The 45,654-nt window shown below is 35.9% G+C and carries 47 protein-coding genes and 3 tRNA genes (1 of these 50 only partly in view); 11 read left to right on the top strand and 39 right to left on the bottom strand.

Annotation, left to right across the window (positions count from 1 at the left end):
- Window positions 1-1,276, top strand: a 1,276-nt coding sequence (locus tag JF75_RS02445) for an NAD(P)/FAD-dependent oxidoreductase (RefSeq protein WP_425339128.1), incomplete at its 5' end; no start/stop codon positions are given.
- A gap of 9 nt (window positions 1,277-1,285) precedes the next feature.
- A complete protein-coding gene (locus tag JF75_RS02440; protein ID WP_046331704.1) occupies window positions 1,286-1,936 on the top strand; it encodes a VTT domain-containing protein in 651 nt (216 codons plus the stop codon).
- A 10-nt stretch (window positions 1,937-1,946) separates the two neighbouring features.
- Here JF75_RS02440 and JF75_RS02435 read toward each other — a convergent pair whose 3' ends face one another.
- The 5 genes from JF75_RS02435 to JF75_RS02415 are packed head-to-tail and all read right to left on the bottom strand — an operon-like array spanning window position 1,947 to window position 5,626.
- Window positions 1,947-2,555 (bottom strand): TIGR01906 family membrane protein, encoded by a 609-nt coding sequence (locus JF75_RS02435; protein WP_046331703.1) that lies wholly within the window; start codon window positions 2,553-2,555, stop codon window positions 1,947-1,949.
- A complete protein-coding gene (locus JF75_RS02430; protein WP_046331702.1) occupies window positions 2,552-3,328 on the bottom strand; it encodes a TIGR01457 family HAD-type hydrolase in 777 nt (258 codons plus the stop codon). Before JF75_RS02430 ends, JF75_RS02435 begins: the two co-directional genes overlap by 4 nt.
- Window positions 3,329-3,907, bottom strand: coding sequence for a YutD family protein (locus JF75_RS02425; RefSeq protein ID WP_046331701.1), 579 nt, complete (start codon window positions 3,905-3,907; stop codon window positions 3,329-3,331).
- Complete coding sequence (locus JF75_RS02420) at window positions 3,876-5,282, bottom strand: bifunctional metallophosphatase/5'-nucleotidase (protein ID WP_046331700.1); 1,407 nt, start codon at window positions 5,280-5,282, stop codon at window positions 3,876-3,878. Before JF75_RS02420 ends, JF75_RS02425 begins: the two co-directional genes overlap by 32 nt.
- 11 nt (window positions 5,283-5,293) lie before the next feature.
- Window positions 5,294-5,626, bottom strand: coding sequence for a hypothetical protein (locus tag JF75_RS02415; protein ID WP_046331699.1), 333 nt, complete (start codon window positions 5,624-5,626; stop codon window positions 5,294-5,296).
- Window positions 5,627-5,711: 85 nt separating this feature from the next.
- Between JF75_RS02415 and JF75_RS02410 the strand changes: the two genes are divergently transcribed.
- Complete coding sequence (locus tag JF75_RS02410) at window positions 5,712-7,100, top strand: glycerophosphodiester phosphodiesterase (protein ID WP_046331698.1); 1,389 nt, start codon at window positions 5,712-5,714, stop codon at window positions 7,098-7,100.
- 31 nt (window positions 7,101-7,131) lie between these two features.
- Here the strand turns inward: JF75_RS02410 and JF75_RS02405 are convergent, their stop codons facing one another.
- On the bottom strand, window positions 7,132-8,133 hold the full coding sequence (locus JF75_RS02405) for a substrate-binding domain-containing protein (protein ID WP_046331697.1): 1,002 nt from the start codon (window positions 8,131-8,133) through the stop codon (window positions 7,132-7,134).
- A gap of 149 nt (window positions 8,134-8,282) precedes the next feature.
- Here JF75_RS02405 and JF75_RS02400 point away from each other — a divergent pair, with 149 nt between their 5' ends.
- Window positions 8,283-9,383 (top strand): aminopeptidase P family protein, encoded by a 1,101-nt coding sequence (locus tag JF75_RS02400; RefSeq protein WP_046331696.1) that lies wholly within the window; start codon window positions 8,283-8,285, stop codon window positions 9,381-9,383.
- Window positions 9,384-9,462: 79 nt separating this feature from the next.
- Here JF75_RS02400 and JF75_RS02395 read toward each other — a convergent pair whose 3' ends face one another.
- The gene (locus JF75_RS02395; protein ID WP_046331695.1) at window positions 9,463-9,879 is read right to left on the bottom strand and encodes a DUF1269 domain-containing protein; all 417 of its coding nucleotides are present in this window, start codon (window positions 9,877-9,879) and stop codon (window positions 9,463-9,465) included.
- A gap of 17 nt (window positions 9,880-9,896) precedes the next feature.
- Window positions 9,897-10,322 carry a DUF948 domain-containing protein gene (locus JF75_RS02390; RefSeq protein ID WP_046331694.1) on the bottom strand — a complete coding sequence of 142 codons (426 nt, stop codon included), beginning with the start codon at window positions 10,320-10,322 and terminating at the stop codon, window positions 9,897-9,899.
- Between the two features lie 111 nt (window positions 10,323-10,433).
- On the opposite strand from JF75_RS02390, the gene JF75_RS02385 reads away from it, so the two are divergent.
- Window positions 10,434-11,249, top strand: a complete 816-nt coding sequence (locus JF75_RS02385; protein ID WP_046331693.1) for a mechanosensitive ion channel family protein — start codon at window positions 10,434-10,436, stop codon at window positions 11,247-11,249.
- 97 nt (window positions 11,250-11,346) lie between these two features.
- On the opposite strand, the gene JF75_RS02380 is transcribed toward JF75_RS02385, so the two are convergent.
- Complete coding sequence (locus JF75_RS02380) at window positions 11,347-11,961, bottom strand: XTP/dITP diphosphatase (protein WP_046331692.1); 615 nt, start codon at window positions 11,959-11,961, stop codon at window positions 11,347-11,349.
- Between the two features lie 13 nt (window positions 11,962-11,974).
- Window positions 11,975-12,763, bottom strand: coding sequence for a glutamate racemase (murI, locus tag JF75_RS02375; RefSeq protein ID WP_046331691.1), 789 nt, complete (start codon window positions 12,761-12,763; stop codon window positions 11,975-11,977).
- A 69-nt stretch (window positions 12,764-12,832) separates the two neighbouring features.
- Here murI and JF75_RS02370 point away from each other — a divergent pair, with 69 nt between their 5' ends.
- Window positions 12,833-13,252, top strand: a complete 420-nt coding sequence (locus JF75_RS02370) for a YslB family protein (RefSeq protein WP_046331690.1) — start codon at window positions 12,833-12,835, stop codon at window positions 13,250-13,252.
- A 72-nt stretch (window positions 13,253-13,324) separates the two neighbouring features.
- Window positions 13,325-13,696 (top strand): large-conductance mechanosensitive channel protein MscL, encoded by a 372-nt coding sequence (gene mscL / locus JF75_RS02365; RefSeq protein ID WP_046331689.1) that lies wholly within the window; start codon window positions 13,325-13,327, stop codon window positions 13,694-13,696.
- Window positions 13,697-13,723: 27 nt separating this feature from the next.
- Here mscL and trxA read toward each other — a convergent pair whose 3' ends face one another.
- The 10 genes from trxA to JF75_RS02315 form a co-directional block, all read right to left on the bottom strand.
- Window positions 13,724-14,035: a thioredoxin gene (gene trxA, locus JF75_RS02360; protein WP_034980713.1), complete on the bottom strand. Its 312-nt coding sequence runs from the start codon at window positions 14,033-14,035 to the stop codon at window positions 13,724-13,726.
- Window positions 14,036-14,120: 85 nt separating this feature from the next.
- Window positions 14,121-16,475 carry an endonuclease MutS2 gene (locus tag JF75_RS02355; RefSeq protein ID WP_046331688.1) on the bottom strand — a complete coding sequence of 785 codons (2,355 nt, stop codon included), beginning with the start codon at window positions 16,473-16,475 and terminating at the stop codon, window positions 14,121-14,123.
- Between the two features lie 53 nt (window positions 16,476-16,528).
- The gene (locus JF75_RS02350; protein ID WP_046331687.1) at window positions 16,529-16,834 is read right to left on the bottom strand and encodes a DUF1292 domain-containing protein; all 306 of its coding nucleotides are present in this window, start codon (window positions 16,832-16,834) and stop codon (window positions 16,529-16,531) included.
- 1 nt (window position 16,835) lies between these two features.
- Window positions 16,836-17,264 carry a Holliday junction resolvase RuvX gene (gene ruvX, locus JF75_RS02345; RefSeq protein WP_046331686.1) on the bottom strand — a complete coding sequence of 143 codons (429 nt, stop codon included), beginning with the start codon at window positions 17,262-17,264 and terminating at the stop codon, window positions 16,836-16,838.
- Window positions 17,264-17,521, bottom strand: a complete 258-nt coding sequence (locus JF75_RS02340; RefSeq protein WP_038521496.1) for an IreB family regulatory phosphoprotein — start codon at window positions 17,519-17,521, stop codon at window positions 17,264-17,266. The genes ruvX and JF75_RS02340 overlap by 1 nt, the downstream gene beginning before the upstream one ends.
- A gap of 52 nt (window positions 17,522-17,573) precedes the next feature.
- Entirely contained in the window at window positions 17,574-20,213 is a 2,640-nt protein-coding gene (gene alaS / locus JF75_RS02335) for an alanine--tRNA ligase (protein WP_046331685.1), read from the bottom strand.
- A 295-nt stretch (window positions 20,214-20,508) separates the two neighbouring features.
- Window positions 20,509-21,339: an ammonia-dependent NAD(+) synthetase gene (gene nadE, locus JF75_RS02330; RefSeq protein ID WP_046332912.1), complete on the bottom strand. Its 831-nt coding sequence runs from the start codon at window positions 21,337-21,339 to the stop codon at window positions 20,509-20,511.
- Window positions 21,339-22,814, bottom strand: coding sequence for a nicotinate phosphoribosyltransferase (locus JF75_RS02325; RefSeq protein WP_046331684.1), 1,476 nt, complete (start codon window positions 22,812-22,814; stop codon window positions 21,339-21,341). Before JF75_RS02325 ends, nadE begins: the two co-directional genes overlap by 1 nt.
- Window positions 22,815-22,891: 77 nt before the next feature.
- The gene (locus tag JF75_RS02320; protein ID WP_046331683.1) at window positions 22,892-23,983 is read right to left on the bottom strand and encodes a glycosyltransferase; all 1,092 of its coding nucleotides are present in this window, start codon (window positions 23,981-23,983) and stop codon (window positions 22,892-22,894) included.
- Between the two features lie 2 nt (window positions 23,984-23,985).
- Entirely contained in the window at window positions 23,986-24,717 is a 732-nt protein-coding gene (locus JF75_RS02315; protein ID WP_046331682.1) for a WecB/TagA/CpsF family glycosyltransferase, read from the bottom strand.
- A gap of 124 nt (window positions 24,718-24,841) precedes the next feature.
- Here JF75_RS02315 and tagD point away from each other — a divergent pair, with 124 nt between their 5' ends.
- Window positions 24,842-25,228 carry a glycerol-3-phosphate cytidylyltransferase gene (tagD, locus tag JF75_RS02310; protein ID WP_046331681.1) on the top strand — a complete coding sequence of 129 codons (387 nt, stop codon included), beginning with the start codon at window positions 24,842-24,844 and terminating at the stop codon, window positions 25,226-25,228.
- Between the two features lie 36 nt (window positions 25,229-25,264).
- Here the strand turns inward: tagD and JF75_RS02305 are convergent, their stop codons facing one another.
- Together JF75_RS02305 and JF75_RS02300 are read right to left on the bottom strand one after the other, a co-directional pair.
- Window positions 25,265-25,963, bottom strand: a complete 699-nt coding sequence (locus JF75_RS02305) for a GntR family transcriptional regulator (protein WP_046331680.1) — start codon at window positions 25,961-25,963, stop codon at window positions 25,265-25,267.
- An 81-nt stretch (window positions 25,964-26,044) separates the two neighbouring features.
- Window positions 26,045-27,160: a hypothetical protein gene (locus JF75_RS02300; protein WP_046331679.1), complete on the bottom strand. Its 1,116-nt coding sequence runs from the start codon at window positions 27,158-27,160 to the stop codon at window positions 26,045-26,047.
- Window positions 27,161-27,790: 630 nt separating this feature from the next.
- Between JF75_RS02300 and JF75_RS02295 the strand changes: the two genes are divergently transcribed.
- Window positions 27,791-29,374: a BspA family leucine-rich repeat surface protein gene (locus tag JF75_RS02295; RefSeq protein ID WP_167334206.1), complete on the top strand. Its 1,584-nt coding sequence runs from the start codon at window positions 27,791-27,793 to the stop codon at window positions 29,372-29,374.
- Between the two features lie 38 nt (window positions 29,375-29,412).
- Here the strand turns inward: JF75_RS02295 and JF75_RS02290 are convergent.
- From JF75_RS02290 to JF75_RS02225, 14 genes are all read right to left on the bottom strand, one after another.
- Window positions 29,413-29,484 (bottom strand) — tRNA-Gln (locus JF75_RS02290).
- Between the two features lie 7 nt (window positions 29,485-29,491).
- Window positions 29,492-29,573: transfer RNA gene (locus JF75_RS02285), tRNA-Tyr, on the bottom strand.
- Window positions 29,574-29,636: 63 nt separating this feature from the next.
- Window positions 29,637-30,818: an aminotransferase class I/II-fold pyridoxal phosphate-dependent enzyme gene (locus tag JF75_RS02280; protein ID WP_046331677.1), complete on the bottom strand. Its 1,182-nt coding sequence runs from the start codon at window positions 30,816-30,818 to the stop codon at window positions 29,637-29,639.
- 162 nt (window positions 30,819-30,980) lie between these two features.
- A complete protein-coding gene (locus tag JF75_RS02275) occupies window positions 30,981-31,709 on the bottom strand; it encodes a glycerophosphodiester phosphodiesterase family protein (protein WP_046332911.1) in 729 nt (242 codons plus the stop codon).
- A gap of 175 nt (window positions 31,710-31,884) precedes the next feature.
- Window positions 31,885-31,956, bottom strand: a tRNA-Gln gene (locus JF75_RS02270).
- 89 nt (window positions 31,957-32,045) lie between these two features.
- The gene (locus tag JF75_RS02265) at window positions 32,046-32,561 is read right to left on the bottom strand and encodes a GNAT family N-acetyltransferase (protein WP_046331676.1); all 516 of its coding nucleotides are present in this window, start codon (window positions 32,559-32,561) and stop codon (window positions 32,046-32,048) included.
- Between the two features lie 80 nt (window positions 32,562-32,641).
- Entirely contained in the window at window positions 32,642-33,700 is a 1,059-nt protein-coding gene (locus tag JF75_RS02260; RefSeq protein ID WP_046331675.1) for an SEC10/PgrA surface exclusion domain-containing protein, read from the bottom strand.
- 329 nt (window positions 33,701-34,029) lie between these two features.
- Complete coding sequence (locus tag JF75_RS02255) at window positions 34,030-34,734, bottom strand: GntR family transcriptional regulator (RefSeq protein ID WP_052726856.1); 705 nt, start codon at window positions 34,732-34,734, stop codon at window positions 34,030-34,032.
- A gap of 234 nt (window positions 34,735-34,968) precedes the next feature.
- Window positions 34,969-35,946: an SIS domain-containing protein gene (locus JF75_RS02250; protein ID WP_046331674.1), complete on the bottom strand. Its 978-nt coding sequence runs from the start codon at window positions 35,944-35,946 to the stop codon at window positions 34,969-34,971.
- Between the two features lie 42 nt (window positions 35,947-35,988).
- A complete protein-coding gene (locus JF75_RS02245; protein ID WP_046331673.1) occupies window positions 35,989-36,825 on the bottom strand; it encodes a PTS system mannose/fructose/sorbose family transporter subunit IID in 837 nt (278 codons plus the stop codon).
- A gap of 11 nt (window positions 36,826-36,836) precedes the next feature.
- Window positions 36,837-37,631: a PTS mannose/fructose/sorbose/N-acetylgalactosamine transporter subunit IIC gene (locus JF75_RS02240; RefSeq protein WP_046331672.1), complete on the bottom strand. Its 795-nt coding sequence runs from the start codon at window positions 37,629-37,631 to the stop codon at window positions 36,837-36,839.
- A 15-nt stretch (window positions 37,632-37,646) separates the two neighbouring features.
- Window positions 37,647-38,117: a PTS sugar transporter subunit IIB gene (locus tag JF75_RS02235; protein ID WP_046331671.1), complete on the bottom strand. Its 471-nt coding sequence runs from the start codon at window positions 38,115-38,117 to the stop codon at window positions 37,647-37,649.
- Window positions 38,114-38,536 carry a PTS sugar transporter subunit IIA gene (locus JF75_RS02230; RefSeq protein ID WP_046331670.1) on the bottom strand — a complete coding sequence of 141 codons (423 nt, stop codon included), beginning with the start codon at window positions 38,534-38,536 and terminating at the stop codon, window positions 38,114-38,116. The genes JF75_RS02235 and JF75_RS02230 overlap by 4 nt, the downstream gene beginning before the upstream one ends.
- A gap of 208 nt (window positions 38,537-38,744) precedes the next feature.
- A complete protein-coding gene (locus tag JF75_RS02225; protein ID WP_046331669.1) occupies window positions 38,745-39,740 on the bottom strand; it encodes a sugar isomerase in 996 nt (331 codons plus the stop codon).
- A gap of 183 nt (window positions 39,741-39,923) precedes the next feature.
- Here JF75_RS02225 and JF75_RS02220 point away from each other — a divergent pair, with 183 nt between their 5' ends.
- Entirely contained in the window at window positions 39,924-40,646 is a 723-nt protein-coding gene (locus JF75_RS02220; RefSeq protein WP_046331668.1) for a GntR family transcriptional regulator, read from the top strand.
- An 83-nt stretch (window positions 40,647-40,729) separates the two neighbouring features.
- Here JF75_RS02220 and apf read toward each other — a convergent pair whose 3' ends face one another.
- From apf to pfkB, 3 genes are all read right to left on the bottom strand, one after another.
- On the bottom strand, window positions 40,730-41,443 hold the full coding sequence (apf, locus tag JF75_RS02215) for an aggregation-promoting factor (protein WP_046331667.1): 714 nt from the start codon (window positions 41,441-41,443) through the stop codon (window positions 40,730-40,732).
- A 688-nt stretch (window positions 41,444-42,131) separates the two neighbouring features.
- Complete coding sequence (locus JF75_RS02210; protein WP_046331666.1) at window positions 42,132-44,051, bottom strand: fructose-specific PTS transporter subunit EIIC; 1,920 nt, start codon at window positions 44,049-44,051, stop codon at window positions 42,132-42,134.
- A gap of 1 nt (window position 44,052) precedes the next feature.
- Window positions 44,053-44,982 carry a 1-phosphofructokinase gene (gene pfkB, locus JF75_RS02205; RefSeq protein WP_046332909.1) on the bottom strand — a complete coding sequence of 310 codons (930 nt, stop codon included), beginning with the start codon at window positions 44,980-44,982 and terminating at the stop codon, window positions 44,053-44,055.
- A gap of 119 nt (window positions 44,983-45,101) precedes the next feature.
- On the opposite strand from pfkB, the gene JF75_RS02200 reads away from it, so the two are divergent.
- Window positions 45,102-45,654: the 5' portion of a MurR/RpiR family transcriptional regulator gene (locus JF75_RS02200; protein ID WP_045927632.1), read on the top strand. The gene runs 209 nt beyond the window's last position; the window shows 553 of its 762 coding nt (coding positions 1-553); its start codon is at window positions 45,102-45,104; its stop codon lies off the right edge, out of view.

Here is a 45,654-nt window from a genome sequence, read left to right as displayed (position 1 = left end):
TCTCTTTAAAACAGCTTTTTTATTTTCCCAGATTCACGTGCTTTTGTCAAGCACTTTTTTCTGGGACCTGTTTGCCGTCTTCCCCGACAGCGTTTATTATCTTACTAAAGCAGCGCAATTTTGTCAACTGCTTTTACTCGATTTTTTTGCCTGCCCGCTTAGGCCTCTTGCCTTGCGGCTCATTGCCCGACGACAGTTATTAATACTAGCAATTATTTTTCTCTTTTGCAAGTATTTTTTACAATTTATTGGAGAGACTTACTTCTTTTTTTATGATAAAGTTGTTATATCAAGGTTTAGAGGGGAGTTTTTTAAAATAAAAAAATTTGATTTAGCAATTATTGGGGCAGGTCCAGTGGGATTATTCTGTGCTAATTTTGCCCATCTTCATGGTTTAAAAACTGTAGTTTTTGACTCACTTGCAGAAGTTGGAGGACAACCAAAACTACTTTATCCATTTAAAAAAATTTTGGACATACCAGCTTTTAGTTCTGTTTCTGCTTGCGAATTAATCGAAAAATTACAAACTGAAGACAAACAAAATGCAACTTTTATCTTAAATCATCCTGTGGTAGATCTTAAAAAAATAGACAGAAAATTTATTATTGATAATAATTTTTCTGTAAAAAGCGTAATTATTGCCACCGGAACTGGATCATTTACTCCTAAAAAATTTCCGTTAAAAATGGACGATGAAATCGAAAAAAGAGTTCACTACTATGTTAGAGATCCTCAAAAATTTAAAAATCAAAAAATAGGAGTCTTTGGTGGAGGAGATTCTGCCCTCGACTGGGCAGCTGAACTAGCAGATCAGGAAGGAACGAAAATTAATTTAATTCATAGAAGAAATGAATTTCGTGGTTTGGAATCCAGTATTCAAAAACTTAAAAGTTTAAAAAATGTTGAAGTACAAACTCCCTATCTTCCTAAATCAATTCAAATCAGAGATAATCTACTTAATATTGGTTTAAAAGAGATGGGGACCAGCAATATTATTTACGAACAATTTGATCAAATAATCGTCGGCTATGGCTTCCGTGCTAATAACCAATTTGTAAAAAAGTGGGGTGTCAACTTAAATAATAACCAAATTGAAGTATCACGCTCTATGGAAACAAATATACCAGGCATCTATGCAATTGGTGATGTATCAACGTATCCCGGACGTGTGCCTCTTATTGGACTTGGATTTGGAGAAGCACAAATTGCAATTACTACAATTATGCGTGCGCTTTTTCCCGAAAAAACCTTAACAATTCATTCAACCAGTATTTAGGAGATGTTTATGACAATAATCAATTTTATTCTGCATATCGACCATCATCTGATTGAAATAGTTAATCAGTTTGGCAATTGGACATACTTGATTATCTTTGCCATTATTTTTATTGAAACTGGATTAGTTATTTTCCCTTTTTTACCCGGTGATTCACTAATTTTTGCTGCCAGTTCTTTAGCAGTTAATCCAGAATATAATTTGAATATTTGGTGGATTTATTTTGCGGTATTGCTGGCAGCTATCTTAGGTGATGCCTGTAATTATGAAATAGGTGCCTGGTCTGTAAGACAAGGTACAAAACACACTTGGTTTAACAGGCTGATTAACCAAAAAAATCGTCTGGCCGCTGAAAACTTTTTTAACAGACACGGGCCAATCACCATTGTTATTGGCAGATTCATTCCCTTTATTAGGACATTTGTTCCCTTTATCTCTGGTGGCAGCAATATGCATTATGGCAAATTTGCACTTTATAATGTAATTGGTGGAATAATTTGGAGTGGTCTATTTACAGTATTAGGCGCATTCTTTGGGAACATACCTTTTGTGAAAGAGCATTTTTCAATGTTGCTAATCGCAATTATCCTAATTTCTGTTTTACCGATCTTAATAGTTGCATTAAAAAAACGAATTAAAAGCAAAAAGGAGTTTCATTAAGAACTCCTTTTTATTTTTGCAACAATTTATCAGCAAAATACAGTTCATAAACAATACCTGCAATTGCAAAACAAGACGCAAAAAAACCTTCAGTGAGGACATTAATAATTGGATCTGTCACTGGATCAAATAACCAGGTGTTGCTACCCGCAAAAAATAAATGATGAAAAGTAATAAAAAAATTATCAAAATTAGTAAGTGCAAATGGCAATATTGCAACTGGCAGCAATAAAAACAATAATGCCCATACTTTATTTAAACGCAAAAATTTTTTATTTCGTCTTTGACACCAAAAAAGTATTATTAAACAACACAGAAAAGCAATAATTGCCAATACAAACAATTTTTTGACATCTGCAAAATGACCTGCAGCCATTGAGGAAGTAGGCAAATTACTCATTCGCAATTTACGCTTAAAGGGCCAAATTAAATACCACATTAATTGATTGTAATTGCTCATTACTTGTCCAATTGACAAATTCACTGTTTTATTCGTTTTTTGCACCAAAACAAAGACAAATAATAAGGGCCAACTAGCAACTAGTGCTGTTACAACACTAGTAGAAACAGCAAAAATAAAATGGTAAATAATAGTTAGGATATTATTTCTTTTATTCATAATTTAACCTGATCTAAGCTGTCAACCAAAATTGTAGGTTGCTTTTTACCTTCAATATCCGCAACTTGTGTAATACCAGTAGTTACCAGCAATTGGTCAACATGGCTGTTAAACCCTGCCTTGATATCAGTATCGTAATTGTCACCTACTAAAAGCGTATCTTTTTTAGCAAAATGAAATTTATCTAACAACATATCAATAATCACAGGAGATGGTTTTCCAATAAAAAGCGGCTCTTGTCCACTGGAAGCTGCAATCATTGCACACTGAGAACCATTGCCAGGCATTAAACCTTTTTCACTAGGCAAATTTAAATCCGCATTAGTACCAATAAATGTAGCTCCTTTTCTTATTGCACTTACAGCTACTTGAATTTTGTGGTAAGTCAAATCCGTATCCATCCCTACCACAACGTATTCTGGATTAGAATCATTAAGCTCAAAGGCCGGGTTTTGCATAAATTCACGCCATAAACCAATTTGGCCAATTATATAAACACCAATTTTGTTGGTGCGCTTTTTTTCATTATTTAGAATATAACTTACTGTTGCCATACACGGCGTATAAATATGCGCAATATCAGTTTGGACGCCATGAATTTTAAGCTTATCCACTACCATTTGCGGAGTGCGAGTCGTATTATTAGTCAGAAAAATATAGTCCTTATGCTTTTGTTCAAGGCGCTCAACAAAACGAACCCCAGAAGCAATAGTTTCCTTACCGCGATAAATTGTGCCATCGAGATCAATTAAAAATAAACGGTAATCTTTCACTTACTTACTGCCCTTTCTTTTTTTGATTACAAAAGAATGATGGTTTGCTCGTTCTTTTTTTACAGCTACAGTTTCAGGCCTTTTTATTCTGTTAGGACGCACATGATAGCTTTTAAAAGATTTATTCAGTTTTCTTCTATGCAAACCCTGCGCCTTATTCTTAAACGAATTTTTCCGCCTTCTTCTTTTATTGTAATGATAATGATGCACGGGACTTAAAAGCTGTAGAACAAAATATGGCCCTCCCGGATTACAGTATTCCAGTAAATAGTCAGCAATAGTCTGCTTTTTGCGATCAATTGCTGTTTGAGCATTATCCTGGTAGAAGCCTTTTAAACGCAAATGTTCACTTGATACATCACCCACAATAAAATCATATTGATCTAAATAAGGATCATATTTTTGGCGCAAAAGCTCGAGGTCAAGAGCCTCATTCTTATTAACTACAACCTGATAAAGTTGTTTATTTATTTTTAGCTGATCATTATCTAGGCTTACGACAGCCAAGGGATGCCGCAATGGTTGATCCCGTTCAAATTTATTATCTTTAGCTTTTCTGCTGCTCGTTTGCTCTACCATTATTTTCACTTCCCGCTAACGGATATTTTTTTGCTAAATAATCTCCTATCACTTCACGCAAAAATTGCGGAAATAAGAAATCATTATCACCAACTATTGCCAAAGTAGGGAAAAAAGGCACTAAAACATAATGATCCAAAACAGCAATTTGATATTCCTGGTAGGGATCGACTTCCTTGCCATTTACAAAAACTACTCTGCTCATAGGATCAAACTTGATTCCTTTGTAGTACATTTGACCAAAAATTTTTCCGCGAAAACTCATGCCCTGCAAAGGAAACTGGTCTAAAAAGTGCCTGTTTTTTTCAATTTCCATAATCAGGCGCCACAAATCACTGCCCTTTAAAGTAGAGCGTACAACATGCATGGAATGCGGCAAAGCTCTTTGTAAGTCATATTTAGTTAAAATACCCTTTTTAAATGGTGTTAAAAAAAGACCTGAACTGAGCATAGCTAGTTTTGTTCCGGCAAAATTTGCAATGGCATCCATAGAAACCTGAAGAGCAGCCTCACGGTCATTATCGTATTTCTCAGGCAAATCAGCCACAAGTTCATGACTTAAAATTTCTTTTCCCTTTTGCCTATAGCCTAAAATGGTTTCCTCATCATCTGGTTTAGACTTCATCAAGCTGGTAGGTTCAACATGTGGAGTGATCTTTTGCACATGATGATTATCATCGATTTCCATATAAGTGTCACCCACATAATTGCCCCATTTACCTGTTTGGGTAATCCACACATTTTTTACCTTTTTACCATGTGGCAGCAAGTCATGACTATGCCCGCCCACAATTAAATCAATTTCAGGATAATTTTTGGCCAAAAAATTGTCCATATTTAACCCAATATGAGTTATTAGAATTAACACATCGTATTGCCCCTTCATTTTGGGCAAAACGCTATCCATCGTTTCTTTCAACATTTTAACGTGCCAATGATTAGGTTCATAAGAAAGAGGATACGCAGCAGTCAAGCCAATTAAACCAATTCGAGTGCCTTTTTTGGTAAGCAAAATTTTATCTTGAACAGCCCAATGAGGCATTGAACCGTCTTCTTCACGCAAGTTCGCTAAAATAACGGGAAAATTAGCATGATCAAACAGTTTTTCTACAACACAATGTGAGTTGGAAATTCCTTCATTATTGCCAATAGTAATTGCGTCATAATGAAATGAGTTCATTAGCTTAATGTTAGCTTGGCCATACGTCGCATCAGTCAATGGATGAGAACGATCCATGAAGTCGCCAGCATCAAAAGTAAAAACCTGATCGACAGATTTATCTTTTTGCGCTGCTCTTAAATAACGGCCAATTTTGGGGAAATGTTCGAAATGTGAATGTAAATCATTAGTGTGTAAAATGCGAATTTTTTCCATTATCTTGCTCTCTATCCAATTTGATTAGATTTCAAAACCATATTATATGCATCTAAGACTTTTCCTTTTGGCTTTTTCCATTCCACCCAATCAGGATTTTTCCAGTCATCTTCATTAGTCAAAGTTTCAAGCTGATAGTTTTTATTAATATATTCTTCATAGGTAATAAGGGCTTTAGTACGAGGTATGTTCAATTGCAAAATACGCACGCTTTTTATTTTTCCACGATCAGCTGCCAGTTCGGCTATCCCATTTTGATCAATATTAGCAATTTCAAAATACTTACTGCCGTCGTTGCGCACTATTTCTTCAATTAAATCAAACTCTTCATATTGTTCATTCATTAATATCCCCCACATAAATTAAATCTGTGACATGTAGCAAAAAATGTGCAACCATGCTATTGTAGTTAACAATAGAGGTGTACACATGAAATATCAAAGCCAATTAATCAGGGCTCTAGTTTTTAGCATCATTTTTATTACAACCTGTGGTTTTACTGTGGTCGGCCATCGCGGAGACCCCAGCAAATATCCTGAAGAAACTATTCAAAGTGATAACTCTGCTTTTAATTCGGGTGCTGATTACGTTGAGCTTGATCTCCATCTTTCTGCAGATGGCGAGTTAGTTGTTTCACACGATGATGACTTGTTTCGCGTGACCCATACACATGCAATTGTATCACAAAATAATTGGCGGGCACTTAGCGAGTTAACCTATGATAATGGTGAACATGTCATGAGTTTACCACAATTATTTAAATACTATCAAAAAAGACCAAATACAAAATTTATTCTTGAAACCAAAATAGATCATTCTTCAGATCCATCTTATGAATTAGAAGATCAGATTGCAGCGACTATCAAAAAGTATCATATGGAGAAACGGGTTATGATCCATTCTTTCTCAGTTGCCAGCTTGTTTCACTTCCGTAAGATTATGCCCGATGCCTATTTAATTTTAATTGTGGGCAGCCTTAAAAGAATAAATTTTAGTAATTTACCTCAGGTAAATGCCGTTAATGTTTCTTCTGATTTAATTTTAAATCATGCCTGGCTGATACATTGGCTGCATCAGCTAAATAAACAGGTTTTTGTGTGGACTGAAATGGATGAATCCCCTGATTTATGGCAATGGCTAATTAACAAAAATGTTGATGGCGTCGTAACTAACTTTCCGAGTACTGGTTTTAAATACAAACTGGCAAAGGAAGGTACTAAAAAATACGATATTCACCGCAGTGGCAGTTATTTTGGCAAAAAAAAGACTAATACTATGATGAATCCTTATGTGCGGGATAAGCAAAATAAATTTGTTTATCCGGGGCAAAAATTTGAGGTAATGTACGGGGTCAGAGCCCATAATCAGCTTTACTATCAAATTGCCAACCAGACCTTTATTTCGGCAGAATTTGTTAATATGGATTTAACACCTGAAGATATCGCACCTTATCAAAATAAGCAAGTATTAGCCAAGCCGCAAAAAGACGTTCATGTTTACCGCTTTCCTGATAATCAATCAAAAACTGATAAAGTTTTACCTGGTAATACTTTAATAAAAATAGAGAACTTCAATGGCAGTCCCAAAAGTTTATGGCTGTATACATCCTTAGGCTGGGTCAAAGCAAATGATATTCTGTTCTATGGCTTTTTTGACCAAAGCAGTTGGCAAAATTATCGTCATTTACCACGCATAAGTCGCTATTCCAATATTGCTTTAACTCCCTATTTACCACTACAATCTGCTAAACCGCTCAATACTTGGCAGCAGATAAAGCAAATTCAAAAATTATCTACTAAAAAAGTGCTGCATAACTAACATGCAGCACTTTTTATATAATAAACAATTTTTACTCATTTGTTGTACTTTGCTTTTTTAATATTTCATAAGGCAGTTCAATCTGAGTTTCTGGCACTTCTTCATTATTCATCAGCTTAGTGAGCATTCTCATTGCTACTGCGCCAATATCATAAAGTGGCTGCCGAATAGCTGTTAATGCGGGACGTACAACTGATGCAATTTGCGTGGCACTGGCCGTAATTATTTCTAATTCTTCCGGCACTTTCTTACCTGCATCAATAGCTGAATTCAAAATCCCGACAGCAGTGACATCTCGGGTCACAATTACACCATCGATACCATCTTGATCTAACTTAGATAATAAATTATAACCATCAGAATGGTCTTTAACATTAGAATAAATATGGCCCTCACCCAAATTATGATCTGCCATAAATTTCTTGTATGCTGGAACTCTGTTTTGGGCATTAACTACAGTATCTGGATCGCCTAGCACTAAAGCTAAGTTCTTTCTGCCATCATTATAAAGCAAGTTCAAAGCTTCGGTATCCGCCTTTTTATAATCTATAGCAACTGACGGAAATTCACTGTGGCTATCCTTAGTTCCTGCCAGAACCACCGGAGTATCAGTACGCTTAAAGGCTTTAACAGCTTCTTCAGGCAGTGCATCTGACATGTAAATTACGCCATCAACCTGTTTATTAAGCAAGCCTTGAATCGCCTGATCTTCTCTCATCAAACGGTTTTCAATACTGGTAATAATAATGTTGTACTTATATAAAAGCGCAATGTCATCAATACCTTTTGACAATTCTGCAAAATAAAGATTGGTTAGATCTGGCACGATTAAACCGACCGTAGTAGTTCTCTTGGATGCAAGTCCTTGTGCTACTGCATTAGGCTGATAATGCAAACGGTTAATTACTTTCATTACTCGATCGCGCGTATCTTTACGCACATTTGTATTGCCATTAACTACTCGTGAGACTGTGGCCATCGAGACTTTAGCCTCACGAGCTACATCATAAATTGTAATATCTTGTTTACGCATTCTTGGTTCCCCCATCTTAATTTTACTAGTATAAAATTTATCATCTTTTTTCAAAAAGTGCAAACGTTTACAACTATTCTTTCATTTTTTCATTGCAAGAACATGATATACTTTCTTTAACTGAAAGTTCAAGATGGAAGGAAAAAGCTATGAATTTAACAAAATTACAAGAATGGCTGCAAAGTTCTGATAAGGATGTAGCCTATATTTCTAACCCAACTACAATTGCCTACTTTACCGGATATGATATGGAGCCTCACGAACGAATTTTTGCTCTTTTAGCATTTAAGGATCAGGATCCGTTTGTGTTTGTGCCGGCTTTAAACGTTGAAGAAGCCAAAGACTCCGCCTGGAACGGTGACGTATACGGTTATCTGGATTCAGAAAATCCATGGGAGATTATCGCTGACAAGGTAAAAAGCAGAACACAAGAGTATCAAAAATGGGCTGTAGAAAAAAACAACCTGTCTGTTTCTCACTACCAACTCATTCACGCACAATTTCCAGATGCCAATTTTGACGGCGACGTTTCGAATTTTGTTAATAAAATTCGTCTTTATAAAACTCCTGAGGAAATTAAACAATTGCAAGCCGCTGGCCGTGAAGCTGATTTTGCATTTCAAATTGGCTTTGATGCTATTAAAGAAGGCGTCACTGAGAGATATATAGCGGGACAAATTGAGTATCAGCTCAAAGTACAAAAAGGAGTAATGCATGAAAGTTTTGAAACTATTGTGCAAGCTGGTGCCAATGCCGCCAATCCTCATTTAGGTCCTACTATGAATAAAGTTAAGCCAAATGAATTAGTTCTTTTTGACCTGGGAACAATGCACAATGGCTATGCTTCAGACTCCAGTCGTACAGTAGCCTATGGCGAGCCGACTGCTAAAGAGAGAGAAATTTACGAAATTGATCGTGAAGCTCAACAAGCTGCTATTGATGTGGTTAGACCTGGTATGACAGCTTCTGAACTCGACAGTGTTGCTCGAGATATCATTACTAAAGCCGGCTATGGTGAATATTTTATTCACCGATTGGGTCATGGCATTGGCAAGGAAGTGCACGAATACCCATCAATTGTTCAAGGCAACGATTTGATCATTGAAGAAGGCATGTGTTTTTCGATTGAACCCGGAATTTACATTCCAAATGTTGCGGGTGTCAGAATCGAAGATTGTGGCGTCGTTACTAAAGATGGCTATGAACCTTTTACTCATACCAGTAAAGAACTCAAAGTTTTGCCTCTTTAAACAAGAATTTAAATTACTTGACCACATAAAAATGGCACTAGCAGCAATATCTTATCTGCTAGTGCCATTTTTTATTAATTTATGGTCTGGAATATGGGTCAACTGGTGCAGCAGACGGATCAGATGAACCTTCTGGTTTTGGAGGCTCCGGCTGATTAAAATCGTCTGTTGTTTCTGCATGATGCAGATCATTTGCTACATCCTGAGCATGATCTTTTTGCTGTGCGTCATCATCTTTTGAATTATCAATAACGATATCATCAAAATCCTTTAGTTCTGAATCATCTTCTACATTCTTAGGGAATGAAGCCAGTTGATTCTTCACTATTTCAGTACCATTATCATATTTCTTCTTTAAATCCTGAACAGTTTCATTGTTCTTAACTTTTTTCTTTAATTCGTCGATTTGGTCATCACTTACTAAGAGAGAGCCAGCAAGAAACCCCACTGCAGTCCCGACAATAGTACCCAAAACAAAACTTACAAACTTTTTCATAAAAGTAACTCCTTTTACTAATCTTCACCTTTACGTCGCTTATGCCGTGCAAACACCGATGCTAAAGCAGATGACACTAATCCGTTACGTTTCCAATGAAAATTATTGAAACGTTTTGCCATTTTTCTGGTAGAGGTATTAACATCTGAAACGCTTTCGCCTAGATCAGCTGCTGCCTGAACAACAGGATCAATAGTTTTCATTTTAACATTAACATCTGCTAACAAGACATTGGTTTTATCAAGCAAATCTCCTGTCTGATGCAGTAAACCATTAACATCATCGGAAATTTGCTGAATAGACTCGTTAGCACTTTGGATTGTTTTTTCAGCTTCTTTAGTCGCCTTTGCGGCACGAATAAGCACTGGAATTGTGAAAAGTACTAAAATTAATAATGCAATGGCAGCAATCAACCCTGCTAATGCACCATAAGAAAATTTCATCTTTTACCTCCAATTCTATACCTAAAAAAAGTCTAGCATGAAAATGCTTTAATCTCAATCCATATGTCATATTTTGTTATAGTTAATATGCATATACGAAAGGTAATTACCATGAATAAAATATTTCAAATCAACAAAAATGTTCTCAAATTCAACTGGGACAGAGTAGGCGAACAAGTCTTGTCAATCGTCTGGCAGTTAGCAATTTCATCCTTAGTTTTTTATTTAATTGATCATTTTGGCAAAAAAATTATCAGCCATTATTTAAAACGCAGTAAAAGAAAACAAAATAAGAGAACACAAACTGTAACAGCCTTAATCAACAGTATTTTCGAATACACAGTAATTTTCTTTTATTTATTTGCGGTGCTATCAATTTTAGGCATCCCAGTTGGAACTCTACTTGCAAGTGCCGGTATTTTTTCACTGGCTTTAGGTATGGGGGCACAAGGCTTTGTCAGCGATTTAGTTAATGGGTTTTTTATCTTAAGCGAAGACCAGTTTGATGTAGGTGACATTGTTTCCATCAACAATCAAACGGGAGTTGTAGTACAGTTGGGTTTAAGAACTACCAGACTTAAAGGATCGGATGGTTCTATTATCTACATTCCTAACCGCAACATTTCAATAGTACAAAATCTGGCCCATGGTGGCATCGGTTTGGATATAACAATGCAGCTTAAAGCTAATAATGACTTCACAAAAGTTCATGATATTATTAGCCAAATAAATAATAAATTGAGTACTAATATTAATTTTTTAGTACAGGAACCCAAAATAGTTGGAATCACAGAACAAACGGCACAAACTGTCAATTATGTTGTTCATTTTCAAGTTAAACCTGGCCATGAAAAAGAAGTGCAAGATGAGTACCTAACACAATATTTAAAAATATTACCTCAAAATAAAATTTTACTGGCAGAATAAAATAAAAACTGATAAACATTACATAAGGACATAAGGCAAATTCAACGAAATTATTATTCTTGTTGACATATTGCTTGCGCTTTTTATCAGTTTTTACTTATTCAAATTGAGTCAGCCAATTAGGTAATTCTTTGAGCAGTTGGGATATCGCTCTTCCCCGATGAGAAAGACTGTTTTTTTCAGCGATGGTCATCTCAGCAAAGGTTTTCTGTTTTTCTGGTACATAAAAAAGCGGATCATAACCAAATCCATCATCGCCTTGAGGTGCAGGCAAAATTAAACCCTCGCATTGTCCTGAAACAACCAAATCTTGTTCAAAATGACCAGGTTTAGACACTACGATTGTAGTGTTAAATCTAGCGGTCCGTTTCTTTAAGGGTACTCCGCCAAGTTCTGCCAGCAATTTAGCATTATTTTTTTGATCATTATGTTCGGGGCCGGCAAAACGCGCAGAATGAACTCCGGGAGCACCATCAAGTGCATCAACGATTAATCCAGAATCATCAGCTATTGTTAACATATGACTATAATTTGCTAATTCGTGGGCCTTAAGCTTAGCATTTTGCTCAAAAGTTATTCCATATTCATCAATTACAGGCGGTCTGTCTAAATCAGCATTGGTTTTGAGAGTAACGTTAATTGCAGCCGTTTTAAAAGCTGATTTTAGTTCCTTGACTTTTCCTTTATTGGTAGTAGCAAATAATATTTCCATTTTTTCTCCTTTACTAAAGGTCCTGTGCACTAAATTTCTCATCCTGTAATACTATTTTACCAAGTTCATCAAACATTTTGACATCACCTGTAGTATAGTACTCGTGCTTTCCTTTAGCTGAACTGTCCGTGAACATCTGATCACGTTTCATAATATTATATGTATACTGGGCAACTTGATCAGCAGGGTCAATTATTTGTACAGCCGGTTTCACGCACTGAGCAAATTCACTGCGAATAATCGGATAATGAGTACATCCTAAAACTAGAGTATCAACACCTAAATTGTTTATTGGCAATAAAATCTTTTTAAGTGCTGCCATATAAGCTTGATGTCCCGCATTGTTTTCAATTAGAGGTACAATTTGAGGGGCAGCTATTTCATTCACAGTTATTTCGGGATCACGTGCTTGTATTTCCTTTTGATATGCATGTAAGCCAACAGTCATCTTGGTGGCCACGACCGCAACATTTTTATTTTTAGTCGCATTTGCTGCTGCAACGGCACCTGACTGAATTACACCAATAATTTGCGGTTCAATTTCTTTTTGAATAGCTTTCATAGCCACGGCTGTGGCTGTGTTACATGCAAAAATAATCAGTTTGACATTTTTGCTTATTAAAAAGTTAACGCTCTGCTTAGTAAGCGCAATAATTTCCGCTTTAGACTTATCACCGTATGGAATATGAGCATTATCACCAATAAAAACAGTCGCTTCGTGTGGCATTTTGGCAATAATTTTTTTGACTACTGTCAACCCGCCAACACCAGAATCTAGCAAGCCAATTGGTCGGTTATCCATTATAAAAGTCTCCCCTAAATAATTTATACTTCAGTCAATTTTACGGTAAAATAAAAGAAAATAAAAGGGATGAATTTCTTTATGCAAAACAATAACGAGCAACACGAACATGTTTATTTTGTGAATCAACTTTATCGTGATTTCTTACTGCCAACAATTTTAGGTAAAGACAACGAAGCGATTCTTTATTGGGGTGGCAAACGAATTGCCCGTAAATATGATTTGTTGTCATTTGAAGATGTGGTTAGTTTCTTTGCAACCACAGAATTCGGTAGCTTAGAAAAGACAAGAACCCATCGCAACGAAGAAATATTTAAACTCAAGGGGCAAAATGTGACCGATCGGATTAACAGTGGCAGTCAAGAGTTTTCGCTCGAAGCCGGCATCATTGCAGAAGCAATTGAAAAGGAAACTGGCCGCACAACTGAGTGCGAAATCAAAGTTGATGAACGAAAAAAAGAAGTTAAATTAATTGCTAAGTTTGATTAAACTTCCAGAAACAAATAATTTAGTCTTTTGCTATTTTTGCAATATGATTAAAGTAAGAATGGAGGAAATAAAATGCTTAGAGAATTTAAAGAATTTATTCAACGTGGTAATGTTATTGATCTAGCTGTGGGTGTAATTATTGGTGGAGCTTTTACCAACATTGTTAATTCTTTGGTAAATAATTTGATTAACCCACTTTTAGGGCTATTTATCGGAAAAATAGATCTATCCAATTTGGTATTTAAAGCCGGTGGTGCCACATTTAAATACGGTGAATTTATCAATACTGTAATTAATTTCCTGATTATAGCATTCATAGTTTTTTTACTAGTCAAAGCCGTCAATAAAGTAATGAGACACAATGAGCAGCAACAACCTGCTGGTCCATCTGCTGAAGACTATCTCAAAGAAATTCGGGACTTATTAAAAGAAAAAAGCAATTAAAAAAATTCCTGCAAAAGCAGGAATTTTTTATTTTGTGTATTGATCCAAAATCTGACTCAGTTTTGCTTTTGGAGTATAGCCGGTAATCCGGTCCACAATTTCACCATTCTTTTTAATTAATAAAGTGGGAATGGCCATTACTCCCAGAGAGCTTGGTACTTCCTTATTTTGATCAACATCCATTTTGGTAAATTTAACGTCTTGACGCTCTTCAGCCAGTTCATCAACAACTGGTGATTGCATTTTACAAGGACCACACCAGGTTGCCCAAAAATCTGTTAAAACCACACCGTCTTTTGTTTCTTCTTCAAAGTTTTGATCTGTAAGCTCATCAACCATGAAAAACCCTCCTTTAAGGAAAAAATAGTTATCTATTGATATTTTCATTATAGCAAGCAAACTTACTTTTTACAAGTAAAGCATTTTATTGTAAATGAACAATAGTAGCACCATTACCGCCCTCATTTGCCGGAGCGTAATTATAACTTTTTACATGCTTGCTTGACTTTAAATACTGCCAAACGCCTTTTCTAATTGCACCAGTTCCAATGCCGTGAATGATGGTTACAACATCAAGCCCTGCAAGCAGTACAGAGTCAATATACCGATCAAGATTAGTCATCGCTTCATCATATCGCTGACCGCGCAAGTCAAGCTCACTTCTCACATTGCTTCTTCTGCTTGCACTAACAGCGCGAACTTGTTGGTGAGTCCGCGACTCTTTTTGGGAACCGATTTTTTCAATGTCGCGGTCACTGACTTTAACTTTAATGATGCCCATTTGGACTTCATATTCGTGTTCAGATAATTTTTTAGTAATTGTACCAGTTTGTCCGTACGACAGTACTTTTACTTTATCACCCACATTGACATGATGTCGTCTTTTTTCACGTTGCAAAACACGGTTGTGAGCCAAATTTTCATTTTGCCGCGCAAGTTGATTAAATTCACCCTTAGCAGCAATCACCTCATTTTGTTTGACATTGCCCTTTTGCTGTTCAAGCTGAGCTATGATTTTATCCGCCTTTTTACGACTTTTAGCGACCACTTCATTAGCTCTTTCCTGGGCAAATTCTAATTGTTTTTGCACACGCTGATTATACCAATCCAATGCCTGCTGCAGCTTCAGTTCAAGCTTTTTAGCGCGATCAAGACTAGTTGTTAAATGACTGCGGGCATCTGAAGCAGCTTTTGTCTGTTTGGTCAACTCGGTAATCATTTGGTTAATATCAACATTTTCGTCACTCATTAACCCTTGAGCGTTTTTAACCACATCCTCACGCATCCCCAACCTGCGAGCAATTGCAAAAGCATTACTGTGACCGGGGATACCAATTTGTAAACGATAGGTTGGAGACAGTGTTTTAAGATCAAATTCCATTGAAGCATTAGTCGTCTTTTTCCGATTATAACCATAAAGTTTAAGTTCTGGGTAGTGTGTGGTAACGATTATTTTAGCCTTTTTCTGACGTAAAAAATCCAAAATACTAATTGCAAGACTGGCTCCTTCTTCTGGATCAGTCCCAGCTCCAATTTCATCAATTAAAACAAGAGTTTGAGCATCAACATTTTTCATTATCTTAACAATATCGTTAATATGTGAAGAAAAAGTGCTGAGTGATTGCTCAATAGATTGCTCATCCCCAATATCAGCGCAAATATCCCTAAAGACTCCCGCTTTACTGCCTTCTGCTGCCGGGATAAATAATCCTGACTGGGCCATCAATTGTAAAATTCCAGCAGTTTTTAAGGTAATAGTTTTTCCACCAGTATTGGGACCAGTTATCAGCATCGTATCGTAATCTTCACCAAGGCGAATGTCGTTGGCAACCACTTTTTTAGGGTCGATTAAAGGATGTCGCGCCTGTAAAAATAAAAATGACTGATCATTAGTCAGTTGCGGTTCAGTTGCCTTCATTGCGCGAGCCAGCCTTGCTTTGGCCTGGATGAAATCAAGTTCAACCAGAGAAGTTGCAATGGCATCTATACTATCAACTTCTGGGCGCACTAAATCAGACAGATTGCGTAAGATTCGCCTAACTTCTCGCCTTTCTTGTGCCAAAAGATTTTGCTGACGATTGTTAAGATTTAAAACTGCACTCGGCTCAATAAATAAAGTTTGGCCACTGGCACTCTGATCGTGAACAACGCCACCAAATTTATTGCGGTATTCTTGCTTAACTGGAATAACATATCTTTCGTCACGAATAGTTACGATTTGTTCAGATAAATACTTGCTGCTATTTCCTTTGGTGTAGCTGTCCATTTTCTCTTTGATTTCAGCATCATTGTTTTTGATTTCGCGCCGTAAATGCGATAATTCGCTAGAAGCAGTATCAAGAACTTCCCCGTCAAAATCCAGCGAACGATTAAGTTGCTTAAACAGTGACTGAGGCACGTCCAATTGCATTAAAATCGAATCTATTGCCGTTAAATCCAATTTTTCTTCATCAACATCGCTAAAAAATTCGTTTATTTCATTTGCAAGTGCTAAAACCAGTAATATGTTACCCAACTCTTTAGCGTTCAAATTTGCTTTGATCCGCAAACGTTTAATACTTGGCTCAACATCAGCAAAATCTGTTAAAGGCAGCTGCCCTTTAACACGTAAAATATCAGCTCCAGCCAATGTCTGTTTTAAAGCACGTTCAACCTGAGTAAAGTCATTACTTGGTACAAGACTCTTAGCCGCCATTTTAGCTGGTGTAGTAATTGCCATTTGCTGCAATTGTTCAGTAATTTTTGCAAATTCTAAAATCTTTAATATTTTATCATTCATTAGTTTCTAAATTATCAATCTTGAATAAAAAAGGCTGGCCTAGCCAGTCTTTCTTATTCACCACTTAATCGGTCATCGTCCAAAAATGTGTTCAAAACTCCTTGGACCATATTCCATTCATCATCCGCTTCAATCTCGTGTAAATCACTGCTAGTGACGTCACCTGCGGAATCGGAGTCATAACTAAAGGCCAAAACTTCAATTTCCTCATCATCACTAGCAGCTGCCGGATAAAGCAAGACATATGATTTATCATAGTCATCAGAATGAAATGTAAATAAAATTTCATATAATTCTTCGTTACCTTGATCATCAATCAAGGTAATTTGACGGTCATCACCGTTAACTTCTTGTGTCATATTAATCCTTTCGGTTTAGATCTAAATAATTTTGCAAAATCAAGACAGCGGCCATTTGGTCAATTACTTTTTTACGCTGATGGCGGTTATGCATGCCTGCTTTCTCAACTAAAACCCGTTCAGATTCAACTGTAGTTAGTCTTTCATCAGAATAGTGCACTGGTAAGTTAAACTTCTTTTCCAGCCTTTCACCATAAGCCTTACTCCGCAAAACCGCAGCGCCTGAAGAGCCATCCATATTTTTAGGCAACCCTAAGACAAAACCTTTTGGTTCATATTGGCGCACAATCTTTTTAATTGCACGCATACCAAAATTATAGCGCGTTTCATCAATAGGAATAGTTTCAAGCATTTGTGCAGTAACACCTAATTCATCACTGATCGCAACTCCTACTGTCTTCGATCCAACATCTAAACCAACTAGTCGCATTATTTATCTTTTCCAAGATAATTTTTGACAAGCTCTTCAATAATTTCATCACGTTCGTGTTTTAAAATTAAATTACGAGCATCATTATGCCGTGGAATATAAGCCGGATCGCCAGACAGCAAATACCCAACAATCTGATTAACTGGATTATAGCCCTTCTCTTCTAGAGCATTATAAACATCTTGCAGAGTATCATGAACGTTTTTGCCTTTGTTTTCATTAAAGTCAAAGTGCATTGTCTTATCTAGCGAACTCATAATCTTTCCTCCTAGCACAATTTTACTTGAAAAATAGTATAAACTCAATTAATTAATTTTTTGCAATCGCTGTAATCACTGTCTGGATAGCTTTTTCGAGGCCTTCAGGTTTTTTACCACCGGCTTGAGCCATATTTGGTCGACCGCCACCGCCACCGCCAAAGATTGGAGCGGCTTGCTTAATCAGATCACCAGCTTTAAGCCCCTTTGCTAAGGCCTTATCACCTAAACTGATAATCATATTGGCCTTGCCATCACTAGCGGTAGCTAAAATCAGTACATCTGACTTTTGGTCACTCTTCCAAGTATCAGCGAATTCACGCAAATCATTCATTCCGTTAACATCAACTCTTTGTGCAATAACAGATAAATCACCGACCTGCTCTACATTATCAAAAATAGAGTTGGCTTTACTTTGATTAATTTGCAAGTTCAAGTCTTCAACCTGCTTTTGACTGTCATGCAGGTCTTTTTCAAGCGAATCAACCTTATCAATAATATCTTCTGGTTTAGTTGATTTTACTTCTGCTTGAATCTCATCTAACAGTTCAGACCTATTAGCTAAATATTCATAAGCTTTTTTAGAAACAACTGCTTCAATTCTTCTCATTCCTGCACCAATAGCAGATTCAGAAGTAATTTTAAAAATACCAATCTGGTTAGTATTGGCACAATGAGTACCACCACAGAATTCAATAGAAAAATCTTCTATTTGGACAACACGAACTTTATCACCATATTTACCGTCAAACAAAGCTAGAGCACCCATTTTTCTACCTGTATCAGGGTCAGTAATGGTAGTTTTGACATCAATTGCTTCCCAGATTTTTTGGTTTACCAAATTTTCAACTGACTTAATTTCTTTGTCAGTCATTGGTTCAAGTGCAGTAAAGTCAAAGCGCAAATAATCGGGTTCAACCAAACTGCCGGCTTGATGAGTATGTTCACCAAGTACGCTTCTCAAAGCTGCATGTAATAAGTGCGTGGCAGTATGAGAATGGCGCAGACCTTCGCGACGAACTCTGTCGATCTTTAGAGTATATTCCTCACCTTTTGTCAGAGGTAAAATCACATCGACAAAATGCATATTTTGATCATTTGGCGCATGTTGCACATCGGTTACCTGGGCAACAAGTTCTCCTTCCTGATCATAGATATTACCGTGATCGGCTACCTGACCACCACGTTCACCATAAAATGGAGTCTTATCAAAAATCAAAACGGCATTATCGCCATCTGCTTTATCAACTAACTGATCATCAACTATAATATCAACTAATTTTGCGTGTTTTTCTTCATAAACGCCATATTCAAATTCTGACTTATCCTTTAAGTTCATCAGAGTTTCATCTTGAGAGCTCATTGATTGCAAATTACCGCGAGCTTTACGAGCACGATCTTTTTGAGCAGCCATTTCAGCATCAAAGCCCTTTTGATCAACTTTTAAGCCTGCATCTTGGGCAGTTTCAAAGGTAAGTTCGTAGGGGAAACCATAAGTATCAAACAACTTGAATGCATCTTTACCGGTAATAGTTTTATCTTCCGACTTTTGTGCACTTGCAATCAAGTCATCAAGTAGAGTTAAGCCCGATTCAAGAGTTAACTGGAACCTTTCTTCCTCATTCTTGATTACTTTGGCAATGAAGTCCTTTTGCTCTGTAACCTCTGGGTAATGACTCTCCATAATCTTGCCGACTACTGGAACCAACTTGTAAAGAAAGGCACCCTTAATGCCTAAACGCTGACCATTTAAATCAGCGCGCCGAATCAAGCGCCGTAAAACATAGCCTCTGCCAGTATTTGACGGCAGAGCGCCATCCGCAATGGCAAAACTGACAGTCCGTACGTGATCGGCAATAATCTTAAAAGCGGTGGTATCTGCCTTATTTGAACCGTACTTTTTAGCTGCAGTCATTTTTTCAGTTTCGTGAATAATTGGCAAAAAGAGATCAGTTTCAAAGTTAGTTGGTGCATCCTGTAAAATAGACAAAACACGCTCTAAGCCCATACCGGTATCAATATTCTTGTGTGGTTGATCAACATACTTGCCATTTGCCAAGTGATTGTATTGTGAAAAGACGATATTCCAAATTTCCAAATAGCGGGCATTTTCACCACCAGGGAAGTTTTCCGGATCATCTTCTGCCACATCGTTATTTTCCTGACCACGATCATAAAAGATTTCAGAGTCAGGACCACAAGGACCTTCACCAATATCCCAGAAATTTTCTTCTAATTTAACAATATGATCTTCTGGCATGCCAACTTGTAACCATATTTTTTGGGCTTCTGTATCTTTAGGATAAACAGTGCAGTATAGCTTTTCCTGATCTAAGTCAAGCCAGTCAGGGCTGGTTAAAAATTCCCAAGCCCAGGTAATTGCTTCTTTTTTGAAGTAATCACCCACAGAAAAGTTACCCAACATTTCAAAAAAAGTTTGATGTCTGGCAGTTTTCCCCACATTTTCAATATCATTGGTTCTAATAGACTTTTGTGAACTGGTAATGCGGTGATTCTCAGGCACTACTGAGCCGTCAAAATATTTCTTCATCGTTGCCACACCAGAGTTTATCCACAGCAATGTTGGATCATCCTGCGGGATTAAAGATTGACTGGGCAATACCATGTGACCGTGCTGCTTGAAGAAATCCAAAAACATCTGTCTAAACTCTGAACTTGTCAGTTTCTTCATCAAATATATCTCCCTTTTTGTCAAAATAAAAACACCGTTGCTTATCTTAAGGACGCCTTTAAACGCGGTACCACCTCAATTGCAACAGTGCTTGTTACCTCTTAATTAATTTTAATTATTGAACTTTAAGGAGCACTTTTTAAGCAGCAGTAAATCTTTTTCACCAGTCGATTCTCTCTTTGAACTGCTAATCTTAAAAAACATATCTTAAGTTATCAGTAATTGTACTACTTGCACAGTTTTTGTCAATAATTGGTTAACTTGAAAAAATTTATAAATAAAGAATTCAATATCTCTATTTACGGTAAAAATCATCAAAGATGGTTACAGGCAAGTGTCTCTTATGTTCACTTTTACGCCATAGCGATTCGATTTTCTCTGCGGCTGTTTCAGATACCGTCCGACCTTCCAAATAATCATCAACATCCCTGTAACTGACTCCCAGTGCAGTCTCGTCTGGTAAACCTGGCTTATTTTCTTCCAAATCTGCCGTCGGCGCTTTTTGATACAAGTGCTCTGGACAATTTAAAAATTTAAGCATCTGCTTACCTTGACGTTTATCTAAACGGAAAAGTGGGGTCAGGTCCGCTGCACCATCGCCGTATTTAGTATAAAAACCGCTAAAATTTTCAGCCGCATGATCTGTACCAACTACCGCACCATTGTGAGCACCAGCAATAGCATATTGGACTACCATACGCTCGCGCGCTTTTATATTGCCTTTATTGAAATCTGTGATCTGCTGTCCAGCTTCATTCAAACTGGCTACTAAAGCATCAACAGCTGGTTTAATATTGACTGTTAAATCCTGGTCAGGCTTTTGAAATGTTACAGCTTCTTGTGCATCTTGTGCATCGGCCTGAACGCCATAAGGCAAGCGCACTGCAATAAATTGATATGAACTATCGCCCGTTTCAGCGCGCATCTCTGTAATTGCCATTTGGCATAATTTTCCTGCTAACGTGGAATCTTGCCCACCAGAAATACCCAGCACATAAGACTTTAAGAAGGTATTTGCTTTGAGATAATCTTTTAAAAAATCAACTGAACGTCTAACTTCTTTTTGCGGATCAATTTGAGGCAAAACATGCTCATATTTTATTATTTCTTTTTGCAGTGGTCTCATCATCTGATATCTCCCTTGTTAATATTTGTCCGAATATCCTGAATGATATTCATTTTACTGTCATACAAATCTTGAGAAAGATCGACAGGGTATTCCTGTGGGTTCAAACTTCGTTTATATTCATCCCAAAGACCATCTAAATTAGCAGCACAAAAGTTTTTGATATTTCTTAATTTAGGCTTGTGATATTTTAACTGGCCATTCACAAAAATATCTTTTAAAAGCGGCTCAGCAGTATAATCCGTTACTACTTTGTTAATATAAGTATATTGCGGATGAAACATATAAAGTGAATCAAATTTTCGCGGATCCACACCGGCACGTGCAATCCAGTCACCCTCATTTTTCTTTTCGGTATTGGCTGAAATACGCCAAACCTGCTTTTTACCGGGAGTTGAGACTTTTTCCACATTTGAAGAAATTTTTAATGTATCACGCATATGGTGCTGATCATCTTCAATTGAAACCAATTTATAAACGGCCCCTAAAGCTGGCTGGTCATAAGCCGTAATATATTTGGTGCCAATGCCCCAAACATCAATTTTGGCTCCCTGCATTTTCAAACTGGTAATCGTCGTTTCATCCAAATCATTTGAAGCAAAAATTTTGGCGTTGGTATAGCCGGCATTATCCAGTTCATGGCGAACTTGTTTGGAAATATAAGCCATGTCACCAGAATCTATGCGCACGCCTTGAAAGTTTATCCTATCACCCATTTCATTGGCAACACGGATAGCATTTGGTACACCACTTCTGACGGTATCATACGTATCGACAAGAAAAACGCAGTCTTTATGCGTTTCTGCATAAGCTTTAAATGCTTCATATTCACTGCCAAATGCCTCAACTAATGAATGAGCATGGGTACCAGAAACGGGAATCCCAAACAACTTACCGGCACGAACATTGCTGGTTGAGTCGAAACCACCGATATAAGCTGCACGAGTACCCCAAATTGCAGCATCTGCTTCCTGTGCACGTCTAGTACCAAATTCCATGACACCGTCACCTTGCACGGCTAGCTTGACACGAGCAGCTTTAGTTGCTAACAACGTTTGATAATTAATAATGTTTAAAATGGCGGTTTCAACTAATTGACATTGAGCCAGTGGCCCTTCAACTTGAAGCAAAGGTTCATTGGCAAAAGCAATCTCTCCTTCGGGCATCGACCTTACAGTAAGCTTTAGTTTCAATTGGCGCAGATAATCAATAAAATCATCATCATAGCCAATTTCTTCTTTTAAATATTTTAAGTCACTTTCTTTAAATTTCAGGTTTTGTAAATATAAAATGACGTGTTCTAATCCTGCATAAACAGAATACCCATTGCCAAACGGCTCTTTACGGTAGTAAACCTCAAAAACCGCGTTGCGTTCTGAAATTCCTTTTTTAAAATAGGTATACATCATGTTAATTTCATACAAATCTGTATGCAGAGTTAACGAGTCATCTTTATCCAATTCTTGGTAAAACATTCTGTCCTCTTAACTAAATCCACTAATATTTTTTTCTTATTATAAACATTTGTGGATTTTTTAACAAACTTAGTAATTTATTCAATCTTGTTGTATACCTGCAAAATACTTTCTAACTGTTGTTTTAATGAAAAATGTCCTGCAACATAACTTTTTTCACGCTGAGCCATTTCTTTAAGCTGTTCTTTAGGGGTGGCGATAGCCTGCTTTAACTGGGTACAAATCGAATCTACATCACCAATGTTAGCTACAAAGCCATATTTTTGATCTGGTATCATTACTTCAATATCACCAACTGCAGTTGACAGCAGTGGCAAAAGATTATCGCTTGCTTCCAATAAAACTAAGGGAAAACTCTCAGAATATGAGGTTAAAACCGCTAGATCCATACGCCGATATAAATTTTTTAATTGTTTATGCGTCATAAAACCTTGAAAAGTTACTTGTGGACCCAATTTTAATTGTTGTGCCAAATTTTTTAGAGAGTTTAACTCCGTACCATCCCCAACAATAAATAAATGAGCATTGGCATTATTTAGTTTTTTGAGTGCTTGCAGCAGCAGTGCCTGGCCCTTAATTTTTTCGGCTCTGGCAACATTTACTATATTAAAATTGGGATGTTCATATTTAGCAGGAATCTGACTATCTTCATGAAAAAAAGTACCATTATATATAACGTGAACTTTTTCCGGGTTAATTTTTACTTTTTTAATTAATAAATTGGCAAATCTTTTGGTGACAGCAAAAATACAATCAGCCTGGCTAATTGCATGCAAATTAACTTTGGTAAATATTTTGCCCTTTAAACCGCGACCAGCAAAATCAAGGTAAGGATCGGAATGAATAGTTATGCACCATTTAGCCGTAATTTTTCGCCTAATTAAAGAGAGGAAAAGATTCGCTCTAGGTCCGTGAGTATGAACTATATTAAAGTTTCCTTGATTTATGAAATTAGCTAGTTTATTCAAACCACCTAAATCATAACGACTTTTTATCCCCAAAACTTGTACATTCAGCTTTGCTGTGCGGGCAGCTTGAGCAACGGGGCCATCGGCTAAACATAATAAAGTAAAGTTTTGTTGTTCATTTTTAGCCTCTTTTAGCAAATTAATAATATGGGTCAGACCTCCGCCATTTTCGAGTCCAGCATTAACATGCAAAACTTTCATAATTACTCTTTTCCTTTTTTAGACTGGTAAACTGCGTGAACAAAATGTGGTAAAACCATCATGCGCTTTAACCGAGAAGGATTTTTAAGAAGACGATAAAACCACTCTAAATGAATAGTCTGCCAAATTTGAGGAGCTCGTTTGACCTTTCCTGAAAAGACATCAAAACTGCCTCCTACTCCCATCATTAATGCAGGCAGCAGATTTCTTCGCAAAACAGACAAAAGCTGTTCCTGACGTGGAGAGCCCAGTGCAGCAAAAACCAGGTCAGGTTCTGTACGCTCTATCTGATAGGCTACAAGTTCCAAATCTTCCTTAAAATAGCCGTCTTCAGCTCCTACTAACTGAATATCAGAATAATCCCTGGCGATTTTTCCTTGAATAGCGTGAATTACCTCTGGTCGAGCCCCGATAAGATATACTCTTAAGCTGCGTTCATTTGCCAATTTCATTAGCCAAGAAAACAGATCATAACCTGTTACCCGTTCTTTAAGCGGTTCTCCCAATATGCGACTTGCTTTGACAATGCCAATGCCATCCGCGGTGATATAGTCAGCATCATAAGTTAAAATCTTCATAAATTCAGGATTTTCATTAGCTGACATAACAATTTCAGGGTTGGCAGTAACTATAAAGGTTGATTGATGAGCATTAATTCTGCCAACAAATTCATTTTGAAACTGATTAAAACTTTTATTATCGAAACTAACTCCTAAAACATTTACTTTAGTCATAACTATATCTCCTAATCCTCAATTTACTTTATTTTATCAAAATAATTTCAAATTGAGGACACGCTTTACCTTTTCTAAAAATATGATACTATTAACTCGTCAAATTAATAGGAGTACTGGAACTATGAAAAAAATAATTACTTATGGTACATTTGATTTATTGCATTATGGCCATGTACGCTTGCTAAAACGCGCTCGTGAATTAGGCGATTATCTTATAGTTGGATTATCTACCGACGAATTCAATCAATTTCAAAAACACAAGGAATCGTATAATACTTACGCTGAGCGTAAATATATCCTAGAGGCTATTCGTTACGTCGATCAGGTTATTCCCGAAAAGGATTGGGAACAAAAAATTAGTGATATTCAAAAATATGACATTGATACCTTTGTTATGGGCAATGATTGGAAGGGTAAATTTGACTTTTTAAAACCGTACTGCAAAGTAGTCTATTTGCCTCGTACACCGGGAATCTCTACTACTAAAATCAAAGATGATTTAAAATAACAAAAACTCTGAACTAACAAAGTTAACTCAGAGTTTTTATTTTGCAAAAGTAAATTCAAAACGATCTGCAACATAACTGGCTCTAGTATACTCAAATGGTACGCCATTAGAGAGTTCAGTTACTTGCAGGCGAGTAATTAATGCTTCACCTTTCTTAGCATCGAGCAATCTTGCCGCATTTTCGTTTGCCACCGCTGCAGAAATATATTCAGTTACCCGTCCTATTTTATAACCATTTTTTTCTAAGGTTTGATATAAATGCGAAGAAATATCGGCTTTGGACATATTTAAAATCACGCTATGCGGAATAGATACGACTTCATAGCAAATCGGAACATGATCTGCATAACGTATACGCTCCATACGCAAAACTTCCTGCGTATCATCTAAGTTCAGCCTCTCCATTTCTGATAAAGAAGGCTTACCAAAACGATAAGAAATCAACTTACTCGAAGGTGTTTGGCCATTAGCATGTGTAATATCGGTAAAAGACATAATTCCCGACATTTTTTCTTGCACTTTTTGGTTAGCTACATATGTTCCGCTACCAACACGCTGTTCTAAAATGCCTTCATCTTCCAAGGTTTTAATTGCTTGTCGCAACGTCATCCGAGACACACCAAACTTTTGGGCTAATTGCCTTTCAGCTGGAATTTTACTACCAACTTTGTAATTATGCTTTTCTATTTCACGCTTAATTTGATTGTGAATTTTGATGTACATTGGTTCTTCCATGAATGCACCCCCATTACACATCCTATTATAATTCAAATTGGTCTACTCTGCATGATACGTTACAAATTATAAATTAGCAACTTAATTTTTTTTAGTGGTCCATTTCATACCCCATAAGCGGAATTCAGCATTTTGTCCACATTCTACTGTAATCGAATCATCACTTGTGGCAATCACGCTGGCATGTAAGTGTGCCTGATTTTCTACGGCCAAATTTGCACCATTAGAATTGAAGATAAGATCATGTCCTTCAAACTGTGCCTGATCACTTAGAGCTAAAAAATACTCATACTCATTACCACCATTGAAAGTTACACGCCTGGAATTAGATTCAACTTTGTTCTGAAAATCAGCATGGTTAACAATAGCAGAATTGTTAAGTGTAATCTTCGCTTCACCTGTAGCAATCAAGCGGTTTATTCTGCTGTTTTGAATAATTATGTGCGGGTTTTTCTCGCAGTAAAAGCCACCCTTAAACTCACTGCCAATGACATTAATCCAGGTCTCATCGGTTATAAACATTCCGGTATCCTCTTGCGATAGGAGCTTACTGTTAAGCATATTTAGCCAGACCTGCCCCTGAATAAGAAGTGAGAAAACAACAGTGTTATTTATATCTAATTCAACATTTGCTTTTTTAAAGGTATCAATACTGCCATGAATGTGAGAATTATTGATAACAGCAGTGCCTTTTCCTTCCAGTGCCAAAGCTCCAATATCTTGAACAACATTCTTGATAGTCGAATCATTCATCTCCAAGCGGAAATTTGAACCAGCAAATAAAGAAACTGAACCATTCATAATTACTGTCGAAAACATTTCCAGTGTCACCTTACCATTAGCAGCTATAGTGGCAGTATCACCACCGAAACCTTTGATAATACAATTACGCAATGACAAAAAAGTATTAGCTTCAGCAGGCACAAATAAGCTATTGGCATCATTTACGGTATTAACACATAAATTTTCTAAATTAACAAATTGACTACCGGCATCTACATTCACATAACCCAGTATTGTAGTATCTTCAGGAAGACTACCAGTTCCTTTAATAGTAATATCTGCTAAAAAAATTCCCGCAGGTATTTCATAAAATCCTGGCTCCAGAAGCAACACATCATCCGCACGTAAATCTTTTAAGGCATTATGCCAGCTAATTTCTTTGCCTCCGGCACCAACTCGCACAAGTCTTGACATATATTTCCCTTCTTAATCAAAGTTAGCTTCTTTATTGTACTATTAATAAACCAAAAATAGGCAAATTTGAGCAACTGAATTTACTTCATTCAAAGAAATTTACAACAAATTATACAAAAAGCTAAAGCATATTTTAAATAACAATTATTATTAAAAAGTAAAAAAATCACAAACTAATTCAGCTAAAGATTTTCAATGTTTAACTCTTAATTATATTCACACACATTTTTTACATTAATTAAATTATTTTATTAATATTTATTTATACCAAATATATACGTTTTTATAAATAACGTTTTTTATATCTTTATAAATTATCAACTATTAATTTGGCGCACATCCTAGTAAACTTTTTACCTATTTTAGATAACAAAAAGTAAATATTGGCCAGCTAAAAATGTTGACCGCTAAAAATAAATACTGTATAACCCTATGCTAAAGGTAAATGTATAAATTACGCAAGGGGTTTTTGTTATGCTAAATAAAAATATTATAAAGCGAAAAAATAACAGCTGTTTTTATTTTAAAAATAACAGTATTAGATTTTTATCTTATAGTCTACTCGCAACGGCATTAATAGTAACTGCATTAGGAAACTGTAATAAACCTATTACTGTTCAAGCAGAATCAATGTCTACATTTATAAAAAATTCTGCTACTACAGAAAGTTCAGTCTTAAAAAATAACAATAAGTTAAATTCACAAAATAGTAATACTATTCATGGCACGGATAATGAATGTAAGTGGTTCTTTGATGAAGAGAACAAAACACTTACAATAACGGGAGGAACGCTATCTTCTACACCAATCAGCCAACTGGTAAAGGCGCAACAAAATGATCAAGGTAAAGGAATCAGCCCAAATGATATTCAATATATCGCATTTCAGATCGCAACAGCTGATTATGGCAGTAAGCTAAAAGTTCGACTAGCACAGAATTCAAGTAGCAAATTCGCTGACTTACCAAATTTAGTTGGTTTTATTGATCTCAATAATGTCGATACTAGTGAAGCCAGTGATTTAAGTAGCTTGTTTGAAAACGACAGTAGCTTAAAAGAACTTGACTTGACTTCTTGGGACACTATTTCAAATAGAGACATGAGTAATATGTTCAAAAACGACACTAAATTGACCAGAATTAATTTAAATAATTTTAGAACAGATAGTGTTTTTGATTTTAGTCACATGTTTGAAGGAGACACAGCTTTAACCACTTTAAATTTAGCCAATTGGAAAACCGGTAACGTTAAGAACATGAGTTATATGTTTAATGGCATCTCGGCTACGGAATTGCCAGATATTACCAGCTGGCAAACCTACAACGTTACAAACATGAGTAATATGTTTAAAGACCCCAATTTAAAACAATTAAACTTAAGTCACTGGGATACAGGAAACATTTTTGAAATGACTAACATGCTTGATGGTTTAGGAAATAATTCTGATGGCTTTGTCCTTAGTTTAGGTAAACATCGTTTAAAACCAGCAGCATTTGCCAATTTTAAAATGCCTCAAGTTATTGCAATAGGTACTGGCAGCGTAGCAAAACCTGCTGGAAAAACGCTTTCTGTCTCAGATTTGGTTAATTTATATGACAAAGAAGACAAAAATTGCCCAGCAGAAACATATGTCAGCCAGCCAATTACCTGGCCTGTTGGTGCAATTGACTTAGATAATTCTGTTAATAACATACATATCCCGGCAAATAAAATTAATAAGCCCAATTATGATAACAAAACAGCTGATTTCACAAATTCAGTTCCAACCGAAAACTCAAAGATTCAAGATCCTCAAAAAGACTCAGTTACTAAATTTAATCCAATAAATGACCAAGCAGAAGATAGCGATACTGTTAAATTAGCTCGTAAAGTTCTATGTTCAATCCAAGTTTACGATCAAAATGGTAGTCCAATTAAAGGTTTTATAATTGAACCAGGTTTGACTATTGAAACTTATGGTATGAAGACAATTAATAATCAAAAGTTTTATAAACTCGGTCAAAATATTTTTGTTAATGCTACTGACATTGAAGGTAACAAGAAAAAAATTGTACATAATTCATACGTTTATAACAAAAAAGGTAAAAGAGTTCGCAAGCTTCTTTTAAAAAAAGGCAAGTCAATTCAGGTCTACGGTAATCCAGTTAAAATAAAAAATAAGATATATAATATAATCGCTAAAAACAGGTACATTAAGGTCAACAACTTAGCTTAAGCTGACGCAAAAAGACGACTCTAACGAGTCGTCTTTTATTGGGTTAGCTGGATTCGAACCAGCGCATACTAGTACCAAAAACTAGTGCCTTACCACTTGGCTATAACCCAGTGATAATGGAGGAGGGTGGATTCGAACCGCCGAACTCAGAGAGAGCGGTTTTACAGACCGCCGCGTTTAGCCACTTCGCTACTCCTCCGTCACGCACGTTAATTATAATACCGAAAAACGTACGTGATTGCAAGCAAAATTTGCTTAAAAATTACTTCTTATTCTCTTTAACGAATTTTTCCAGGCGCTTTAGCCCCTCTTCAATTTGATCCATTGAAACAGCGTAAGAAAATCTGATATAACCTTCTCCGCCTTCACTAAAACTAGAACCTGCTGTAACAGCAACTCTTGCCTTGTCAACCAACTCATAAATAAATTTATTATCATCTTGTTCAAAACCATCAGGTATTTTAGCAAAAATGTAGAATGCGCCTTGGGGTTTAGCACACTCAAAACCTATTTTGGTTAGGCCGGAATACAAAGCATCCCGCCGTTTTTGAAACTCTTTTTTCATTGGTAGCGCATCATCCATACCGTTTTTAAAGGCTTCTTCGGCCGCATCTTGCATAGGTGTTGGCTCAGTAGTAACTATTGCTTGGTGAACTTTTGCAATTTGTTGCAAAATATTTTTAGGAGCACAAACAATACCAATTCGGTAACCGGTCATGGCCCATGACTTGGAAACGCCGTTCATTAAAATAACTTGGTCATGCAATGATTTTTCCATTGAGGCATGTGGTTGATCATAGTTCAATTCACTATAAATTTCGTCACACAATGCGAAAATTGGCTTATCACGAATAACATCCGCTAAAGCATCCAATTCGTCTTGACTATACATTACCCCAGTTGGATTGGTAGGATAATTCATAACCAACATCCGTACCCGGTCGCCATACTTGTCAATTACCTTTTGCAATTTTTCTGGTGTCAGTTTAAAGCCGTCGTCTGCTGTATTTACCTTAACAATTTCAACGCCTTCATTAATGACGCCCTCGTCAGTCATATAAAGTGGAAACAATGGAGTTGGCACAACCATAACATCGCCAGGATTCAAAGTAGCTAAAACCGAATCAAAAATAGATTCAGTTACACCATTTGTAACCAAAACTTCAGTTTCTGGATCATAATTTTGACCATATTTTTTACTCAAAAATTCACTGGCTGCCTTACGCAATCCGATGGTCCCGTTTGAAGGTGCATAGTGGGAGTGGTTTTCATCAACTCCTCTTTTAGCTGCCTCTTTAATATGATCCGGTGTATTAAAATCCGGCTCACCTAAAGTAAACTTAACGACATCAGGGATTTTGCTGGCATAATCTGAAAATTTCAAAATCGGATTAGAGGGAGCTTCAGCTAGCCCTTTTCGTACATATTTAATTAAATCTACCATATTTTTCACCAAACTTTCTTTTTAATTATATAGATTATACCTTTAATAAAATTATTTTTCTACAATATTTTTCTAATTATTAATTAATTTTATATATAAAAACACCTTTAGACTGTATCAGTTAAAGGTGTTTCAACTTCGATAATTTTTATTTAGGGCAGCTTATCCTTGAATTTGATCACGCAACTTAATCATCATGGGATAGTTATTAGTAAAAATGCCTGCAACATGTTTTTGAAAATATTGTTTAGCAATTTGCGGGTCATCAACTGTCCAAATACGCTCTGTAACTGCTTCCTCTCCCGGTAATAGCTTGCCTGGGTGAATGCCAGCAAAGTGGTTATCTTTAACCAATTTAGCTGAATTAACTACTTCTTCATCAGTCAGGTAACAATAAATCTGGTTCGGATCAATTTCCTGGCAGTTCTTTAAGGTAACATAATCAAAAGATGAGTAGATAATGGGATAAACGAAATGATAAAGCTGAGCCAGGCTTAATACAGTATTTTCGATACCAGGGTAATGAATCACTCCAGTTTTGAATTCCAAGTTTATTTGAATATTTTTATTTTCCAGTAGTTCAAATAATTCTTGCAGCGTCGGAACCGACTCACCATTTGATAAGTGCAGTCGCCTTAATTTATTAAGAGTAAAGTCCTTAATATATCCGGTGCCATCAGTTGTCCGGTCAACTTTTTCATCGTGCATTACTACTGGTATGCCGTCTTTAGTTAAATGAACGTCAAATTCAATCCCCTCTGCCCCATTTTGAACAGCATTGCGGAAGCCTTCCATTGAATTTTCTGCAAACTTGACGGGATATCCTCTATGACCAAATACTATTGTTTTATTTTTGCCATTATTCATATTTTTGTGTTGGTTAAACCTCATAAAAAAAGAAAACATTACAACCAAACATAGAGGATATAATAAACCCTTTTCCCTAATTTTTAAATAGTAAAATACCAAAAAAACAAAAATATTTTTGGTATAATTTTCCTGCAAAAAAAGAAACAGCTCCTATTACAGAACTGTCTCTTTTCGGGTTGGGTGTTCGTAAGAACAATTGGGTTAGCTGGATTCGAACCAGCGCATACTAGTACCAAAAACTAGTGCCTTACCACTTGGCTATAACCCAATACCATTTGAGCTTTTACTTGTTTGCTCAACATTTAATAGTATAGGAAATTGTGCCCTGCAAGTCAAGAGAAAACAGCTTTTTTCTTGCTATAAATTAAGCTCATAGGCATTTCTAGCGCCATTTTCAGTTTGATCAACCTGAACAACTCCCCGAAACTCAAAGCCTAAACTTTTAATCAAACCCTGCATGCGCTTATTGACCCCATGTGTATCAATACGGAAATTATGAATGCCGAGCATCAACCCACGCGATATCAAGTTTGACATCATAAATTGACTCAGGTGCTGTCCACGAAATTCTGTGCTAATTGCTATCCTATGAATAGTGGCATATTGTTCATCATTATTTTTCCAAGCACCATCTATTTCAGCATAATTAGGATCAGGCGTAGTTAGTAAAACGGCAACACCGGCAATTTCTTTATTAGCCACAAGACAGTATGCGCGCTTTAAAGTTATATCTTCTGCAAGCATTTTGCGGTTAGGAGAGCCATTTTGCCATTGAGGATTACCGTCTTTTTTCAGCAATTCTTTTGCTTCATCAATGATTTTCATAATTTGGTCCAAATCTTCTTTTTCAGCCAAACGAATATAAATTAACATTTTATTTTCCTCTGTACTTTCACAAATGTATTTTAAAAGTAATTATACAATAAAAGCAGCCTTTCAAATAGGCTGCTTTTTTATGGCTGAAAACCGCTATTATACTTTTTACTTTTAACTACATACGTAGGAACGCTAATAAAATGCATGGAACAAATATTATCATTATGCGAAATACTAAATCCATAATAATTATAATCACCATCATGAAGCGAGCCTTGGATGTTAAACAAGTCCCCAGCATGTTCCCATTCTTGATAATAAGTTCGGTCAGATCTCTCTTCTTCACCGCTGCCAACGTAGCCAAAAATCATTTGTTTTAAACCAAAATAAACACTTTTCTTTAATTCCGTCATAGACATTGTGGGGCTAATATTATAAAAGCCGGCCATATCTTCAACAAAATTATCGTCAAGGTTAAGTCCATTAGCATGACAAGCGCGAATAATACCGGGAACATAATGACTGTCCTTAATTGTTTTATTATTTTTAGTATATTCCAAGGCAATATCGGCCGCTAATTTTCTAGTTCCATTACTTTCAACCCAGGGAGCTAAATTTAAATTGCTCCTCGCCTCATTGATAAGACGAAGAGAAAAAGCAGTTAAATCTGCGATTTGTTTCGGAGTAAGCTGATTTAAATCAACCTGAGTGGCATCATCAGCTTTACTTTCAGATACCTTGAGACGGCTAAAATCATTAGTTTTCATCCCTTGCATTGAGGCATTGATAAAATTCTTGCTGGGTTTACCTTGATAAGCTAGTAACAATTCAGTTTTAGTATAACCTTTGGGCAATTTCATTTTTGCCTGAGTATATACTCTCTTAGTACTCTTTTTAACGACTTTAACATCTTTAGCTAAAATCCAATGCGAATTATTGCCGATTTTATAGGCCGCCCTTTTTTTCTTGCCAATTTTTTTCTTGGCACTATAGGGGTATTTATACTTAGACACTGCATAAAAATTAGAATGTTTTCCAGAAATTTTATACAGGCGAACTTTTTTCTTCTTTTTTACTTTAACATAGCCCTTGACAGTGGCTGCTGTTACTTGTTCAGCTTCACCTATAGTTATTCCTGGAATAGTGATTAAAAAAATAATATTAACTACGGCAATAGCAAATTTGCTTTTCTTCATATTCTTCCTCGAGAGTTATTCTAAATTGGCTCTTTGTGGTACAAATTTAATTCTAAACTTATTATGAGAGATTGCCAATTAAATTCTTTTTTCAATTAAGAAACAGTTTGTAATATTTTTAGCTTATTTTAAATAATATAGGTGATGAATATGGCCGAATGCCAGTCATCATGGTATTTAAAGATTAATCATTTTTACTATTACCAAGCTTAATGGCAATCGTGACAAACACAAGCCTTTGAAAGAAATTTCTTCAAATTAAAGCTTTTCCAGAAATTTTTTGATTAATATCGTTGTTAACAAGTTTTTAAAAAATGATCGCTTTTATTTTACACGTGAAATTCATACCTCTCGGAAATAATGTACTGTTTTCCTGTATGTACAATGTTCTTATTTTCATCTTCAACACTTACTTGTAACAATAATAAAGGAAAACCAACAGATTTCTGCAAAACCCTGGCTTCACTAAGACTCGCTAAGGCAATACTGATAACCATGTCCCGCGACTTTAGTTCTTTTATATGATATTGATTGTGTAAAACTTGATATAAAGATTTGCTTAAATCAACCTTTTCCAGTCCAGTAAAGCGAGGTAAAGGAAAATAATTGCATTCAAGCATCACAGGCTCATCATCAACTAAATGTACCCGTTCAATATAAAGAGCTGTTTTTGTTTTTAATACTGTTTTTATCTTGCCAGGTGTTTCTACTTTTTTTACCTTAATTACTTGTGCACTAGCTTTAAAACCCTCGTTAACAGCTGTTTGTGAAAAGCTTTCAGCTGAAGGAGAACTAATTATTCTTTTTACTTTATGTGGCTTACGGACAAATGTCCCCACACCATGAATCTTCTCAATTAAGCCGTCTTCAGCTAATCCTGAAATAGCTTTCCTTAAAGTTACACGGCTAACGTTAAACTGTTTACTTAATTCAAATTCGTTCGGTAATTTACTATTTGTTGGATATTCGCCTGTAATAATTTTTTGCCTGATTTTTTCCATTACCTGAAAATATAAAGAACCTATTGCTACCAAATATCATCACTTCCCTAATATTAACTTTATCCATGTATCATCTATTGTCTAATAAATGATTATGTGCTTGAGCTAATTTTGATCTATATTGACAAAGAATAGTATAAAACAAAATTGGATTAAAGTATTCCAAAACAATAAGTATTCCAAAAGAGAAGCCACTACAAAACTGGCAACTAACATAAAGGGATTCTATTTTCATAGAATCCCTCTAAAAATACTTTTTTTATTATATTAATAAGTAAGTTTCCACATATAACGACGCTTAGTTAATGGGTGTTTTCTCGCCTTAGCTAATTCTTCTGCATAAACACGCATCACTCCAGTATGAATAAGTGGATTAAAGTAATCAATTACATTTTCACCTGCAACTTCATTAAGGCCATAGTCCTTAGCGTCAATATTTGTTACCTGTGCGTCAAATCTTTGTAAGAATGTTAAAGCACGTGCATCAAGATGACGCGTACTGCCGTCATTCATGAACAATAAGTATGGTGCATCCTTTTCGGTAAGTTCAAATGGACCATGGAAATATTCACCGGAATGAACTGTTGGAGCAGCAATCCACTGCATTTCCATAAACAAGAATGATGCAGTTGAATAAGCAACACCAAGTGATGCACCACTGCTGAGAACAAAAATTTTCTTTTCGTCCTTGTATTTTTCACCAAATTCTTTTGCTGAAGGACCAACAGATTTCACTGCATTTTCAATCAAATCAGGCATGCCCTGGAATGCTGCAACAGCTTCATCATAAAACTGATAACCTTCAAACTGTTTAACAATTTCAATAGCAAATGCTAAACAATAAGACATTTTTTCTGTTTTAGCAGCATAATTTTCGTGGAAACCATGAATAACTTTATATTCTGTTTCCTTAATAATAGGTGAATCATCTGCCATTGATAAAGTAATCAGGTGAGTACCTAATTCTCTAGCTTTTTTAGTTGCAGCCACTGATTCTGGAGTTGTACCTCCAAGAGAAGCTGTTATTACAATAGTGTGTTCTCCCACCCCTTTTGGTGTATCATAGTTAAATTCATTTGCAGTGTGAATTGAAGAAAGCAGTTTGGTACTTTCATGCGAAACAAAGTAATAACCTGGATATAAGTCGGCCATTGAAGCACCACAACCTACAAACATTACACGATCAATTTCAGGCTGTTTTTCCTTAATATCACTTACAATAGACTTAACTTTTTCAAAATCCATAATTTATATAATCTCCTTATTATTATAAAAAATTACTAACAACTAATTAAAAATACCTAATACGCTGAGCAGGATACCACCGAAAATACAGATAACCATAATCCAAGCAGTATTGACCTTCTTTTTGATTAAGTAAAACATACCCAACGTGAAGGCTAGTGACAACATTTGTGGAAAAATCGAATCTAAAGTTTTTTGTAAAACAAAAGTTTTACCAAATTTTATTGGAGTTGTTATCCCTATCATAGTTGCCACCATTGCACCAATGACCATTAGACCTATTACATTCATCAAAGACATGATTCTGTTAATAGTACCGTTACTAATGAGACGCTGGATATTCTTTTTACCTTGGAGATAACCCCATTTGCCGCCCCAATAAGTAACAATAACTGAAGGGATGATGGAAATAATCATTGCCAAAATCGGTCCAAATATGTTTCCTTGCTGAGCCATATTGATTCCCAAACCAAAGGCAATAATTTTAACCGTTCCCTGGAAGAAGGAATCACCAATACCTGATAAAGGACCCATTAATGAAGTTTTCACCCCATTAATTGAATCAGGATCGAATGTGTCTGGATTGGCTGCATATTCCTCTTCCATTGCTGAAGATAGCCCTAAAACAAAAGAAGTCAATTGTGGTGTACAGTTAAAGAATGCCATATGACGATGGTATGCCTCTTTTTTCTTTTGAAGCTTTTCAGGTGTATCAGGCTTCTCTCCATAAATCTCATCTATCGTTGGCGCCATACCATACATGAAACCCATGTTCATTTGGCTTTCATAATTCCACGATGTCTGAATAGCCCATGACCTCCAGAAGAATTGCCAAAACTTATGACGTAAACGTTTATCTGTATGTTTTTGTTCGGTCATAATTTATCCTCCTATAATTCTTCCAAATCATCTAAATCATCGCTACTACTGGTCTTAGGAGCAGCGTTATTGTTTCCGTTATTAGGCATAAACTTGTTGAGTATAATAGCGAAAATAACTGCAAAGATAGCTACACTGATAACGGTCATTTTGCCATATGCTGCAATGAAGAAACCTAAGAATAAGTAAACTGCATTTTTCTTATCAATCATAGTAGACATTAGAAGAGCGAATCCGTAAGCAGGTAAAATCTTACTTGCTAAAGTCAAACCGTTTGTTAACCAATCCGGAATCATTTTGACGAAACTGGTTACAACATTTGTACCTAAAAAGATTGCAAGAAAAACTGGAACAAAATATAACAAACCATAAATAATTGGTCCATAAACTATGTGATAACTTCGTGCTTTTCTGAATTTGCCTGCATCTATTGCATTCTCAACCAATTGGTTAAAGGATGAAAACAACATTCTAATCACTATAGCTACTAGCTGGCCTAACACTGCTACTGGCAAAGCCACAGTTAACGCTGCTTGTGCACTGGTATGTGACAAAATAGCAAAAGCTGAAGCTACAACTGAGCCTAAGACCATATCTGGTGGAACGGCGGCACCTACTTGAACTATTCCCATTGAAACTAATTCAAGCGTAGCACCAACTAATAATCCTTTCGAGACATCTCCCAAAACCAAGCCAACGAGTGTACTCACGATTAATGGCTGCTCGAAGTTTTCACGACCCAGCAATCTCGAGTCGAACATGGCGAAAACGCCAACCAAGCCGACAACAAAAGCTTTCCAAAACATTTTTTACCCCCTTTTTTAAATCATATTATTTAGAAACTCCTTGTTAGCTGAAGGAACTTGTTGCATGGAGATCTTAATTCCTCGATCGCACATTTTCTTAGTAAGTTTAACTTCATCAGGAGTTAAATATATAGCATTGCTAAAACGTTTAGCATCAGGCTTAGAAGGAACTAAGCCATAGTTAATTTCTTCTACTGGACCATACGCATCAATAAACTTGCTTAGTTCAGTTACATTTTCAAAAAGCAACATAATATTGTCTTTTAAAGCCTTAATTTGATCGATTTTACTAATTGCTTTATCTACGCTGAAAACGTTTAGTCTCACGTCTTCTGGTTTAGCCAGTTTCAACGACATTTTCTTAAAATCATCATTTGCTGTAGCTGTATCAATTACAATTACTCTTTCGATATTTGCAAATTTAGTCCATGAAAAAATGACTTGTCCGTGCAATAATCGGTGATCAACCCTAATTACTTTTATCATAATAAATCTCCTTCATCGTCATCTTCAGTCATCAACTTATTTATCGACAAAACTCCCTTCTGTCCTTGGTTAATAGCTTCCTCTATATCTTCTTGGGTTAGGACGGAATTCGCAGTAGTAACCAAAGTTATAACCAAAGGCAAATTCATACCTGTCAGCACCGTTAACTTTTGGTGATTCTTTAATAGCTGGGTCATTTCATTATTAACTGAACCTCCCAAAACGTCAGTAATGACTACAGTATTTTCATCACTAGTGTTATCTATAGAATTCTTGATTTTACCGATAAAACTATCATCACTCGTGCCATTTTTATAGGCTTCATATGCCTCGAGATTTTTCTGTTTACCAGTGATCATCTCAACTGTATCTTTCATTCCTTCAGCAAGCTTGCCATGGCTAACTAAAATTATTTTCACTAAACTTCACCCCTAATCCAAAATCAACCATAGTTAGTACATTAGTAAGATGTATTAACATGTATATTTAGTATAATAATATATTAAGATAATAATGTAAAGGATTTCTTTAAAAATAATTAAATTTATTTTATTAATTATAATTTTAAAGCGCTTTTATTGAGCCTTAAATTAAAAAAGTAAAGTGCATTACCTTTTTAACAACATTTTATTTATAGTCCTCTTTCCACATATACCTGCGAGTTTCATAACTTTCGTGAGTAGTATAAGAAAGTTCTCTCATATAAACATTATTTAAAATTGATGAAAAAATTGGGTGATTAAAATACGGTGAAACTGCGGGCTCGATATCATCTAGCCCAATTTCTTTACCGTCTAGTACATACAATTTTTTACCACCAAATCTTTGTTCAAATTTCAGTGCACGTTCATCTTCTGGTCTGGTTTTACCCGTCGCTAATAGTTGAAAAATTGACTTATTCTTATCCGTAACTTCAAATGGACCATTAAAGTATTCATAACTATGAATAGTTGGTGAATTTAATTGGAGCATTTCTTCTAAATTGCAAATTGAGAAAACATAAGCTGCGCCATATGCTGGACCGCTACCAATAACATAAATTGTTTTTTGATCTTTATTTTGTTCAGCCCATTCTTTTGCCAAAGGTATAGTATATTCAACGGCTTTGCGATAGATATGATCAAGCAAATCAAAAGTCTTCATGGCTATTTCAAAATTTTTGTAGCCTTCAACTTGTTCCAGCAAATTCATCGCTATGCATATTCCAATACTGCCATTTACACGTTCAAGTCTGCTTTCATCTAGAGCCAAACTTTCATATTTTATCTTAAAATCACAAATCTGTACGAGTTCAGATTCATCGACATACAGAGCAATTGTTGTAGCGTTATGATTTTTAGCAACCTTAGCCGAATCAATAGTTTCACTAGTTCCTCTCATAGAACATAAAACTACTAAAGTATTTTGGTCTATGCTTTTTGGCGGAGCATAAATAAATTCTCCACTGGTATACATATTTGAAAATATTGTTTTTGACTCCTGATGCATAAAATAGTTCGCGCCATAAAAGCCACCAAAAGAACCTCCAGCACCAACCCAAATTACCTGCTTAATACCTCCACCAGATTTCATTTTTTTTACAGCTTTTTGAACAACTTGTTTAGCTTCTTCTTGTATCTTCATCTTTTTCTCCTGTATTAAATATAGATACATGTATCTTCAATTTAAAATTATAAAGCGCTTTATTTATAAAGTAAAGCACGTATTTAAAATACAAGTATCTTTTTATTATTAAAAAAGATACTTGTGCCTAATTAATCAGCTTTTGTTATAATACAATTAATAGTTACTCAGGAAAGAAAAAACATGTTGAAAAAGTCTAAAAATCATATGCCACTATATCTTAGTTTGGCAAATATTATAAAAAACAAAATCACGGAAAATAAATATCAAATAGGTAAAAAGATACCTTCCGAAATGGAGTTGCAAAAAGAATACTGTGTTAGTCGCACAACTGTTCGCAAAGCTCTTAAAATTTTAAGCGAGGAAAATTATTTAATTAAGCTTCCTGGTAAAGGAACTTTTGTTTCTGACAAAAGTAATGAAATTCAAACTCAAAATCAAAAATTTTCAAGTTTAACAGACAGTGCAGCCAAGAGTGGTAAAAAAATTTCTAACCGTTTAATTAGTATCAAAAGCGTTGCAGGTAATGATGAACAGCATACATTCCTGCAAACTACTAATGAGCAGCAAATTATAGAAATTAAGCGTTTAAGATATATTGATGACATCCCATTTTGCCTTGAATGGATTTGGCTTGCTCCAAAATTTAATGCTATTAAAGCTGAAGATCTTAATATGCCCTTGTATCAAATATTACAAAAGAAGTTTCATATTAATCCTGGTAAAGGTAAAAAAACTTTTAAAATTGCGTTTGCAAATAGAGAAGAATCTTTTTTGCTTAATGTTGACGAAAAGACTCCGTTAATGCAAATTAAAGACTTAGTTTATGACGATCACAATCTTCCTTTACATATTACACAAGAAATAATTCGCAGCGATAAATTTACATATGCGGTTAACCATTAATTTTTTAACTAAAAAAGCAGGCGCTAGTTTTTCGACTAGTGTCTGCTTACTTTTTAATATTCTGTTTTTAACTGACTAACTAATTAGTACCAACCATTAGCTTGCCAGAATTGTTTAGCTGCTGCCCATGAGCCGTAACGATTAGTAACGTAGTTGTTAGCAACACGTTCTTGGTTAGCAGCTGAGTAGTCTCCATTAAGATATGCGGCAGAAAGCTGATATTTACCAATGTACTGGCCATTTTGTGCACTGTATGAGCCACCAGATTCACGACTGGCAATCCACGCTTTTGCTCCAGCTTCTGAATCAGATGAAGCAGTTGTGTAATTAATATTAGTAGCTGCAGTATTGTTTGCAGAATTCGTAGTTTCTACATTATTAGTAGTTTCTACATTATTGGTATTAGAAACTGTACTGTTTTCTGTTTGGGTGCTAGTTGCAGCTGCAGTGTTTTGGGATTCATTTGCTGGATGATAGCCTTTATTAACGTATTTGGCCTTAACCCATTGGTTCTTGCCTAAGTCATACCACTTGTGGCCCTTTTTATCGTAAGCAGTTTTAATGACTTTCCAAGAAGAATTACTTGGTAAAATTTGCCCAGTAGCTTCAGGATGTTTATAACTGTTCCATACACGAATTGAATTGCCATCAACGTAGTTAACAGTTACAACTGCTGCATCATTGTCTACTGTAGCTGCTTGAACATCATTTGCTTTAACGCTGCTCATAACTGCAACTCCGGAAGCAGATAATGCTGCTACTGCTGCTGATTTAACTAAGATAGATTTTACCTTCAAAAAAATTCTCTCCTTAAATAAAAATCCATAATATGTTTCTCAAATTGAACATAGTAAACTACTATTCAATTTGATGCTATATATACTACAACGTTAAAGTTGCAGAACCATAACAGGAATATCACTCAACCTTTAAGAATTAGTTACCTAATTTAGTAAAAATGTCACAGTTGTAACACAACGTTAACTGTTATTTAATTTGACAAAATCCTATTATAACAGAGTTATACGGTTAATTGGCACTAGCAAGAACATGCGTTTGTATATTGCAACTTTAACAAAATAAAAGCTATTTTTGCAACACAAATGAAAAACATTGGCTAGCTTTGCATAATTTTTCCCTAAAGTGATATAGTTAATTTAATATTTAGTAGAAAGGAAATTACAGAATGAGTAAGTTTGAAGTTACATTAGATGAAAAAGATTTGCAAATGCTTGAAGATTGTCATTCAAAAAATCCTTCAATTATGAAGGCATTAAATGAAGCAAAAAAGGTTGAAGACTAGTTTTTAACCCAGGAAGCACTAATGTGCTTTTTTTTTTGCATTTTTATAATCAATTGTCTTCAAATAAATATAAAGCCTATCGATTATAAAATTATTCAAAATTGAAAAACACAGCAAAATAAGTCCCGTAAGTTAGACAACTTGCGGGACTCACTTTATTTAATCTAATATTTACTAGTCTATTAATTATTTTCAAACAAATTTTGAATTTCTGCAGGTGTATTGGCTGCTTTTAACTTAGCAATAAAATCTGCGTGAGTCAAAAGTTTGGCAGTATTTGATAGATACTGCAAATGAGCATTACTATCAACTTGTGGTATCAAAAAGGAAATAACTGTATCAATCTTTTTACCATCTAATGATTGCCAATCAATCGGCTGTTTGAGCTTCAAAACTATCATTGAAGACTTCGCAATTGCTACTGACTGGGCATGGGGAATTGCAAAACCATCTGTCATACCCGTAGAGCCCTCTTTTTCGCGCTTAACGTAACTATTGTAAACAGCTTCGCTGTCATTAGCCAAGTTATTTTTGACGGCAAAGTCTGCTAAATATTTAAGTGCTTCATCGCGACTAGCAACATCAACGCCAACTTTAATATTTTGTAAATCAAGAATATCACTTGGAGCAAAAGTTTCTTCTTTGCTTTCTGTTTGTTGATTAGATGTGTCGTCAACACTAGGTGCAATTGTAGAGTCAGTTGCAGTTGCTAAAGCATCTTTTTTTGCAAATCTACCAGCAATTAGAGCTAGTAATGCCCCCGAAATAACCGATCCAATTAGAATCCACAATACCCATAAGAATGGTTTATTAACTAATGGTAAAACAATAAAGCCACCGTGAGGAGCAGGTACGCTAATTTTCGTTATGTAAGTTAAAACTGACGCAACTGCAGAACCAACCATAAATGCCGGGATATTCCATAAGGGATGTTTAGCAGCAAATGGAATTGCACCTTCAGTAATATGAGTTGATCCTAGTAAAAAGTTGACATAGCCAGCAGCTCTTTCACTCTTTGAATATGCTTTGCGATTCATTAATACTGCAAAACCTGTTGCAAGTGGTGGGGCAATACAAGCAGCAGAAACACCAGCCATAAAGTAGTAGTTTCCTTGAGCCAGTAATACCGTACCTGTGACATAGGCAGCCTTATTAATAGGACCACCAAAGTCCGCTGCACACATGATGCCAACTATTATTCCTAACAATGCAGGATTAGTATTTTCAAAACCTCTAAGCCAGGACATTAAACCAACGTTCAGTGCTTTAATTGGAGTATTTAACAGGTACATAATTGATCCTGTGATTAAAACCCCGAGAACAGGCAAAAGAAAGATTGATTTCAAACCTCTAAATTTATCATCTGGCAGTGGTTGAAACAGCTTCTGTAAGCCTAAAACAACGATCGCAGCTAAATAGCCACCAACGATAGCTCCCAAAAAGCCGCCACCACCGTTGAAGGTGATAAAACCAGCAGCCAAGCCGACTACAAAACCCGTCCGTTGCGCCAAAGCTTCAGCAATATAAGCTCCTAAGACTGGAGCCATCAAGTTCATAGTAGTACTGCCAACAGTATTTAGCATCGCAGCAAATTGGTTGTATTCACTGCTTTTAGGATTAGCAGAATCAATTCCCCAGAAAAACGAGATGGCCATCAAAACTCCACCAGCAACGACAAATGGCAACATATGAGAGACGCCATTCATCAAAGAAGTATAAATTTTATTTCCTAGCTTTTGCTTTCCAACACTCTCATGAGTGGAATCTTTAGCTGCCTGTCCATCTTTATAAATTGGTGCCGCCAAAGCTTTTTTAATTAAAGCATCCGGCTCTTTAACACCTCTTGCTACCGGAACTACCACTAGACGTTTGCCTGCAAACCGATCCAGGCCAACATCAATATCGGAAGCAACAATTACGGCTTGCGCATCCGCAATTTCTGCACTTGTTAAATTATTTTCAATACCTGTTTGACCATGTGTTTCAATTTTAATGGTATAACCAAGCTTTTCTGCAGCTTTTTCCAATGCCTCTTCGGCCATAAATGTATGGGCAACACCAGTTGCACAACCAGTTGCACCAACTAAATCATATTTAGCCACTTCAATTCATCCTTTCCGTTACTGAAATTTGTGGTAATAAATTATTTAAAGAAAAATCTGTTAGTCCAGTGCGACTAGCTGTATCACTTCCTGCAGCTACAGCTACTTTGAGAGCCTCACTAATAGGTTTTTTCTTTTCCAAAAAGGCAATGAAGGTTCCCAGCATTGTATCCCCTGCACAAGCTGAATTAACTACTTGTATTTTCGGAGCATTAGCAAACAGGATATGCCGTTCATTAATAAAAGCTGCTCCAGCAGCACCTAGAGAAACTAAAACATTTTGGCAACCCAATTTAATTAATTTCTGAGCCAATTCGACCGTTTTTGCGGCAGTCATCTTCCCTTTATAATTGAAGAAAGCGGCTAATTCTGCATCGTTTGGTTTAAGTAAAAACGGCCGATATTTTAAAGTATCAATTACTTCCATATAACTGCTGTCAACTACAAATTTAGCCCCTTGCTTTTGAACTAGCTGAGCCAGTTGTACTAAAAAGTCCGGTTTGATGCCCCGAGAGAAACTGCCGGAAACAACTACCATATCATCCTTAGTTAGTGTATTTTTTAGATAATCCAAAAAGAGTTTTTGTTTTTCCAAGCTGACTACTGGTCCTGGGTTAACTTGTTTGTATTCTGTTTTTTCATCCAAAACATCGGTAAATACGTTAACCCTGGTAGGATCTTTTACCTTCAAAAAATTGGTTTGAATCCCCTTTTCTTTAAGACCGGAAATGACATAATCTAAGGTAAAGCCACCACCAATACCAGTAGCTACGCTATCAATACCTAATTTCTTTAAAATGAACGAAACATTGACCCCTTTACCATTGGGTTGCAATTCAAATTTTTCAGTTCTATTAACTACCTTTTGCTCCAGCTTTTTGGTTACAATTACCAAATCAATCGCTGGATTCAGCGTTATTGTATAAATCACAGATTTCTCCCCTTTTTTTGCCTTTTGCATTATTATAGAAGTTAAAAAGTGTAACGTTTTTCCAAATTGATAGCGTTTACTATAATTTGTAGGAAAATATTTACAAAAGGAGTGCTTAAATGCCAAATAAAGAACTTTCTTCAGCAGAATTACATCTCTGGAATATCGTAGAAAATAATCCCCAAAAGATTGCTAATATGTCGATAGTAAAACTAAGTCAATTTGCAAATGTCTCGACTGCGACAATTGTGCGCACTATGCAAAAAATGGGTTACAGTGGTTACACTTCTTACCGTGAAGCTTTGAAACTAAAAAGCAATTCAAATTCTACCTTTAGTGTGTTAAATGATGCTGACGATAAAATTAAAAGCGTGATTACTAAAAACGAAATTGAAATGAACAATACGCTGCATAACCTAAGTTACAGCACAATCGAAGACAGTATTTCGCTCACTAAACAAGCTAAAATCATTTTTATCTTTGCTCGCGGACTATCTGAATCAATTGCTCACGAAATGATGGTTAAATTACAATTAACCGGAAAATACTGTGAATTCCATTCGGACCCAAATATTATTAAGACGATTGCCTGTAAGATCAAGAAAGATTCATTAGCAATTTTTATCACTTTGAACGGTGAAACTGAGGAATTAGTCACTGCAGCTAAAGCTC

It is taken from the genome of Lactobacillus kimbladii (genome assembly GCF_000970755.1).
In the GTDB taxonomy this organism is placed as follows: domain Bacteria; phylum Bacillota; class Bacilli; order Lactobacillales; family Lactobacillaceae; genus Lactobacillus; species Lactobacillus kimbladii.
Note: the sequence above shows the minus strand (reverse complement) of the source record. Positions and strands in the feature narration are given on the sequence as shown.

Excerpts from the sequence above, each read along its gene's own strand:
- JF75_RS02440 (WP_046331704.1), top strand. The coding sequence starts at position 1,286 with ATGACAATAATCAATTTTATTCTGCATATCGACCATCATCTGATTGAA.
- JF75_RS02435 (WP_046331703.1), bottom strand. The coding sequence starts at position 2,555 with ATGAATAAAAGAAATAATATCCTAACTATTATTTACCATTTTATTTTT.
- JF75_RS02425 (WP_046331701.1), bottom strand. The coding sequence starts at position 3,907 with ATGGTAGAGCAAACGAGCAGCAGAAAAGCTAAAGATAATAAATTTGAA.
- JF75_RS02420 (WP_046331700.1), bottom strand. The coding sequence starts at position 5,282 with ATGGAAAAAATTCGCATTTTACACACTAATGATTTACATTCACATTTC.
- JF75_RS02415 (WP_046331699.1), bottom strand. The coding sequence starts at position 5,626 with ATGAATGAACAATATGAAGAGTTTGATTTAATTGAAGAAATAGTGCGC.
- JF75_RS02410 (WP_046331698.1), top strand. The coding sequence starts at position 5,712 with ATGAAATATCAAAGCCAATTAATCAGGGCTCTAGTTTTTAGCATCATT.
- JF75_RS02405 (WP_046331697.1), bottom strand. The coding sequence starts at position 8,133 with ATGCGTAAACAAGATATTACAATTTATGATGTAGCTCGTGAGGCTAAA.
- JF75_RS02400 (WP_046331696.1), top strand. The coding sequence starts at position 8,283 with ATGAATTTAACAAAATTACAAGAATGGCTGCAAAGTTCTGATAAGGAT.
- JF75_RS02395 (WP_046331695.1), bottom strand. The coding sequence starts at position 9,879 with ATGAAAAAGTTTGTAAGTTTTGTTTTGGGTACTATTGTCGGGACTGCA.
- JF75_RS02390 (WP_046331694.1), bottom strand. The coding sequence starts at position 10,322 with ATGAAATTTTCTTATGGTGCATTAGCAGGGTTGATTGCTGCCATTGCA.
- JF75_RS02385 (WP_046331693.1), top strand. The coding sequence starts at position 10,434 with ATGAATAAAATATTTCAAATCAACAAAAATGTTCTCAAATTCAACTGG.
- JF75_RS02380 (WP_046331692.1), bottom strand. The coding sequence starts at position 11,961 with ATGGAAATATTATTTGCTACTACCAATAAAGGAAAAGTCAAGGAACTA.
- murI (WP_046331691.1), bottom strand. The coding sequence starts at position 12,763 with ATGGATAACCGACCAATTGGCTTGCTAGATTCTGGTGTTGGCGGGTTG.
- JF75_RS02370 (WP_046331690.1), top strand. The coding sequence starts at position 12,833 with ATGAATTTCTTTATGCAAAACAATAACGAGCAACACGAACATGTTTAT.
- mscL (WP_046331689.1), top strand. The coding sequence starts at position 13,325 with ATGCTTAGAGAATTTAAAGAATTTATTCAACGTGGTAATGTTATTGAT.
- trxA (WP_034980713.1), bottom strand. The coding sequence starts at position 14,035 with ATGGTTGATGAGCTTACAGATCAAAACTTTGAAGAAGAAACAAAAGAC.
- JF75_RS02355 (WP_046331688.1), bottom strand. The coding sequence starts at position 16,475 with ATGAATGATAAAATATTAAAGATTTTAGAATTTGCAAAAATTACTGAA.
- JF75_RS02350 (WP_046331687.1), bottom strand. The coding sequence starts at position 16,834 with ATGACACAAGAAGTTAACGGTGATGACCGTCAAATTACCTTGATTGAT.
- ruvX (WP_046331686.1), bottom strand. The coding sequence starts at position 17,264 with ATGCGACTAGTTGGTTTAGATGTTGGATCGAAGACAGTAGGAGTTGCG.
- JF75_RS02340 (WP_038521496.1), bottom strand. The coding sequence starts at position 17,521 with ATGAGTTCGCTAGATAAGACAATGCACTTTGACTTTAATGAAAACAAA.
- alaS (WP_046331685.1), bottom strand. The coding sequence starts at position 20,213 with ATGAAGAAACTGACAAGTTCAGAGTTTAGACAGATGTTTTTGGATTTC.
- nadE (WP_046332912.1), bottom strand. The coding sequence starts at position 21,339 with ATGAGACCACTGCAAAAAGAAATAATAAAATATGAGCATGTTTTGCCT.
- JF75_RS02325 (WP_046331684.1), bottom strand. The coding sequence starts at position 22,814 with ATGTTTTACCAAGAATTGGATAAAGATGACTCGTTAACTCTGCATACA.
- JF75_RS02320 (WP_046331683.1), bottom strand. The coding sequence starts at position 23,983 with ATGAAAGTTTTGCATGTTAATGCTGGACTCGAAAATGGCGGAGGTCTG.
- JF75_RS02315 (WP_046331682.1), bottom strand. The coding sequence starts at position 24,717 with ATGACTAAAGTAAATGTTTTAGGAGTTAGTTTCGATAATAAAAGTTTT.
- tagD (WP_046331681.1), top strand. The coding sequence starts at position 24,842 with ATGAAAAAAATAATTACTTATGGTACATTTGATTTATTGCATTATGGC.
- JF75_RS02305 (WP_046331680.1), bottom strand. The coding sequence starts at position 25,963 with ATGGAAGAACCAATGTACATCAAAATTCACAATCAAATTAAGCGTGAA.
- JF75_RS02300 (WP_046331679.1), bottom strand. The coding sequence starts at position 27,160 with ATGTCAAGACTTGTGCGAGTTGGTGCCGGAGGCAAAGAAATTAGCTGG.
- JF75_RS02295 (WP_167334206.1), top strand. The coding sequence starts at position 27,791 with ATGTCTACATTTATAAAAAATTCTGCTACTACAGAAAGTTCAGTCTTA.
- JF75_RS02280 (WP_046331677.1), bottom strand. The coding sequence starts at position 30,818 with ATGGTAGATTTAATTAAATATGTACGAAAAGGGCTAGCTGAAGCTCCC.
- JF75_RS02275 (WP_046332911.1), bottom strand. The coding sequence starts at position 31,709 with ATGAGGTTTAACCAACACAAAAATATGAATAATGGCAAAAATAAAACA.
- JF75_RS02265 (WP_046331676.1), bottom strand. The coding sequence starts at position 32,561 with ATGTTAATTTATATTCGTTTGGCTGAAAAAGAAGATTTGGACCAAATT.
- JF75_RS02260 (WP_046331675.1), bottom strand. The coding sequence starts at position 33,700 with ATGAAGAAAAGCAAATTTGCTATTGCCGTAGTTAATATTATTTTTTTA.
- JF75_RS02250 (WP_046331674.1), bottom strand. The coding sequence starts at position 35,946 with ATGGATTTTGAAAAAGTTAAGTCTATTGTAAGTGATATTAAGGAAAAA.
- JF75_RS02245 (WP_046331673.1), bottom strand. The coding sequence starts at position 36,825 with ATGACCGAACAAAAACATACAGATAAACGTTTACGTCATAAGTTTTGG.
- JF75_RS02240 (WP_046331672.1), bottom strand. The coding sequence starts at position 37,631 with ATGTTTTGGAAAGCTTTTGTTGTCGGCTTGGTTGGCGTTTTCGCCATG.
- JF75_RS02235 (WP_046331671.1), bottom strand. The coding sequence starts at position 38,117 with ATGATAAAAGTAATTAGGGTTGATCACCGATTATTGCACGGACAAGTC.
- JF75_RS02225 (WP_046331669.1), bottom strand. The coding sequence starts at position 39,740 with ATGAAGATACAAGAAGAAGCTAAACAAGTTGTTCAAAAAGCTGTAAAA.
- JF75_RS02220 (WP_046331668.1), top strand. The coding sequence starts at position 39,924 with ATGTTGAAAAAGTCTAAAAATCATATGCCACTATATCTTAGTTTGGCA.